This window comes from Bacillus sp. ISL-41, from assembly GCF_018613235.1.
In the GTDB taxonomy this organism is placed as follows: domain Bacteria; phylum Bacillota; class Bacilli; order Bacillales; family Cytobacillaceae; genus Mesobacillus.
Genome location: NZ_JAGGQP010000023.1, coordinates 57,672 through 113,425 on the forward strand (window position 1 = coordinate 57,672; position 55,754 = coordinate 113,425).

66 protein-coding genes and 1 riboswitch (2 of these 67 cut by a window edge) are annotated in these 55,754 nt (G+C 43.7%); of the genes, 45 read left to right on the forward strand and 21 right to left on the reverse strand.

Translation table 11 applies throughout. The features are described from left to right. The 3 genes from J7I80_RS10980 to J7I80_RS10990 all read left to right on the forward strand — a co-directional run. Window positions 1-305, forward strand: the 3' end of a protein-coding gene (locus J7I80_RS10980; protein WP_214738408.1) for a ring-cleaving dioxygenase. It extends 679 nt beyond the left edge of the window; only the last 305 of its 984 coding nucleotides appear in the window; the start codon falls outside the window, past its left edge; it ends in the stop codon at window positions 303-305. A 60-nt stretch (window positions 306-365) separates the two neighbouring features. Further along, window positions 366-977 carry an NAD(P)H:quinone oxidoreductase gene (gene wrbA / locus J7I80_RS10985; protein ID WP_214738595.1) on the forward strand — a complete coding sequence of 204 codons (612 nt, stop codon included), beginning with the start codon at window positions 366-368 and terminating at the stop codon, window positions 975-977. 400 nt (window positions 978-1,377) lie between these two features. Continuing rightward, a complete protein-coding gene (locus tag J7I80_RS10990) occupies window positions 1,378-2,898 on the forward strand; it encodes a UDP-N-acetylmuramoyl-L-alanyl-D-glutamate--2,6-diaminopimelate ligase (RefSeq protein ID WP_214738409.1) in 1,521 nt (506 codons plus the stop codon). Window positions 2,899-2,942: 44 nt separating this feature from the next. Here the strand turns inward: J7I80_RS10990 and J7I80_RS10995 are convergent, their stop codons facing one another. Continuing rightward, window positions 2,943-3,839: a 3-hydroxyacyl-CoA dehydrogenase gene (locus J7I80_RS10995; protein ID WP_214738410.1), complete on the reverse strand. Its 897-nt coding sequence runs from the start codon at window positions 3,837-3,839 to the stop codon at window positions 2,943-2,945. Window positions 3,840-4,030: 191 nt separating this feature from the next. On the opposite strand from J7I80_RS10995, the gene J7I80_RS11000 reads away from it, so the two are divergent. Next, window positions 4,031-5,491 (forward strand): protein adenylyltransferase SelO, encoded by a 1,461-nt coding sequence (locus J7I80_RS11000; protein WP_251027713.1) that lies wholly within the window; start codon window positions 4,031-4,033, stop codon window positions 5,489-5,491. Between the two features lie 247 nt (window positions 5,492-5,738). Here the strand turns inward: J7I80_RS11000 and J7I80_RS11005 are convergent, their stop codons facing one another. Continuing rightward, window positions 5,739-7,862 carry an MMPL family transporter gene (locus J7I80_RS11005; RefSeq protein ID WP_214738412.1) on the reverse strand — a complete coding sequence of 708 codons (2,124 nt, stop codon included), beginning with the start codon at window positions 7,860-7,862 and terminating at the stop codon, window positions 5,739-5,741. 91 nt (window positions 7,863-7,953) lie between these two features. After that, window positions 7,954-8,826 (reverse strand): MerR family transcriptional regulator, encoded by an 873-nt coding sequence (locus tag J7I80_RS11010; RefSeq protein WP_214738413.1) that lies wholly within the window; start codon window positions 8,824-8,826, stop codon window positions 7,954-7,956. A 172-nt stretch (window positions 8,827-8,998) separates the two neighbouring features. On the opposite strand from J7I80_RS11010, the gene J7I80_RS11015 reads away from it, so the two are divergent. Both J7I80_RS11015 and J7I80_RS11020 read left to right on the forward strand, forming a co-directional pair. Next, on the forward strand, window positions 8,999-9,196 hold the full coding sequence (locus tag J7I80_RS11015; RefSeq protein WP_023626156.1) for a DUF378 domain-containing protein: 198 nt from the start codon (window positions 8,999-9,001) through the stop codon (window positions 9,194-9,196). A gap of 109 nt (window positions 9,197-9,305) precedes the next feature. Continuing rightward, complete coding sequence (locus tag J7I80_RS11020) at window positions 9,306-9,482, forward strand: SE1832 family protein (protein WP_214738414.1); 177 nt, start codon at window positions 9,306-9,308, stop codon at window positions 9,480-9,482. A 208-nt stretch (window positions 9,483-9,690) separates the two neighbouring features. Here J7I80_RS11020 and J7I80_RS11025 read toward each other — a convergent pair whose 3' ends face one another. Beyond that, window positions 9,691-11,151, reverse strand: coding sequence for an alanine/glycine:cation symporter family protein (locus J7I80_RS11025; protein WP_214738415.1), 1,461 nt, complete (start codon window positions 11,149-11,151; stop codon window positions 9,691-9,693). A gap of 362 nt (window positions 11,152-11,513) precedes the next feature. Further along, complete coding sequence (locus J7I80_RS11030; protein WP_214738416.1) at window positions 11,514-12,590, reverse strand: Gfo/Idh/MocA family protein; 1,077 nt, start codon at window positions 12,588-12,590, stop codon at window positions 11,514-11,516. Between the two features lie 113 nt (window positions 12,591-12,703). On the opposite strand from J7I80_RS11030, the gene J7I80_RS11035 reads away from it, so the two are divergent. The 7 genes from J7I80_RS11035 to J7I80_RS11065 all read left to right on the forward strand — a co-directional run bounded on the left by J7I80_RS11035 (window position 12,704) and on the right by J7I80_RS11065 (window position 15,586). Then, on the forward strand, window positions 12,704-12,874 hold the full coding sequence (locus J7I80_RS11035; RefSeq protein ID WP_251027714.1) for a DUF4083 family protein: 171 nt from the start codon (window positions 12,704-12,706) through the stop codon (window positions 12,872-12,874). A gap of 114 nt (window positions 12,875-12,988) precedes the next feature. Beyond that, on the forward strand, window positions 12,989-13,198 hold the full coding sequence (locus tag J7I80_RS11040; RefSeq protein WP_214738418.1) for a hypothetical protein: 210 nt from the start codon (window positions 12,989-12,991) through the stop codon (window positions 13,196-13,198). Window positions 13,199-13,366: 168 nt separating this feature from the next. Further along, the gene (locus tag J7I80_RS11045; protein WP_214738419.1) at window positions 13,367-13,546 is read left to right on the forward strand and encodes a hypothetical protein; all 180 of its coding nucleotides are present in this window, start codon (window positions 13,367-13,369) and stop codon (window positions 13,544-13,546) included. Window positions 13,547-13,558: 12 nt separating this feature from the next. Further along, window positions 13,559-13,819 (forward strand): hypothetical protein, encoded by a 261-nt coding sequence (locus J7I80_RS11050; RefSeq protein WP_214738420.1) that lies wholly within the window; start codon window positions 13,559-13,561, stop codon window positions 13,817-13,819. A gap of 15 nt (window positions 13,820-13,834) precedes the next feature. Further along, window positions 13,835-14,191, forward strand: a complete 357-nt coding sequence (locus J7I80_RS11055) for a hypothetical protein (protein WP_214738421.1) — start codon at window positions 13,835-13,837, stop codon at window positions 14,189-14,191. Between the two features lie 15 nt (window positions 14,192-14,206). Then, the gene (locus J7I80_RS11060) at window positions 14,207-14,992 is read left to right on the forward strand and encodes a nucleotidyltransferase domain-containing protein (protein ID WP_214738422.1); all 786 of its coding nucleotides are present in this window, start codon (window positions 14,207-14,209) and stop codon (window positions 14,990-14,992) included. 27 nt (window positions 14,993-15,019) lie between these two features. Beyond that, a complete protein-coding gene (locus J7I80_RS11065; RefSeq protein ID WP_214738423.1) occupies window positions 15,020-15,586 on the forward strand; it encodes a DUF4256 domain-containing protein in 567 nt (188 codons plus the stop codon). A gap of 89 nt (window positions 15,587-15,675) precedes the next feature. Here J7I80_RS11065 and J7I80_RS11070 read toward each other — a convergent pair whose 3' ends face one another. Further along, window positions 15,676-16,692: an NADP-dependent oxidoreductase gene (locus J7I80_RS11070; RefSeq protein ID WP_214738424.1), complete on the reverse strand. Its 1,017-nt coding sequence runs from the start codon at window positions 16,690-16,692 to the stop codon at window positions 15,676-15,678. A 235-nt stretch (window positions 16,693-16,927) separates the two neighbouring features. On the opposite strand from J7I80_RS11070, the gene J7I80_RS11075 reads away from it, so the two are divergent. Continuing rightward, a complete protein-coding gene (locus J7I80_RS11075) occupies window positions 16,928-17,713 on the forward strand; it encodes an SDR family oxidoreductase (protein ID WP_214738425.1) in 786 nt (261 codons plus the stop codon). A 141-nt stretch (window positions 17,714-17,854) separates the two neighbouring features. Next, window positions 17,855-19,672: an oligoendopeptidase F gene (gene pepF, locus J7I80_RS11080; RefSeq protein ID WP_214738426.1), complete on the forward strand. Its 1,818-nt coding sequence runs from the start codon at window positions 17,855-17,857 to the stop codon at window positions 19,670-19,672. Window positions 19,673-19,728: 56 nt separating this feature from the next. Here pepF and J7I80_RS11085 read toward each other — a convergent pair whose 3' ends face one another. After that, window positions 19,729-20,526 carry an N-acetylmuramoyl-L-alanine amidase gene (locus J7I80_RS11085; protein WP_214738427.1) on the reverse strand — a complete coding sequence of 266 codons (798 nt, stop codon included), beginning with the start codon at window positions 20,524-20,526 and terminating at the stop codon, window positions 19,729-19,731. A gap of 157 nt (window positions 20,527-20,683) precedes the next feature. On the opposite strand from J7I80_RS11085, the gene J7I80_RS11090 reads away from it, so the two are divergent. The 3 genes from J7I80_RS11090 to putP all read left to right on the forward strand — a co-directional run bounded on the left by J7I80_RS11090 (window position 20,684) and on the right by putP (window position 23,056). Beyond that, the gene (locus tag J7I80_RS11090) at window positions 20,684-21,001 is read left to right on the forward strand and encodes a hypothetical protein (RefSeq protein WP_251027716.1); all 318 of its coding nucleotides are present in this window, start codon (window positions 20,684-20,686) and stop codon (window positions 20,999-21,001) included. A gap of 430 nt (window positions 21,002-21,431) precedes the next feature. Further along, window positions 21,432-21,563 (forward strand): hypothetical protein, encoded by a 132-nt coding sequence (locus tag J7I80_RS23480; RefSeq protein WP_285289131.1) that lies wholly within the window; start codon window positions 21,432-21,434, stop codon window positions 21,561-21,563. Between the two features lie 23 nt (window positions 21,564-21,586). Continuing rightward, complete coding sequence (putP, locus tag J7I80_RS11095; protein WP_214738428.1) at window positions 21,587-23,056, forward strand: sodium/proline symporter PutP; 1,470 nt, start codon at window positions 21,587-21,589, stop codon at window positions 23,054-23,056. Between the two features lie 39 nt (window positions 23,057-23,095). Here putP and J7I80_RS11100 read toward each other — a convergent pair whose 3' ends face one another. After that, window positions 23,096-23,284, reverse strand: coding sequence for a transcription initiation factor TFIIIB (locus J7I80_RS11100; protein ID WP_214738429.1), 189 nt, complete (start codon window positions 23,282-23,284; stop codon window positions 23,096-23,098). Window positions 23,285-23,520: 236 nt separating this feature from the next. Between J7I80_RS11100 and J7I80_RS11105 the strand changes: the two genes are divergently transcribed. Both J7I80_RS11105 and J7I80_RS11110 read left to right on the forward strand, forming a co-directional pair. Beyond that, the gene (locus tag J7I80_RS11105) at window positions 23,521-24,015 is read left to right on the forward strand and encodes a fasciclin domain-containing protein (RefSeq protein ID WP_251027717.1); all 495 of its coding nucleotides are present in this window, start codon (window positions 23,521-23,523) and stop codon (window positions 24,013-24,015) included. 141 nt (window positions 24,016-24,156) lie between these two features. Next, window positions 24,157-25,344 (forward strand): MFS transporter, encoded by a 1,188-nt coding sequence (locus J7I80_RS11110; protein WP_214738430.1) that lies wholly within the window; start codon window positions 24,157-24,159, stop codon window positions 25,342-25,344. Between the two features lie 532 nt (window positions 25,345-25,876). Here the strand turns inward: J7I80_RS11110 and J7I80_RS11115 are convergent. The 4 genes from J7I80_RS11115 to J7I80_RS11130 all read right to left on the reverse strand — a co-directional run bounded on the left by J7I80_RS11115 (window position 25,877) and on the right by J7I80_RS11130 (window position 27,614). After that, window positions 25,877-26,200 carry a hypothetical protein gene (locus tag J7I80_RS11115; protein WP_214738431.1) on the reverse strand — a complete coding sequence of 108 codons (324 nt, stop codon included), beginning with the start codon at window positions 26,198-26,200 and terminating at the stop codon, window positions 25,877-25,879. A gap of 108 nt (window positions 26,201-26,308) precedes the next feature. After that, a complete protein-coding gene (locus J7I80_RS11120; RefSeq protein WP_214738432.1) occupies window positions 26,309-26,776 on the reverse strand; it encodes an SRPBCC family protein in 468 nt (155 codons plus the stop codon). 12 nt (window positions 26,777-26,788) lie between these two features. Further along, window positions 26,789-27,211, reverse strand: a complete 423-nt coding sequence (locus J7I80_RS11125) for a DUF1801 domain-containing protein (protein WP_214738433.1) — start codon at window positions 27,209-27,211, stop codon at window positions 26,789-26,791. A gap of 31 nt (window positions 27,212-27,242) precedes the next feature. Further along, on the reverse strand, window positions 27,243-27,614 hold the full coding sequence (locus tag J7I80_RS11130) for a VOC family protein (RefSeq protein ID WP_214738434.1): 372 nt from the start codon (window positions 27,612-27,614) through the stop codon (window positions 27,243-27,245). 228 nt (window positions 27,615-27,842) lie between these two features. On the opposite strand from J7I80_RS11130, the gene J7I80_RS11135 reads away from it, so the two are divergent. Then, window positions 27,843-28,355, forward strand: coding sequence for a DoxX family protein (locus tag J7I80_RS11135; protein ID WP_214738435.1), 513 nt, complete (start codon window positions 27,843-27,845; stop codon window positions 28,353-28,355). 45 nt (window positions 28,356-28,400) lie between these two features. Here the strand turns inward: J7I80_RS11135 and J7I80_RS11140 are convergent, their stop codons facing one another. Together J7I80_RS11140 and J7I80_RS11145 are read right to left on the reverse strand one after the other, a co-directional pair. Next, complete coding sequence (locus tag J7I80_RS11140; RefSeq protein ID WP_214738436.1) at window positions 28,401-29,372, reverse strand: phosphotransferase; 972 nt, start codon at window positions 29,370-29,372, stop codon at window positions 28,401-28,403. Window positions 29,373-30,125: 753 nt separating this feature from the next. Beyond that, window positions 30,126-30,869, reverse strand: coding sequence for a YhcN/YlaJ family sporulation lipoprotein (locus J7I80_RS11145; protein ID WP_214738437.1), 744 nt, complete (start codon window positions 30,867-30,869; stop codon window positions 30,126-30,128). Between the two features lie 382 nt (window positions 30,870-31,251). Here J7I80_RS11145 and J7I80_RS11150 point away from each other — a divergent pair, with 382 nt between their 5' ends. Continuing rightward, on the forward strand, window positions 31,252-31,767 hold the full coding sequence (locus J7I80_RS11150; RefSeq protein WP_214738438.1) for a DoxX family membrane protein: 516 nt from the start codon (window positions 31,252-31,254) through the stop codon (window positions 31,765-31,767). Window positions 31,768-31,827: 60 nt separating this feature from the next. On the opposite strand, the gene J7I80_RS11155 is transcribed toward J7I80_RS11150, so the two are convergent. The 6 genes from J7I80_RS11155 to J7I80_RS11180 form a co-directional block, all read right to left on the reverse strand. Further along, window positions 31,828-33,222: a sigma-54-dependent transcriptional regulator gene (locus J7I80_RS11155; RefSeq protein ID WP_214738439.1), complete on the reverse strand. Its 1,395-nt coding sequence runs from the start codon at window positions 33,220-33,222 to the stop codon at window positions 31,828-31,830. Further along, window positions 33,197-35,350: an ATP-binding protein gene (locus J7I80_RS11160; protein ID WP_214738440.1), complete on the reverse strand. Its 2,154-nt coding sequence runs from the start codon at window positions 35,348-35,350 to the stop codon at window positions 33,197-33,199. The genes J7I80_RS11155 and J7I80_RS11160 overlap by 26 nt, the downstream gene beginning before the upstream one ends. A 279-nt stretch (window positions 35,351-35,629) precedes the next feature. Next, the gene (locus J7I80_RS11165) at window positions 35,630-36,550 is read right to left on the reverse strand and encodes an ABC transporter substrate-binding protein (RefSeq protein WP_214738441.1); all 921 of its coding nucleotides are present in this window, start codon (window positions 36,548-36,550) and stop codon (window positions 35,630-35,632) included. A 30-nt stretch (window positions 36,551-36,580) separates the two neighbouring features. Next, window positions 36,581-37,324 (reverse strand): ABC transporter permease, encoded by a 744-nt coding sequence (locus J7I80_RS11170; RefSeq protein WP_214738442.1) that lies wholly within the window; start codon window positions 37,322-37,324, stop codon window positions 36,581-36,583. 15 nt (window positions 37,325-37,339) lie between these two features. Beyond that, window positions 37,340-38,305, reverse strand: a complete 966-nt coding sequence (locus J7I80_RS11175; protein WP_214738443.1) for an ABC transporter ATP-binding protein — start codon at window positions 38,303-38,305, stop codon at window positions 37,340-37,342. Between the two features lie 59 nt (window positions 38,306-38,364). After that, window positions 38,365-39,018: an ABC transporter permease gene (locus J7I80_RS11180; RefSeq protein ID WP_214738444.1), complete on the reverse strand. Its 654-nt coding sequence runs from the start codon at window positions 39,016-39,018 to the stop codon at window positions 38,365-38,367. Between the two features lie 341 nt (window positions 39,019-39,359). On the opposite strand from J7I80_RS11180, the gene J7I80_RS23300 reads away from it, so the two are divergent. The 17 genes from J7I80_RS23300 to J7I80_RS11260 all read left to right on the forward strand — a co-directional run bounded on the left by J7I80_RS23300 (window position 39,360) and on the right by J7I80_RS11260 (window position 49,655). Continuing rightward, window positions 39,360-40,418, forward strand: a complete 1,059-nt coding sequence (locus tag J7I80_RS23300; RefSeq protein WP_353050101.1) for a GNAT family N-acetyltransferase — start codon at window positions 39,360-39,362, stop codon at window positions 40,416-40,418. A gap of 150 nt (window positions 40,419-40,568) precedes the next feature. Beyond that, window positions 40,569-41,015, forward strand: a complete 447-nt coding sequence (locus J7I80_RS11190; RefSeq protein ID WP_214738445.1) for a DUF5381 family protein — start codon at window positions 40,569-40,571, stop codon at window positions 41,013-41,015. A 35-nt stretch (window positions 41,016-41,050) separates the two neighbouring features. Next, a complete protein-coding gene (locus tag J7I80_RS11195) occupies window positions 41,051-41,677 on the forward strand; it encodes a hypothetical protein (protein WP_214738446.1) in 627 nt (208 codons plus the stop codon). A 128-nt stretch (window positions 41,678-41,805) separates the two neighbouring features. Further along, on the forward strand, window positions 41,806-42,111 hold the full coding sequence (locus J7I80_RS11200) for a hypothetical protein (RefSeq protein ID WP_214738447.1): 306 nt from the start codon (window positions 41,806-41,808) through the stop codon (window positions 42,109-42,111). Between the two features lie 178 nt (window positions 42,112-42,289). After that, window positions 42,290-42,814, forward strand: a complete 525-nt coding sequence (locus J7I80_RS11205) for a YceI family protein (protein WP_214738448.1) — start codon at window positions 42,290-42,292, stop codon at window positions 42,812-42,814. A gap of 77 nt (window positions 42,815-42,891) precedes the next feature. Then, a complete protein-coding gene (locus J7I80_RS11210) occupies window positions 42,892-43,035 on the forward strand; it encodes a hypothetical protein (protein ID WP_214738449.1) in 144 nt (47 codons plus the stop codon). Between the two features lie 622 nt (window positions 43,036-43,657). Next, window positions 43,658-44,845, forward strand: a complete 1,188-nt coding sequence (locus J7I80_RS11215; protein WP_214738450.1) for an MFS transporter — start codon at window positions 43,658-43,660, stop codon at window positions 44,843-44,845. Window positions 44,846-44,934: 89 nt separating this feature from the next. Further along, complete coding sequence (locus J7I80_RS11220; protein ID WP_214738451.1) at window positions 44,935-46,038, forward strand: AI-2E family transporter; 1,104 nt, start codon at window positions 44,935-44,937, stop codon at window positions 46,036-46,038. 150 nt (window positions 46,039-46,188) lie between these two features. After that, window positions 46,189-46,371, forward strand: coding sequence for a hypothetical protein (locus tag J7I80_RS11225; protein WP_214738452.1), 183 nt, complete (start codon window positions 46,189-46,191; stop codon window positions 46,369-46,371). Window positions 46,372-46,384: 13 nt separating this feature from the next. Next, complete coding sequence (locus J7I80_RS11230) at window positions 46,385-46,549, forward strand: hypothetical protein (RefSeq protein ID WP_214738453.1); 165 nt, start codon at window positions 46,385-46,387, stop codon at window positions 46,547-46,549. 19 nt (window positions 46,550-46,568) lie between these two features. Further along, window positions 46,569-46,958 (forward strand): hypothetical protein, encoded by a 390-nt coding sequence (locus tag J7I80_RS11235; protein ID WP_214738454.1) that lies wholly within the window; start codon window positions 46,569-46,571, stop codon window positions 46,956-46,958. Next, window positions 46,955-47,302, forward strand: a complete 348-nt coding sequence (locus tag J7I80_RS11240; RefSeq protein WP_214738455.1) for a hypothetical protein — start codon at window positions 46,955-46,957, stop codon at window positions 47,300-47,302. The genes J7I80_RS11235 and J7I80_RS11240 overlap by 4 nt, the downstream gene beginning before the upstream one ends. 123 nt (window positions 47,303-47,425) lie before the next feature. Next, window positions 47,426-47,632, forward strand: a complete 207-nt coding sequence (locus J7I80_RS11245) for a helix-turn-helix transcriptional regulator (protein WP_214738456.1) — start codon at window positions 47,426-47,428, stop codon at window positions 47,630-47,632. Continuing rightward, a complete protein-coding gene (locus J7I80_RS11250; protein ID WP_214738457.1) occupies window positions 47,629-48,081 on the forward strand; it encodes a hypothetical protein in 453 nt (150 codons plus the stop codon). The genes J7I80_RS11245 and J7I80_RS11250 overlap by 4 nt, the downstream gene beginning before the upstream one ends. Window positions 48,082-48,190: 109 nt before the next feature. Next, entirely contained in the window at window positions 48,191-48,325 is a 135-nt protein-coding gene (locus J7I80_RS23485) for a hypothetical protein (RefSeq protein ID WP_285289133.1), read from the forward strand. A gap of 346 nt (window positions 48,326-48,671) precedes the next feature. Then, a complete protein-coding gene (locus J7I80_RS11255; protein ID WP_214738458.1) occupies window positions 48,672-49,283 on the forward strand; it encodes a DedA family protein in 612 nt (203 codons plus the stop codon). A 138-nt stretch (window positions 49,284-49,421) separates the two neighbouring features. Further along, window positions 49,422-49,655 carry a hypothetical protein gene (locus tag J7I80_RS11260; protein ID WP_214738459.1) on the forward strand — a complete coding sequence of 78 codons (234 nt, stop codon included), beginning with the start codon at window positions 49,422-49,424 and terminating at the stop codon, window positions 49,653-49,655. A gap of 33 nt (window positions 49,656-49,688) precedes the next feature. Here the strand turns inward: J7I80_RS11260 and J7I80_RS11265 are convergent, their stop codons facing one another. Continuing rightward, window positions 49,689-50,696 carry a DUF3231 family protein gene (locus tag J7I80_RS11265; protein WP_214738460.1) on the reverse strand — a complete coding sequence of 336 codons (1,008 nt, stop codon included), beginning with the start codon at window positions 50,694-50,696 and terminating at the stop codon, window positions 49,689-49,691. Between the two features lie 259 nt (window positions 50,697-50,955). Between J7I80_RS11265 and J7I80_RS11270 the strand changes: the two genes are divergently transcribed. The 6 genes from J7I80_RS11270 to J7I80_RS11295 form a co-directional block, all read left to right on the forward strand. Further along, window positions 50,956-51,351 carry a DUF4362 domain-containing protein gene (locus J7I80_RS11270; protein ID WP_214738461.1) on the forward strand — a complete coding sequence of 132 codons (396 nt, stop codon included), beginning with the start codon at window positions 50,956-50,958 and terminating at the stop codon, window positions 51,349-51,351. Window positions 51,352-51,677: 326 nt separating this feature from the next. Then, window positions 51,678-51,825: riboswitch (cyclic di-AMP (ydaO/yuaA leader) on the forward strand. Between the two features lie 90 nt (window positions 51,826-51,915). Beyond that, on the forward strand, window positions 51,916-53,265 hold the full coding sequence (locus J7I80_RS11275) for a TrkH family potassium uptake protein (protein ID WP_214738462.1): 1,350 nt from the start codon (window positions 51,916-51,918) through the stop codon (window positions 53,263-53,265). A gap of 168 nt (window positions 53,266-53,433) precedes the next feature. Beyond that, window positions 53,434-54,195, forward strand: a complete 762-nt coding sequence (locus tag J7I80_RS11280; RefSeq protein ID WP_214738463.1) for an SDR family oxidoreductase — start codon at window positions 53,434-53,436, stop codon at window positions 54,193-54,195. 171 nt (window positions 54,196-54,366) lie between these two features. After that, window positions 54,367-54,567 carry a hypothetical protein gene (locus tag J7I80_RS11285; protein WP_214738464.1) on the forward strand — a complete coding sequence of 67 codons (201 nt, stop codon included), beginning with the start codon at window positions 54,367-54,369 and terminating at the stop codon, window positions 54,565-54,567. A 234-nt stretch (window positions 54,568-54,801) separates the two neighbouring features. Next, window positions 54,802-55,059, forward strand: coding sequence for a hypothetical protein (locus tag J7I80_RS11290; RefSeq protein ID WP_214738465.1), 258 nt, complete (start codon window positions 54,802-54,804; stop codon window positions 55,057-55,059). Between the two features lie 60 nt (window positions 55,060-55,119). Then, window positions 55,120-55,754, forward strand: the 5' end (the start) of a protein-coding gene (locus J7I80_RS11295; protein ID WP_214738466.1) for a DUF4179 domain-containing protein. The gene runs 1,420 nt beyond the window's last position; 635 of the gene's 2,055 nt are visible here — the first part of the coding sequence; the start codon lies at window positions 55,120-55,122; the stop codon falls past the right edge of the window.

Genomic DNA, 55,754 nt, shown 5'->3' on the forward strand with positions numbered 1-55,754 from the left:
TCCGAGTTGCCGATACTTCGGTTCTTTATGAGTGGATCGATCATATGAAGGCTGCTGGATTCGGCACATCCGGTTATGTCGATCGATTCTTCTTTGAATCATTGTATGCGCGTGTGGCACCGGGAATCTTGTTCGAATGGGCTACAGACGGTCCAGGTTTCATGGGTGATGAGCCATATGGAACCCTTGGTGAAAAACTGTCATTGCCGCCATTCCTCGAATCAAAACGGGAGCAGATCGAGGACTTTGTGCGGCCGATCGATACAGTCCGCAGCACGCGTAATATTGAAAAAGAGTATCTGTAAGCGAGTTTGTCATAGAAGATTAGTGGAAATACCTTAATGTAGGATAAAATAAGGGAGGCAATCAATATGGTCAAATTAGCAGTGATTTTTTACAGCATGGGCGGAACGAATGTACAGCTCTCGAAATGGGCTGCAGAAGGCGCAAAAGAAGCTGGAGCAGAAGTGAAGGTTTTTAAAGTGAAGGAATTAGCTCCTGAATCAGCGATTGAAGGCAATGAAGCTTGGAAGGCAACTGTTGAAAACACAAAGGATATCCCTGAAGTGACTCCAGATGATCTTGAATGGGCAGACGCGATTATCTTCAGCGTTCCTACACGATTCGGAAACATGCCATCCCAGATGAAGCAATTCCTTGATACGACTGGCGGCCTTTGGGCTCAGGGCAAGCTCGTGAACAAAGTTGTGAGCGCCATGTCCTCCGCGCAAAATCCGCATGGCGGACAAGAAGCGACCATCCTGTCACTCTATACAACAATGTATCACTGGGGTGCAATCGTTGCGGCACCAGGCTACAGTGACCCAGTAACATTCGCAGCCGGCGGCAATCCATATGGAACAAGCGTAACAGTCGACCAGGACGGCAACATGATCGAAGACGTCGAAGCAGCGGTAAAATACCAGGCGAAGCGTACTGTGACGGTTGCGGGATGGGTTAAAAACGGAAATCAATAATAGAGTATTTAGCTGAAAGACGAACAGTTCTGAGACTGTTCGTCTTTTTCTTTGCTGTATAAAGGCTGTATTCGCATCGAGTGTTGCTTTTCAACATGCTACCGCATTATCTAAGGTGTCGGTGCTATTTTTAATATGTATAAAAAAGGTGTGAAATCAAAAAAGTTCACGAAAAGAGTCTTTATAAAGTTGCGGAGAGGGGGAAGCTGAAAGTTGTCCTGAAGAAGTGGGTTCGGATGTGCCAGAAAGGGAATATCCGCTTTTCTTTTGGGTAAAGAGTATAGTCTGACTGACTAAGATCGGAAACTAATCACAGACTAAAAGAAGAGTCCGCATTGCTCCACGAAGACTATCCACCTTTAACCTTTCAAACGATATCCCACTTAAAAGGAGATAAAGTATGTATATTCATTTCGAGCATCACAGCCAGCTTTCGATTAAGAGGATTTGGGGAAGTACTGTTCAGGATGTATCAGCTATTTGTTATGATTCAAGAAGAGTGACCATGGAATCGGTTTTTATCTGCATGAGCGGGGAAAACCATGATGGCCATTTGTATATTAATGAAGCCGTTGAGAAGGGAGCTGCTGTCATTGTCGGTGAGAACCCTGAGCGGCTTGAGGAAGGGTTTCAGCGGTATCCAGGAGTGACATTTATTTTAACGGAAAGCGCGCGCAGCTTCCTGGCGCATATCTCCATCATCTTTTATGGACGGGTACATGAAAAAATCCAAACGGTTGGAGTCACCGGGACGAACGGGAAAACGACGGTTGCCGCATATGTGAGGTCGCTGATGACAAACCTGGGTATGCCGGGCGGTTATATTGGAACAATTGGAATGTTTACTTCCAAGGGCAGGATGGAATTCAGCCAGACAACCCCGACGACACCTGAATCAATTGATTTACATTCAATTTTTCATCAAATGTACCTGCAGGGAGACCAGCTTGCTTCGATGGAGGTGACCTCCGTGGCCATCGAACAGAAACGGGTAGAAGGAATCAACTTTGATATCGCCATACATACAAACCTGACACCTGAACACCTGGAATTCCATCAAACATTTGAAAATTATCGCAATGCCAAGCTAAAGCTATTCCGCCAGGCAAAACAAGCCGTGGTGAATCTGGATGATGAGGGAATGTCAGCTGAAATCCTCGAAATTTTCAACGGACCTGTGCTGACCTACAGCCTTGATAAAAACACCGAGGCCGACGTAAAAGCGAGCAACATTAAAATGTCTGATACAGGGACAGTTTTTGAGATGGTCGTCAAAGGTGAGTCCTATATCGTCAGAGCTCCGATTTTCGGAAATTATAATGTCGCAAACCTTCTGGCGGCAGTATGTTCTGCGCTGCATGCCGGGTTCACTCTCCAGGAAATTCTCCCGGCAATCACGATGCTTGAAAGCCCTGAAGGAAGGCTTGAAGTCTTGCAGGAATATGGAAACCGCAACATCATTCTTGATTATGCGCATACACCACCTGCCTTGAAAAACCTGATTAAAGAGGTGAAAAAAATGCCTCACCGCAGCCTGATTGTGATGATTGCGGGAATTGGGATCAGGGATTGGGAGAAGATGCCGCAAATGGCCCAGGCGATTGAAGGGGAAGCGGATGAAATTGTTGTTTCGGTTGATCATCCGGGGTTTAATGATCCAGAGGATATTATCAATAAGGTCCTTACCGGCTTTAAAAATCCGCGCGCTGGCAATATCCATAGAGCACCAACTCGTCATGAGGGTGTCCTCGCCGCTCTGGATCTAAGCAGTGAACAGGATTTGATTGTCCTTACCAGCGGCTGTATCAATGGGGCACAGCTGGTAAAAGGAGAACGGATTCCGCATTCGGATAAAGACATCATCCAAAATTACTTCATGTTCAAGAAACAGAACCGCAGCGTGGAGTATGTCCAAGGATAGATATAAGGACAGCCTAATCCTGCATGGGATTAGGCTGTTTTCATTTACTCTTTCAGAAAATCTGGCTGTTCATAGCTTGGATTCGGGTATTTATAAAATCCTTCGCCGGTGGCTACACCCAGTTTTCCTTTGTCGATGTACTCAGTTTTCAATAGATTTGCGAGCTCTTTAAACTGAGGAACCCCAGCTTCGCCCTTGGCATTGGCGATATTGTATGCTGTGGTAATTCCGACGATGTCCAGAATCGCAAACGGTCCTTTTGGTGCTCCGGTTGCGATCATCCATGTCTTATCGATGGTTTCCGGATCGGCGACTTCCTTCATCAGCAACATTTGGCCTGCTTCAAGGAACGGCACTAATAACGAGTTCAGAATATAGCCTGGCTGCTCTTTGTATAGTGGCAAGGCAACCATTCCGATGGCTTTCGCGAATTCCAATAGGTCGTCAAACACTGCCTTGTCAGTGCCAGGATGCTTCATTACCTCAGCGGTGTTATTTTTCCAGATTTCATTCGCGAAGTGGAGGGCAAGGAATTTTTCCGGACGGCCTGTTGCTTCTGCAAATTGGCTTGGCAGCAACGTAGAAGTGTTCGTCGCAAATACCGTCTTCTCAGGTGCAACTTGTCCGAGTTTATTGTAAAAATCTATCTTGATGTTGACGACCTCTGGTACAGCCTCAATGACGAGGTCAGCATCAGTTACCGCCTGTGAGAGATCACTGTAAAAAGAAAGGCGGTTGTAAGCTGCATCAAGCTCCTGCTCGGATGCTCCAAGATCCTCCTGGTAACGCGGCTTTAGCTTTGTGATTCGCTCCTTCGCGCGCTCGATCGCCTCATCGTTAATATCGTAGACTGAAACGTTGAATCCATGGTAAGCAGTTTGGAAAGCAATCTGGCTTCCTAAAACGCCGCTTCCGGCGACAGTAATGTTTTTATAATTCATGGCAATTCTCCTTTCTACAGTGGGTATTTACCCTCTTTTATTATTCTTAAAAAGTATTTTTCTTAATCTGGAGACAAAACAAATGGCAGCTTTACCAAACATTCGGGAGGGTATATTAAGTAACAGGAAGAATACATTAATGGATATATAAAGCGCACTAAGAAATGGTGAAAGTAAAAGGAGGCAATTCAATGTCGAACAATAATGCTGGCTGGAATATCGATAATAGCTATTCGCGCCTGCCTGGAATCTTTTATAGCCTGCAGAAACCTACTCATGTAGAAGCACCGGAAGTGGTCATTTTCAATGAGTCACTTGCGGAAGAGCTCGGTCTAAACCCGGAAGCCTTACAAGATGATGAAGGTGCAGCTCTGTTTGGCGGCAACGATGTCCCTGAAGACGGAACTCCGCTTGCCCAGGCATATGCAGGACATCAATTCGGGCATTTCACCATGCTTGGTGACGGACGGGCGGTACTGCTGGGCGAGCAGATCACTCCTGATGGTGAGAGGTTTGACATCCAGTTGAAAGGATCGGGGCGGACACCGTATTCCCGTGGAGGAGACGGGCGTGCAGGACTAGGGCCGATGCTACGTGAGTTTATCATCAGTGAAGCGATGGTGGGATTGGGGATCCCGACTACGAGAAGTCTGGCAGTGACGACAACGGGGGAGCAAATCATCCGCGAGACGATGCAGACCGGCGCTATCCTTACTCGTGTGGCAGCAAGCCACCTAAGGGTTGGTACATTCCAATTTGCCGCAAACTGGGGGAAGACAGAGGACCTGAGGGCACTGGCTGATTATGCGATCGAGCGACATTATCCTGAAGCTGAAGGGGAGGAAAATCGCTATCTTTCATTTTTGAAAAAAGTGATCAAGCGCCAGGCAGCATTGATTGCGAAATGGCAGCATGTTGGTTTTATCCACGGTGTCATGAATACTGACAACATGACAATCAGCGGCGAGAGTATTGATTATGGACCATGTGCTTTCATGGATACTTACGACCCGGCAACGGTCTTCAGTTCAATTGACCGGGATGGCCGCTATGCCTATGGAAATCAGCCGTATATCGGCGGCTGGAATCTTTCTCGTTTTGCTGAAGCCCTGTTGCCTTTGCTGCATGAAGATGAAGACGAGGCGGTAAAGCTGGCCGAGGAAGCTCTCTCAGAATTCCCGGAAATATTTGAAGCGGAATTTATATTAGGAATGAGATTGAAACTTGGTATTTTCAATGAGGAAAAAGAAGACAAGACACTTATTTCCGACCTGCTTAATCTAATGCATAAGCATAAGGCTGACTTTACGAATACGTTTAAAGCTTTAACTTTTGATCAGCTGGAAGGGTCGGAGTTGTTCGAGGCTGAGGAGTTCACGAAGTGGCAGGGAAAATGGCAGGATAGACTCGAACGCCAGGAGCAATCGAAGGAAGATGTGCATGAGCTGATGCGTGACAGCAATCCAGGTGTGATTCCTCGCAACCATAGAGTGGAGGAAGCATTAGAGGCAGCTGTTAATGGTGACTTGAGTGTCATGGTGAAATTGCTCGAAGTCCTTGCCAACCCATACGAGCATTCAGCTGAACAAGCCGAATTCTGCAAGCCAGCACCACCAGCGGCAAGACCTTATCGGACATTTTGCGGGACGTGATTCTTAATACTATGTCATCAGAGTCATGACGGACAAAAACCCGGGAGAATCATGAAAAAGTGTCCGTCATCAAGGTCATGACGGACAAAAACCCGGGAGAATCATGAAAAGGTGTCCGTCATCAGAGTCATGATGGACAAAAACTCGAGGGGAATCATGAAAAAGTGTCCATCATCAAGATGTGGCAGTAGCAGTCACTAAAAAAGGCAGTCCCTGAGCTATTCTCGCTCTCAGGACTGCCTTTTTATTATTTACCTTCTACTGCAGCTTCTTTCTGATCTTTTTCAAAGAAGAGAATCAATGCTGGCAGCAGCATGCCGCGGACGAGGAAGGTGTCGATCAGGATTCCGACGGCGACGATGAAGCCGAAGACGAACAGGTCGGCGATTGGCATCGTGGTCAGTGCAGCGAATGTCGCGGCCAGGATGACACCGGCTGATGAAATCACTCCGCCGGTATTGCGGATCGCGATTTCTAGGGCATCCTTGACTTTGTGTACCTTGCGCTCTTCAATGAATCGGGAGGCTAGGATGATGTTATAATCGATTCCCAATGCCACCAGGAAGATGAAGGCGTAGACCGGAACTCGCGAGCTTAATGCATCAAAGCCGAATAAGACGTCGACGAGGAAGATTCCCAATCCCAGCGCAGATAAGTAGGATAACAGGATCGTTCCCATCATGTAGATGGACATCTTGATCGAACGCGTGAGAGCGTACAAGAGAACTAGAATCAATACTGTTTCCAGGAGGACGATTTTTACAATATCGCGGTTATTGATTTCCCGCTCGTCCAAAAGCTTGGCTGTGACTCCGCTATAATATGCTTCTCCATCGATCGCAAGCTCCTCCAATAACTCAGGAGTTTCCGAGCGCAAATCACCGATAAAATCAATCGCTTCTGTTGAGTACGGATTCATTGATAATGCTATGCTAAGCTTCATGGCTTGTGCATCCTCGGACAGAGCGGATACCCGGACAGAGGCAATTTCATCATAGCTTTGCCATTGATCAACGATGGCTTTTGTATCTTCCTCGGTAAAAGGATCCTCACTGACAACCAGCAATGTCGTCGGGGCCAGTTCCCCTTTGTCATAGCGTGCCTCGACGATTTCATAGCCAACTCGTGAAGGCAGGTCCTCAGGGAATTTTTTTACCGTATCAAATTCAAAGTCGAGATTGAAAACATTGAAGGCTGTAAGAACTAAAAATACAGAAACAATTCCTCCTGAGATTCCAGGTTTGTTAACCACGAATCTGGCGACTGGTCCCCAGATTCCGTGCTTGACTTCTGTTTCCTGGCCGTACTTCGGTACCTTCGGCCAGAATGCTTTGCGGCCAAATAAGGTGAAAAGCGCCGGCAGCAGGGTGACTGAAGCGATCATGATGTAGAACATCGCAATCCCGAAAACAGGCGCGAAGTTCAGGTAATCGCGGAAATCAGCGAAGAACAGGATGAGCATCGCGGCGAGAACAGTACCTCCTGCGAAAAACACAGGCTCAGCTGTTGCACGCATCGCATATTTCATTGCTTCGTATTTGCTCTCATATTTGTTCAGCTCCTCGCGGTAACGGGAGAAGACGAACAATGAATAGTCAATGACCGCTGCAAAAAGCAGGATGCTCATGATGGATGAAGTCTGGCTGCTGACTTCCAGGCCGCCTGCACCCATTAGTGCTACACTTTGATTCACGACCTGATAGACGATGACAGTCGCGAGCAGCGGGATGATCGCAAGCAACGGCGAACGATAAATGACAATCAATAAGATCAAAATAATCAGCACGGTTGCAATCAGCAGGACAAAGTCAGCTTGTTCAAAAAGCTTGACGGTGTCTCCGGCAATCCCGGCTGGACCGGTAATGTAAAACTCGGTGCTTTCAAGGTCTTCGGCAATCTCGTTGCCAGTTTCCAAAGCCTTGTCATTGATTTCGGAATACTGGCTGTTTCCGAGCCCTTTTTCCAGCTCCATAGGCACGATGATGGTCGAACCATCTTCTGAGATAAAACCACCTAAAGCTTGAGGAGGAAGGGCGCTGATATCAACGATGGTTTCGATGCCGTCAATATCCTCAGCGATGATTCCATTGAGGATTTGCTTGACTTCATCCAGATTGATGTCGCCGTTGTTATTGTGGAAAACGAGGATTCCCGGTGTTCCTTGTTCATTCGGGAAAAGTTTTTCCGTCTTTTTCTCAGCGATTATCGATTGTGCTTCATCAGGAAGCGATTGGAAATTGGTTGTTTTATATTCACTGAGCATTGGCCCTGCACTTAAACCAACCATGAGGACCAGCCAGGCAATGAGCGTGATCCACATTCCCTTCTTTGTTGAAACCCAATCAGTGATTGGATGCAATAGCTTTTCCACTAGTAAACCTCCCTATTAAGTTTCCAGTCTAATCTTACTACTTTATACATCTGTAAAATCAAGCTATTTATATCTTTTCTGTTAATAAAATTCAGCGCATGAACGAGTCATACCATTTATCCCAATCGGGACCGAGGGAGTAGGTGACTGCCTTTGACTCCAGTTTTGGACAGTCATTAACGCAGCTTCCCCCAACGATGAATCTCAACGATGGATTCATCTGCAGTGTTGAAGATATCCAATCCTCGACATTGACAATCGGGGCCGGGTTGGTCATGGAAATTGCCACAACGCTGATGTCTTTCATTTTGATCAAATCGGATAATCCATCAAGCGGCGTATTCGGTCCCAAATAGATGACGTCATGGCCTTTCTTTTTTAAAAATAAGCTGAAGACCATCAAACCGATTTGATGCTGCTCTCCTTCCGGGCAGAACGCCAACACTTTCTGGAGTGCAGGATTTACAGGGAGGACCCTCAGGAACTGGGTGCAGCGGTTGATGATGAACTGCGAAGCAAAATGCTCCTGGGCAACCGAAATGGCCCCATTCTCCCATTCATCACCAACCTTATACAAAACCTGGACTAATATTTGGTGAAACACCTCTTCATAGTCATACAAAGAAAAAGCGAGGTCGGCAATCTGGTTTGCCTCCTGGGTATCAAGGTTGACCAGTGCCTCGTAAAGCTTTTCTTTTAGCTCACCGTACTTGTCATTTTGTGTTGGAGGCGGGGCGGAGGCCGGAGGGGACTCCTGCAGCATCCTGACCGCGTCACTGATTTTCATATTTTTTTCATGAACTTGATTCTTGATCCACTTGAGTGTTTCGAGATCCTTTTCGCTATATAAACGGTGTCCGCCCTCGGTCCTGGTAGGAGCTACGACATTATATCGGCTTTCCCAGGCCCTGATTGTGACGGCGGGTATATCCAAAAGTTCTGATACTTGCTTGATGCTATACAAAGTTTTCACCTCCACTCACCAGTATAGAGAAGTTATACAAGAATTACACAACATAAAAGCCGTTAAATCAACACTTTAACAAAATTATATAAAATGTTTGCGTAATTTGTATAGGTTTTGTATAATTAATCTCGAAAGATTATACAAAAATTATACAATGGGTGGTGTCAAAATGAAAACGTTGAATTTGGTATCATTAGTATTGCTTATTGTCGGCGGTTTAAATTGGCTATTGGTTGGATTATTTGAATGGGATTTAGTCGGCGGCCTTTTCGGAGGCATGGACAGTCCGATCGCAAAAGTGGTATATATCCTTGTAGGGCTCGCGGCAATATACAGCATCACGCTCTTATCAAAAGTGAATAAATAGTAGCAAGGCGTACAGAAGCTTATCTGTACGCCTTTTGCTTGCATCTTGAATTAACGCCCTGATATCGCTATTCTATAAGAAGTAATCGTCGAAACAGGGGGACCAAGCAATGGATAAAAGAGAAATTGAATATAAAATCGTCGAATTGAAAGATGAGTATTTGCAGCTTCAGCATAATCTCGAAAAATTGGAATCTGTAAAAGGAAACCTGCATCCGCTGGAGAAGCGTCTTGCCGCGATTGAAGAGGAATTGAGCGCGTTGAATACAATGCTGCGTGATCTGTAGAATGACAAGCCTGTTCTGAAAAGGAATCAGGCTTTTCTTTTTGCGAAGGGGGAAGATGCTATAAAATACGCATGAGCCCGAAAAAAATCGAGCTCATGCCTAGAGCAAAAATATCGATCAAAGGTTTAATTAAACCCATTTTTCCCATCGGCCATAGCTTTAGGCACTTTCAATCAAACGTTTGATTAATATCTTGCACGACGGTCTTTTAGGAGGCAAGAGAGCCATCTCTCGGTTTTTGAGTCTTCTCTTCCCAGAAGTCTGCTCCGTCAATTCCGAGTTTTGCAGGTTTGAAGATAGGGTCCTTGTTTGCTTTTTTCTGTGCTGAGTAGTCTTTTAAGACCTGAAGAGCTGGTTTTGTAAGCAGCAGGATGACGGAAAGGTTAATCCAGGCCATCATGCCCATTCCAAGATCGCCCATTGCCCAAACGACATCAGCGGTTCGGATGCTTCCATAGAAAGTAGCAACAAGCAAGGTAATTTTCAGCAAGTGGTTCATCCAGGCAGATTTCTTACTATTGCCTACCAGATAAGCAAGATTTGTCTCTGCTTTATAGTAATAAGATAAGAGTGTGGTAAAACAGAAGAAGAATAAGGAAATAGCCATGAAAGAGATTCCGAATGTCGGTAAAGCCGATTCTACGGCGAGCTGAGTGTAGACAGATGGTTCTGCATTTCCGAGTTTCTCGGTGATCGGCGCCATTCCTTCCGGCTTCACATCGTACATGCCTGTGATCAGGATCATGAAGGCTGTTGCCGGAGCAATGATCAGCGTATCGATATAAACGGAAAACGCCTGGACCAACCCTTGTTTAGCAGGGTGTGATACTTCTGCTGCGCCTGCCTCGAATGTTTCACTGCCAATTCCGGCACCATTAGAATAGACGCCTCTTTGGACACCCCATGCTACAGCAGATCCCATTAATCCGCCAAAAGTGGAATTCAAATTGAATGCACTTGTGAAAATCAGCGAAAGCACTTCAGGTATCAGAGTATAATTGATGCCAAGGATAATCAAACAGACTAATATGTAGCCAACTGCCATAAAAGGAACCATTACCTCTGCTGTTTTCGCAATTCTTTTGACACCGCCAAAAATGATGAACCCAAGCAGGACAATGATGACAGCCCCAGTCGCTGCAGGAGATAAACCAAAGGCGTTATCCATCGTCAATGCGACGGTATTGGCCTGGACGCCCGGCCATAAATAGCTCATGACCACTAAGGATAAAAGGGCAGAAATCACTGCGAACGATTTCGATTTCAAGCCATTTTCAATGTAAAACGGTGTGCCTCCGCGATATTTCCCGTTGATTTTCCTTTTATATACTTGAGATAATGTCGTTTCAATAAAAGAAGTCGCGCTTCCTAACACAGCTGCGATCCACATCCAGAAAACAGCACCAGGACCCCCGAATGCGATGGCCGTAGCGACACCCGCTACATTGCCTGTCCCGATCCTGCTGCCCAATGACATTGTCAGTGCCTGAAACGAACTGACACCTGCCTTTGAACCCCCGCCTGAGAAGGTCAGTTTGATCATATCTTTAATGTATCTCACCTGGACAAAACGTGTGATAATCGTGTAAAACAATCCTAATCCCAAAAATGAATAGACTAATATCGAACTCCAAACATACCCGTTCAACCAATTTACTATGTCTCCCATAAAAACTCCCTTCATGATGATAATAGTATATTTGTTCTTATTTTATAGTTTTTTCCGGTCATCACTCCTAAATAGAAAATCCGTGCATGGTGTACTCTTGCCATCTAGTAAAAATAGACCACTTAAACACAAGAATTTTCAGATAATTATACCCTTAGTCTAACAAAACTAAACGTTAGATTTCTAATGATTTGCATAAATTAAAGGGAGAACCATATGTTCTTCAGGCATTTGAAAAGGGTGCTTGAGGAGTGGGTAATAGGGTGTAAACTACGTTTGAATCATAGGAAAAATAAAGAGGCTTGAGCCCGATATAAGGTACCGGACCCAAGCCTATTATCCTGTTATTAATCTAGGGTGCTTTATTTTACTTCTGCTTTCTTACCTTCTCGAGCAGAAGCCCTGACTGCGTCTAATACTTTTTGAGTGGAATGCCCATGCTCGAAATCAGCGAGATACGGGTGCTTTTCTCCAGAAGCCAGCGTTTCATGGAGCGCATCCAAGGCTCTTTGGAAGCCGTTATAGTAACGTGCGGCGACCTGCGGCATAGTCGAAGGTGCTTCGAGATCAGCTGCCAGCTCAACTTCTTGAAGTGCTGAATTTCCTTCAGAAAGCAGGACTTTGTTGTCATCCAGCATCACCAGTGTGCCTTCTGTCCCGTATATTTCAAGGCGCCAGGTGTGCTCAGTTTGGCGTGCAGCAGAGATGAGCTCAAGAGTAACTGTAGCCCCGTTTCCCAGAGAACCAATAATCTGGAAAGCATCGTCCGCTGTCCGATGTTCTGTATTCCCATGGTCATCAGTCTGAGTGGGAATATGAACTGGCAGCTGAGCAAACACTTCTTTAAAAGTGCTGTCCATCCACCATTGTAGGGCGTCGGTCATATGGGAGCCGATTGCGCCCAGCATTCCGCCGCCCTTTTCTTCTTGGCCAAGCCAGCCGCGAGGTTTTGAAATTAAGCCGGTATAATTCGCAAAGGAGCACTGGTAACGGACATGTAGAATCTCCCCGAGTTTCCCGCTTTCGATGATTTCTTTTACCTTTGTTCGAGCCGGAAGGAAGCGGAATTCATGGTTGATCAACCCAAGTTTCCCAGCCTTGTCTCTTTCCGTCATCATTTCTTCTGTTTCGGCAGCGTCCAAAGCCATTGGTTTCTCACACACAACATGTACGCCTTTTTCGAAAGCGGCTTTAACCATTTCCTTATGTAAATGGACTGCAGAAGCGACAACCACTAAATCGAGAGTTTCCTGTTCAAGCATCTGGCGCCAGTCAGTATAGATATTTTCAATTCCGCTGGCCTTCCGTGCTTCCTCAACATTTCCCCTTGATACACTTGAAATTGCGACAACTTCGAATCCTTCATGATGGTCCATCATTGGCGCATGTACCTTCGCGCCAAAACCTGTCCCGATTATACCCGCTCTAAACTTTTCCAAATATAACACCCCTGTCCAGAATATAGTTTAATAGTAAATCCGTGAGGGGAGGAATGTAAATCAATATAGTATAATGATGAAAAATACAATGTAAGGCGGGAGTTGTTTTGAACATGGGGGATTTATTATTTCAGGTTATTTCTTTCATTTTAATGATAGGTATTGTGGCGGCTGTTTTCTATGCTGTACGTTCACTCGTCATAAAAGAACCGAATAATCAAAAGAGTATAGAACAAAAACTGGACCGAATAATTGAGCTGCTAGAGAAGGACAATAAAGAGTAAAACAAGTCGCTGGCTGCGTGGTATAATAGGAACTTAGGTTTAAACGAATTTTACATATAATTGCACGGATGCCTGAAAGCCTCCGTCTGGCGATCATATATGGAGGTATGAAAGATGAATAAGCGATGGACGATCGGAAAGATTAAAGAATTTGTAGAGAACAATTCAGAGAGTAAGCTGTTGACGAAAGAGTATCAGGGTTTTTCGCAAAAACTGGAATTTCAATGCGAATGTGGCAATAAATTCGAAAAAACGTTCAAGAAATTCAAGGATAATCACCAGCGCAAATGCGAAGTGTGCCAGCCGCCAAAAGCGTCACGTTAATCTAATAAGCAAGTCTATAAACGAACTGCTGCCTGGGGCTCTACGATTTTATTGCCACCAAGGCGGCTTTTTTTTCGGGTAAAAGACCAATAGAAGCGTGGATCATGGAGGATTTGCGCTTTATTTTATTGAACTTATGGAAGAGAATCTTACAGGAGCAACCAGGTTATGAAGAGATATATGCTGAAAAAGAATTTCAGGGGTTTGAAAAGAGGCACACAATTTTATTTGATTGCTGAGTCTGAATTTATCGGAGTCAAAGAGTATGTGCTGCGAACGAAGGATTTGTCGACCAGGATTGCCATCAGCGAGAGTGAGCTGCGCGGGAATTTTATTCTGTTGAACTAGGGGAGAACGGGCATGTACTTGTTTTTATCTATCCTATTAAGTATGGTTCTGGGCTATTTTTTATTTGTCATGGGACCGATTGTTGGCGGGATTGCTGCTTTTGGAATCATTGCCGGCAGTTTATTCAGAGGGATTTATTTGCTGAATGATATCCGCAAAAGGCTCGCGAGCGATTCTCCTGTTGAAAAAGAGGTTCAAGAGCAGGTAACAGAAGTCGTTCCGGAGCATTTAAAGAGTCCGGGCGCTTATAAAAAATATCTTGAAGGCAAGTGAGAGAGGGGATTTTAAATGCAGTTCACAGCAATAGTAGTGTTTGCGATTGTCTGGGGCGGTTTGATGATCTATTTCCTGACGCCTTTTCACGGTAAAATCGAAAGAAACCCTGATGATACATTCACCAAAGCATTAAAGGTAAGCATGGCCAGGCTGATTTTACATAAAAAAGCCATTCTTGCCTTCCTATTATTATTGGTTACGCTAATGAATATAAGGTCATATTTTATATCGGCTGAAGAGTATGACCGGCTCCACGCAATAACCAGGGAGTCGGGGAATCCTGTCATTTATATGGTCAGTGTGGTCTTGTATGCCGCATTATTGTATCTTTTATTGGCAGTCAGGTGGGCTGTGAAATCAGCAAAGTGATTGGAGAGAATTGTTGTGAAGGAGATTATATTAAAATCACTGGCAAAAATAGAAGAAGATTTCGATGTGAAAATTCTTTATGCTGTTGAATCCGGCAGCAGGGCCTGGGAGTTTCCCTCAAAGGATAGTGATTATGACGTCCGATTCATCTATGTACATAAAAAAGAAGATTATCTGACGATCGACCAGATGGGTATCGGCAAGAAAAGAGATGTGATTGAATTGCCGATTAACGATTTACTGGATATAACCGGCTGGGAACTGACCAAAGCCCTAAAGTTATTCAGGAAATCGAATCCGCCGCTGATGGAATGGCTGCGTTCGGGGATTGTCTACTATCAGGCGTTTTCGACCATCGACCAGATGAAGGAGCTCAGTAAAGTGGTTTTCGCACCGAACTCCTGCCTGCATCATTATTTGAATATGGCGAGCAATAATTTCAGGGAATACCTGCAGGGAGACCAGGTCAAGATTAAGAAGTATTTTTACGTCCTAAGACCGGTCCTGGCTGCACAATGGATCGAAAAATACAATGAGTTTCCGCCGCTGGAATTTCCGAGGCTATTGGAGGACCGGCTGCCGGAAGGTGAATTGAAGAGAGAAATCCATACCTTGTTGAAACGAAAAATCAGCGGTGATGAACTGGATTACGAACCGAAAATTGAAGTCATCAACCAATTCCTGAACGAGGAGATTGCACGTTTAAAAGAGTATACCTCAAAACTGAATGTTGATTTGCCAGATTTCACACCACAGCTTGACCAGCTATTCAGGAATACTTTGGAGGAAGTTTGGAAATGAAAGAATTTGACAAGGAGGAACATCAATATGGCAAAGGAAAATAAAGAGTTATCCCGGGAACAGCAGAAGGATCTACTTGGAACTTTGATAGCTCGTTTTGAGAAAAATATGAGCAGGCATGAAGGACTTGATTGGGCTGACGTGGTAGCTAAGCTCGAAAACAATCCTGAAAAATTATGGTCGCTCAATGAAATGGAAGCAACCGGCGGAGAGCCGGATGTGGTTGGCTTTGATTCAGAGACTGGCGAATACATTTTTTATGATTGTGCAGCAGAAAGCCCTAAAGGCCGCAGAAGTGTTTGTTACGACCGTGAAGCACTGGAGTCAAGGAAGAAACACAAGCCGGAAAATAGCGTGATGGATATGGCAAACTCGATGGGCATTGAGCTTTTAACGGAGGAACAATACCGCGAGCTGCAAACGTTTGGGAATTTCGATCTGAAAACGTCGAGCTGGGTGAAGACACCTGAGAATATTAGAAAGCTAGGCGGGGCGCTCTTTTGTGACCGGCGCTATGACACCGTATTTGTCTACCACAATGGGGCAGATTCCTACTATGCCGCGAGAGGGTTTAGGGGCTCGTTGAGAGTATAGTTTTGAATGTTTTAGATGTAAAAGAAGACAGTGAAGTTTGCTGGCAAAAGAAAAGCCGTTACGGAAATATCTCCGGAACGGCTTTTCTTTTATTTATCAGAATCTGCCACTTTAACGATCGCTTTTCCGAGATTTGCCCCTTTAAACAAATCCAAAAATGCGTCAATTGTATTCTCAAAGCCTTCTGTAACCGTTTCTTCATACTTCAATTTACCTTCCAAAAGCCAGCTCGCCAATTCTTTGGCACCTTCGCCAAAACGGGACGAGTAGTTTCCGACTGTGAACCCTTGCATCAAAGAACTAGTCTTAATTAAGTAACCCTGAACACGAGGTCCTACATCTGGCTCTGACTGGTTATACGCTGAGATCGCTCCGCAGACAGAAATCCTTGCGAAGTTGTTCAAGAGAGGAAAAATCGCATCGGAAATCTCTCCGCCGACGTTCTCAAAATAGACATCGATTCCATCAGGACATGCCTCTTTTAGAGAGGAGCTTACATCCTGTGTATTGTAGTTTATTGCTGCATCAAATCCAAGGTCTTCTAGAAGATAACGCACCTTCTCATCGGTACCAGCAATGCCAACGACCCTTGCTCCTTTGATTTTTGCAATCTGCCCCACGATGGAACCGACAGCTCCCGCGGCACCGGAAACAACGACTGTTTCACCTGCTTTCGGCTTGCCGATATCCAATAAACCAAAGTATGCTGTAAGACCAGTCATGCCTAATACACTTAAGTATGCCGATACTGGTGCCAGGTTAGGATCGATTTTACGGACCGTATTTTCTTTTGCGATGGAGAATTCCTGCCAGCCTAATGAGCCTATAACGAAATCGCCCTCTTCAAAAAGATCTGACTGGGACTCAACCACTTTTCCGATTACACCGCTTGAAATAGCCTCGTTCAATTTGAACGGCGGGATATAGGATTTGGTGTCATTCATGCGCCCGCGTAAATAAGGATCGACCGAAATATAAATAGTCTGTAAAAGTATTTCTCCTTTTGCCGGTTTTTCTACAGGTACTTCTACAAATTCAAAATGGTCATATGTAGGAACTCCAGTTGGTCTCTTTTTAAGCTGTATTTGCTTTTGAATAGTAATCACCCTTCCTAAATATTCTCTAGCCTTAATATACAGGAGAGAAGGGTGTATTCAAATTCATTTGATTTGGTATCGCGGTTTTGTATCTGGAATTGGAAGTGAAGAATACATAGGAACTAATTCTATATAGGATATTAAGCAATTTTGTTCCTGATATCCTCCTAATCATTCTATGTTTTACATCTCCTCCTCTTGGGAAGATGAAACTATTAGTTCATATTGATAGGAGGAGTCGGAAATGGCTAAAACGATTTTTATTACAGGTGCTGGCAGCGGGCTTGGCCGCGGGGCTTCGCTAGGGCTTGCGAAAAAAGGGCACCGGGTGATTGCGACGACTGAGCTGACTTCCCAAAAGACGGATCTGATGCGGGAGGCCGAGGATCAGGGGCTTGATATGGAAGTATTCAAGCTTGATATAACAAATGAGAGGGATCGTGAGCAAATCAAGGAGTATGATTTTGATGTGTTTGTTGCGAATGCAGCGATTAATGAAGGCGGTCCGCTGGCTGAGGTGCCGATGGACCGGATACGTGCTCTTTTTGAAGTGAATGTTTTCTCGACGCTGGAGACTGTACAAATTGCTGCACGAAAGCTAGTAGAGAAAGGGAACGGAAAAATCATCTTCATGAGCTCGATGGCGGGGATTTCAGCGACACCGTATGTCGGGCCATATACGGCCACGAAGCATGCGATTGAGGGAATCGCCCAAACAATGAAGTCGGAGTTGGAAAAGCACGATGTAAAAGTGGCCACGATTAACCCGGGCGCATTCGAAACAGGCTTCAACAAGCGGGCGGCTGAGGAAAAGTGGAAATGGTACGATGAGGAGAAGAATTTTACCCGGAAAGAGGACATGGAAAAGCAGGAGGAAGGATTAAAGAACCAATTCGATCCTGAGGATATGATTACGAAAATGGTAGAAATCATCCCTGCCGATCACCATAAATTCCGGACGGTTTACCCTGAGGAGACGGAAAAGCAGCTGAAAAATACGCAAGAAGAAAGATGGACGATGGAAATCTAGCATGGTAGATAAGAAGCCTGGTATTCGTTGAGTGCCAGGCTTCTTTCTGTGCGGGCTTCCATCAAATTCAACGTGTAGAGGCTTTTTGTTGTGGTATAGCTTTAATAGACGAAAAATCACAAATCACAAGGAGGGGATAAGATGGCGAAAAAATCGAATGAGCGATTGAAAAGAGAAGAGGTGGATGAGAAACAGACATGGGATTTAACTGCTCTTTTCGAATCGAAGAGTGACTGGGAAAAGGAGCTGAAGGCGGTCAAGGAGGATGTGCCGGAAGTCACTAAATATAAGGGGAAGCTTGGCAATAGTGCAGGTGAGCTGCTGGAATGTCTTAAGGCGAAGGAGAAGCTGTTGGAGCGTTTTAACCTTGTTTCGATGTATGCCAATCTGCGGCAATCAGTCGACCATACCGATCCGGAAAGGCAGAAGGATGCAGCTAAGGCAAGTGATGCCCAATCGACTGTCAATTCGGAGCTTGCGTTTGTAGAAACAGAAATCATCAAGCTTCCACAAGGGAAAATAGATCAATTTTTAGAAGAGGAGCCAGGATTGGAGCCGTTCAAAAAGTATTTGAGCGATTTACAGGACCGCAAGCCTCATGCACTTGGCGAGGAAACGGAGGAAACGCTCGCGGCTCTTGGGTCACTGTTCAGTTCCCCGTACAATATTTACAACCGCGGGAAATTGTCTGACATGCAGTTTGATCCTTTTATTGATGACGAGGGAAATGAAATTCCTCTTTCCTTTGCTCTCTATTCAGGCAAATACGTGTCTTCACCGTCGGCAGCTGTGCGCCGCAATTCGTATGATTCTTTTAACAAGACATTGAATCAATATAAGCATACCTTTGCAGCAACCTACGCGACCCAGGTGAACCAGGAGGTGGCGATGGCCCGGCTGAGGAACTATGACTCTGTCACCGATATGCTGCTACAGGATCAGCAGGTCTCCAGGGAGATGTATGATAACCAGCTGGACATCATCCAGGAAGAGCTGGCTCCGCACATGAGGCGTTATGCTAAATTGAAAAAACGCGTCCTAGGTCTGGATAAGATGACAAATGCAGATCTTAAAGCGCCGCTGGATCCGGAGTATAAAATAGAGACCAGCTATGATGAGGCAGCAGAAACGGTACAGGAAGCACTCGAAATCATGGGGCCGGAGTACAGCGATATGATCAAGACGGCGCTGTCCGAGAGATGGGTTGATTATGCTGACAATGTCGGGAAGAGCACGGGTGCTTTTTGCTCGAGTCCATATGGAGCGCATCCATACGTCCTGATGACCTGGCCGGATACGATGCGCGGTGCCTTCACGCTTGCTCATGAATTGGGTCATGCCGGACACTTTTTCCTGGCAGGAAAGAATCAGAGAATGGTTAATAGCCGGCCGTCGAGATATTTTATCGAGGCACCATCGACGATGAATGAGATGCTGCTTGGAAATCACTTGTTGGCGAATACGGAAGACAAGCGGAAAAGGCGCTGGGTCATTCTCCAGCTATTGGGGACGTACTATCATAATTTTGTCACTCATCTCCTTGAAGGAGAACTTCAACGCAGAGTTTACAAACTGGCCGAAGATGGGGAGCCGTTGACAGCCGACTTATTGTCGAGGGTAAAGCGGGAGGTCCTTGAAAACTTCTGGGGAGATTCCGTTGAAATGGATGAAGGAGCAGGGCTGACCTGGATGCATCAGCCTCACTACTATATGGGCTTGTATCCATATACGTATTCGGCAGGATTAACGGTCTCGACGCTAGTTTCAAAACGGATCCTTGAAGAAGGTCAACCTGCAGTGGAAAACTGGCTCGACGTATTGAGGGCCGGCGGGACATTGAAGCCTCTGGACTTGATTAAAAAGGCTGGAGTCGACATGTCTAAGCCAGAACCAATCCGCGAAGCAGTCGTCTATGTCGGTGAACTGATCTCGGAGCTGGAAGAAAGCTTTGAAGAGTAATCATTTGTAAGGAAAGGGCCGGATCCAATGTCAGGATTCGGCCGTGGAATACATAATTAATCAGCCGTGATGAATGTATCAATTCCCCGGCTCTCGATTTCACGTACGCGAGTTTCTGCATTTTCACGGCTTGAAAAAGCACCGGCTTGTACCCGATACCAGGTCTGGCCGGAGAGAATGGTTTCTGCAACAAAACTTTCAATCCCTTTGGAGTCCAGTTCTGCCACTCGCCGATCGGCATTTTCTCTTTGCTGGAAAGAACCGGCGATGACTTTAAAGGCATCATCCCCGCGAGTTGGTATTTCCTTCGCTGCGAGATTGAACGCTTTTGCAATGCCATTCGCATGTCCCTGTGCAACATTGCGCCGCCAGGATTCTTGTTTCATAAGGTCTGCGTCCTGGGCATTGTCGATAAAGCCGTTTTCAGAGAGCATCGCATCCATTGTGGATTCGCGAAGTACATGGAAATCGGCTTTTTTCTTGCCGCGGTCATCGAGCTGATTCAGCTTCATCACTTCACTGTGGATGATATCACGGTATCGCGCTGTTGCTGAATTATCTGATAAGCTTCTGTGTATATAATCCTCGTATCCACTGGCAGAGCCGTTGAAGGAATTGATATGGACCGACAGATAAAAGTCAGCACCCCAGGCGTTGGCCTCATCTGTCCTCTGACTCAAATTTTTCGTTATATCGCTTGTCCGACTCATCATGACATTAATATTTTTATAGTTATTCGCAAGGATGGAACGGATTTTGAGCGCGATATCCAGGGTCAAATCTTTCTCCCGAAGACCATTTCCCTGTGCTCCTGGATCCGAGCCGCCATGGCCTGGATCTAAATAAAGTTTCATATAACCTCCTCCTTTAAGTTGGTCTTTATAGAATATGTTGGAGAAAAGTGTTGGTAAGGGTACGTGTCCTGTTTGGGAAAAGTTAACTTTATTTTGACGGAACATTTCTTGATTTGAATCGTAAAAACAAATAAGACTTATTATTTGAGGTGACAGGATGGAAACAAAAATGCAGGCATCACAAAATGTTAAAATAGAGAGGACACCGGAAGCGGATTTCAAAAGGATATTGAATATCATCGGTGTATTCATCTTTGCCGGATTGGCGCTGACCAGTGTCACCAACCCGATGCCAGCTAAATATCTCAAGGAATATTTACTGTTCATCGGAGGAAGTGCCGTGATTTATTACTTCTTGCTCAATATCTACTTCATTGGGGAAACATGGCGAAAAGTATTTTATGCCAGCCTGGTCGTGCTCGGAATCGGCAGCCTGTCGATGGCGATTTATCTGTTTATTTATTCATCACATTAGCAACAGAAACTCCCTGCTCTAGGGAGTTTTTATTTTGCGAAAAAGTGCTTGTCTAGTCGCTAAATAACTTATTCAGAATATTCATAATATATTTACTTCAATAAATTTTGTAAGCGTTACCATTACTAACAGGCTAGTCAGGGCGCGGATTTTGACTGTTCGCGAAACCTTGTAACATCCTTGAAACAATTCCGGATGTTTGTTAGGTTTAATAACCGTAAGCCCCATGAGGGCAGGAAAAACTTGGACGGCATAATTAACATAAGAATTTTTTTCTGTGTGGTTCGGCTGGTTAGCTCTTATACCATTCATACTTGAGGATTCAATTTCATTCTAGTACGTTAGCCGATTTTCTATTGTCTAGCTCCAGCGCCTAACCAGTTTTCACCCTGACTTATCTTCCTCGAGTATCTTGCAAGAAGCGTTAGCTTTGAGCAGCTCGAGTCGCTTCGGTCCTGTCAATGAAGTCAAAGAACGACTTCACAGCCAGGCCCTACAGCGCTTGTCGGGGCTGACCGAGGCGCTTGCGCTTTCTAACCACTATGTTACTTATTTCGTTTAGGGAAAACGAAAAGGAGAGATTTGGTGAGTATTGAAGTATTTATTTCTTTGGCAATTTATTTTATTGCAATGATCCTGATCGGATTGTATGCATACCGCAAAACGTCTGACCTATCAGACTATATGCTTGGCGGCCGTGGTCTTGGACCTTCGGTAACAGCACTTTCAGCCGGTGCGTCTGACATGAGTGGCTGGATGCTGATGGGCTTGCCTGGCGCAATGTACACATCAGGTATTTCCAGTGCCTGGATCGCTATTGGATTATCGATTGGTGCCTATTTGAACTACCTCATCTTAGCTCCAAGACTTCGAACGTATACCGAGTTGGCAAATGATTCAATCACAATCCCCGATTTCCTTGAAAACCGCTTTTCAGATACGACGAAAATCCTTAAGTCTGTATCTGCAGTCGTTATTATCATTTTCTTTACGCTGTATACTTCAGCGGGTCTAGTTTCAGGCGGTACTTTGTTCGAGTCGGCATTCGGGCTCGATTATCGTATGGGCTTGTTCGTGACAGCTGGTGTTGTTATCGTTTATACACTATTCGGTGGTTTCCTTGCTGTTAGTTTAACTGACTTTGTTCAAGGTATCATCATGTTCCTTGCGCTTGTCTTGGTGCCTGTGGTTGCTTTTACAGAGCTTGGCGGACCTGGAAATGTAATGGACACTGTTGGAGCAATCGATCCTACATTGATGGATCTTTTCAAAGGTACGACATTCCTTGGAATTGTTTCGCTATTGGCATGGGGCCTTGGTTACTTTGGCCAGCCGCATATCATCGTGCGCTTTATGGCGATCAAATCAATGGATGAACTGAAGCCTGCGCGCAGAATCGCGATGACTTGGATGATCGTGTCCATTATTGGTGCTTTGGCAGTCGGTCTTGTCGGGATTGCTTACGTACAAGTGAACAATGTAACTCTTGAAAATCCAGAAACAGTATTCATCATGTTTGCGAATATCCTGTTCAACCCATTTATCACAGGATTCCTGCTCGCTGCGATTTTGGCCGCGATCATGAGTACAATTTCTTCACAGCTGCTTGTTACATCCAGTGCGTTGACTGAAGACTTTTACAAAGCGTTCTTCCGCCGTGAAGCAAGTGACAAAGAATTGGTATTCGTCGGCCGTGCAGCCGTATTGCTTGTCGCATTGGTAGGCATCGCGCTTTCTTACACGCCTAACGACACAATTCTTTCATTGGTCGGTAACGCTTGGGCTGGATTCGGTGCCGCATTCGGACCAGTCATGCTCCTGAGCTTGTACTGGAAGCAAATGAATCGCTGGGGTGCGCTTGCTGGTATCGTCGTCGGTGCACTTACCGTCATCATTTGGATCAGCATCGATGGATTATCAGCATTCCTATATGAAATGGTCCCTGGATTCTTCTTGAGTTTGATTGCCGTCATTGTGGTAAGTAAAATCACAACAGGACCAGGCAAAGCGGTAAAAGAAGAGTTTAACGAAATGGAAAACATTATGTCAGAGTAATAGAGTAACAGGCTGCCAGATTGCTGGCAGCCTGTTTATTTATTTGAATTTATCCGGCTTTTTCACATAGCTTTCGATGATGAATCCACAGTCCGTGCAAATAATGTGTAGAATCTCAGAGCCTAAACTCATCACCTTATTCTCAGGATACATCACAGCATATCCAGCATGCTTGCCTTTGCCGATTTCCGTACTTCCGCATTTAGGGCACTCTTTTGTATAGTTCATAATCATCATCCCTTCAAAAAATGCTTATAGTGGATGTACGTATGGCTTTGCTAGTAGGTTTCAAGAATTTTGCAAAAGGTAAAGCTCAAAAAGGAGACCTGGAGCAAGTGCCCTAAGATACAAATGGGAAAGCAGTCATTATAATTTGAGGATAAATCTGTAATGTTGGAGAATACTACCTTTTGTAAAAATACAGAGGTTAATCATACCTCGATTGGAAAAAAGGAGTGATTCTCATGATGAAGAAGTTTGCGGCAGTTCTTTTTGCAGTGTTGATGGTGATGTCAATAGCGAATCCTAGTTTCGCAGCGGGCAATCCAGGAAACAAAAAGGATATTGTCGATACGGCCGTAGCAGCTGGGAACTTTAAAATTCTCGCAGCTGCCCTCGAGAAAGCAGGTCTGGTTGAAACGTTGAAAGGCGAAGGGCCGTTCACAGTTTTTGCGCCGACTGATGAAGCGTTCAATAAGCTTCTCAAGGATTTAGGGATTACAGCTGATGAGTTGCTGGCAAGACAGGATTTGAAGGATATCCTGCTGTACCATGTGCTTCCTGGCAAAGTCATGTCGGGTGACCTGAAGGAAGGAATGCAGGCACAGACACTGGCAAAGAAAAATGTCACCATCTCACTTGACCCGGTTCAAGTAAACGATGCGAATGTCGTGACTCCTGATGTTAAAGCGTCAAATGGCGTCATCCATGTAATCGATAAAGTTTTGCTGCCAAAATAAGTGTTCATGACTGGATCCGGTGAGGGTTCAGTCTTTTTCTTTCACATGTTCTCAAAGTTCACCTCCATAGACATAAATTTTAAAAAACGTTATAATTAATTCGGTTTTCGAAATATGTTGTACAACTTAGAAGGTGAATGTATGCAGAATGAAAAGTTATGGACGAAGGATTTCATTTCGATTTCGCTTGTGAATTTCGTGATGATGCTTTCTATGTATCTATTGATTGTAACGATGGCATCGTATGCGACAGATGCGTATGGTGCGTCATCTAGTATGGCCGGCCTGGCTTCGAGTATTTTCATCATCGGGGTCCTTTTTGCCAGATTGTATGCTGGCAAAGAGGTTGCGAGGATCGGCAGCAAAAGGATGTTGATCGGCGGGGTATTGTTCTTCGTTTTGATTTCAGCTCTTTATCTCATCCCCTCCAATATTTATGTCCTTCTGGCTGTCCGTTTTCTTCACGGTGTCGGCATTGGGTTTGCGTCAACCGCAACGGGAACGATTGTGGCGCAGGTGGTTCCTGCCAGCAGGAAGGGAGAGGGAATCAGCTATTTCAGCTTGAGCGTGATTTTATCAACAGCGATTGGTCCACTGATCGGCCTGCCGATGATCAGCCAATTTGGCTACGAAAGCATGTTCATTTTTTCGCTCGTTGTTGGAATGCTCTGTTTGCCAATTGCCCTTATGGTAAAAGAACCTGTTGTGGATAATACGGCAGAAGGTGCCGGCAGCAGGGGATTCAGTCTGGCGAAATACCTGGAGCCCAATGCATTGCCAGTCTCGATTGTTATGTTCGTCATTGCGCTCGCATACTCTGGGACGCTTTCCTTCATCGCTTCATTTGCCAAGGAAGCGGACCTGACAGAAGCGGGGAGCATGTACTTCTTCGTATACGCAATGGCTGTCTTGTTTTCAAGGCCGTTCACGGGAAAGCTGATGGACGCCAAAGGTGCCAATTTCGTTGCTTATCCGGCAATGATTGCTTTTGCGTTAGGGATGTTGACCTTGAGCCAGGCGAATTCAGGCGCTGTGTTCCTGCTGGCTGCCGCGCTCATCGGGTTAGGATACGGAAACTTTCAATCAGTCGCCCAGACGGTCGCCATTAAAATGACTCCGCCGCATCGCATGGGCCTAGCCAACTCGACGTTTTTCATCATGATGGATGTTGGCATAGGTGTCGGCCCGTTCCTGCTTGGATACATGGTGCCGGACTATGGATATCGCGGGCTGTACCTGGCGATGGTGCCGCTGATCATCGTCGGTGTCTTTACCTATTACGCACTCCATGGGAAAAAAGAAAAGAACCTAACACAACAGAATGCTTAAACAGGAACCTCGCCAGAAATTGGTGAGGTTTTTGTTTATAGTTGAAAAGCTGGCGCTTAAATTCCCGTGTGGGGAACGATGGATGTCGCTTTTTTCTGTTCGTGCGTGGTAATGTGCCTCTATAAGGCCGATGGATGTCGCTTTTTTCATGATATGCGAGAAAATGTGCTTCCATAAGGCCGATGGATGTCGCTTTTTTCTGTTCGTGCGTGGTAATGTGCCTCCATAAGGCCGATGGATAGCGCTTTTTTCATGATACGTGAGAAAAAGTGTCTCCATAAGGCCGATGGATAGCGCTTTTTTCATGATACGTGAGAAAAAGTGTCTCCATAAAGCCGATGGATAGCGCTTTTTTCATGATACGCGAGAAAAAGTGTCTCCATAAAGCCGATGGGTGCCGCTTTTTCCAGAACGTGAGCCATATCGCGCCTCTAAAGTGCTTATCGCCATTTCACCAAAATAAATAGACTGAGGACATGCTCGTTTATAATGAGTTTGTCCACAGTCTGAGTTATCGCAGTATCTAGGTGGTTTACAAAGTAGGTGCGTAGTTTGTATTTTTTTCAGCATCGGTTTCCTTCGCGAGTTCTTCCATTTCCATATGGGTTTGCGGGAAACCGTTGGCCTGCCATTCTGCGCGCATGGCCGAATCAAGCTGGGTCAGGCCTCTTTCGGCTGGGTCGATGCCCGCATCGACACTCTCCATCTGGTCGAGTTTTTCGCTGTTTCTCATGTCTGTATCCTCAAGAAAACGAATCGCATCCCGTTGGCTTTTACGATAAGCGGCTGTCAGCAAAACGGCGCCGCCAGCTGAAAGCAAAGAAGCCAGTACAAAATTCTTGGTCGATTTCTTCATCTTCGTTTCCCTCCATTCGAAAATAACTCCTCTTGAAAGACTATATTCCCGTTTTATGTGACTTTAAAGAGTCCAGTTATTTACATTTTTGTTTCAGGAGGAAACGAACTATTTATCTTCCATCATCTTCAGATCAAGATGCTCAAGAATCATTTCCCAGGCTGAATCATGACGGCTTTTAGCTTTTTCATGCGGAAATCCTTTGTGTGTCAGTCTTAGGTAAGTGCCATTCTCCTTTGGTTCGAGCTCTATTGTCACAACAGTTTCGGCACCCTCCGTTCCTCCTGCTCCTGTTATCCAGGTAAATTCGATCAGGCGGTCAGGAATTAACCTAAGGAATCTTCCATAATGCGGATGGCGCTGCTCAACAGAATCTTCTTCTGTTTTAAAAACAGTCTCGAAAAAGAACACGGAATTGACTTCAGCTTTCATGATTAGTGTTCCAGGGGCGGCAAACCATTCATCGAATGTTTCAGTCCACGCTTGGTAGAGGACGTCAGCTCGTGCCTCCATTAAACGTTCCACTTTAAATCCATGTGGTCTTGCTGAAAGGTCGGGAACTGTGATTGGTTCCATTTTCATTTCTCCTTATGTAGTGGGATATCTTTCTTTTAAAAAGGTGACTGACTGATTGATTAATGCCTTCAAAACTTCTACATCAATATCAGCTACTTTGTTTATGTACACGCAAGCTTTCCCGGAGGTATGTTTGCCGAATTCTTTAAGCAAAGCCTTTCTTTCTGTATCCCCCGTGGCAAAATACAAGCTGATCTTCGTTTTCCGAGGGGAAAAGCCTACGAGTGGCGCATCTCCTTCGTGACCGGATTCATATTTGTAATGATAGGATCCAAATCCGATGATGCTTGGTCCCCACATTTTCGCAGGGTAACCTGTTGTTTCAGTAAAAATATCCAATAACCTGTAAGCATCCTCACGTTTTTTGGGGCTGTCGACATTTTCAATGAACTCAATGACACTATTATCATTTTCCTTTGTTTTCAGTTCGTACATGGTCAAGCGGTCTCCCCTCATTTTTTATATTTTATCGATGTTGGTCAAAAAGAATCTGATTACCGTCAGGATCTTCAATCATAAAATGGGCCGGTCCTTCTCCGGTCTCATTTGCTTCAGCCAGGAACTTAACGCCTTTTACTTTAAGCTGCTTTTGAAGTTCACGAACATCTGTGAAGCTTTCCAGATTTTCAGCATTCTCGTTCCAACCCGGATTGAAGGTAAGGATATTTTTTTCAAACATCCCCTGGAACAGCCCGATAATGCAATTCTCATTTTTAAGGATCAGCCAATTTTGATTGATGTCTCCGCCAAGGGCTTGAAACCCTAGATTCTCGTAAAAATTTTTTGAAGCAGCAATGTCTTTTACAGTTAAGCTTACAGAAAATGCACCGAGTTTCATCCTTTTTACCATCCTTTTAGGTAGAATATTCTGATATTTAATTTCTAGTATAGACAAGCATCCTGGAATTTACAATGAACCGCCAATATTGAGAAGAACACCTCTGTCATAATTCGTTCAAAGCTTTTCAACAGAATTGTGACTAATGTCACAACGCAGTCTCTTTTTGAGCAGAATCTGATATCTTAATAGTGTAATAATAATAAAAAACTTATTGGAGTGAGGAACATGTTTGCAAAGTGGTTAAGAGAAAACAATGTTGCTGCTGGTCTATTGGCTGTTATTAGAATATGGCTAGGATATAACTGGATGACTGCTGGATGGGGTAAATTGACTGGAGGTTTCGACGCTTCTGGTTACTTGAAAAATGCTGTCGCGAATCCGGTAAAAGGTCCAGACGGAAACGCAGTTTATGGATGGTACGTGAACTTCCTTGAAAGCTTCGCGATTCCGAACATCGAATTGTTCAACTTCATCGTTCCGCTTGGAGAATTCCTGGTAGGACTTGGTTTGATCCTTGGAACACTGACAACGGCTGCGATGTTCTTCGGCCTGGTGATGAACTTCAGCTTCTTCCTGGCAGGAACTGTATCTCACAACCCAACAGACATCTTCTTCGGCTTCATCATCCTGTTCGCAGGCTACAATGCAGGTAAATATGGTTTAGACCGCTGGGTCGTACCATTCATCCGCAAAACTGTTTTCAAACGCGGTGAGGAAGTCACACGCAATGCTGCTTAACTTGATAAATATAATTTGGCAGCCGGGAATTACCGGCTGCCATTTTTATATTCCAGAAAACAAATCCTCCAAACGATCCCAATGGTCCGCTATCCAGCCATTTTCTTCGCGAAAACGTTTGAGGGGAGTGGAGTCTCCAGGTTTCTCGACACGAAGCCATTCCGCTTCTCGCCACCAGGTCAGTTTTATGGAACGGACTAGTTTTTCAGGCGGCAAGGGTTTGAACTCGCGATATCCGCGGACTAATGCTGAAACACACTCAAGACACATTTTATTGTCATGAATGCAGCAGGAGAGAATAGGCCTGGAAATATCGAAATCGGTATAAACAACATTCATCCGGTCAAAATCAAGAATGGCTGAAACCGCGTTTTCGGTAAATAAAAGGTTATCCGCAAATAAGTCCCAATGGGCCCAGCCTATTTCACATTCAGAAAATAAATCCGTGTCATTCTGATCGAGAATCTTTTTTTGCGTTTCCAATCTCTTAATTGTTTTGCCGCAACCCAAAGCAATGGCTTCCTTCCATCGATTACTCCAGTTTTCCAGCATTTCTGGTTTGGAAAGAATATCCCAATGCAGCGGTTCTAATGCTATATTTTCCTCGAGCAGTACATGCATGTTCCCGATGATCTTCCCGAGACTGTACATTTGTGATGGATTTGCGCTGCCGGGGGGAAGGGTGAAGCCTTTATTGAACCCCATCAAAACGAATCGGTCACCGCCCTCAGTATTCAAGATGAATTTTCCGTTGTGTGAAAATAACTCAGGACAAGGGAGACCTTCATCAATCAATTTGTTTTGAATTTGAAGCGCTTTTTCCAGTCCTGGAATCCTGTGGTCAGGATATCTTTGCTTATTATATTGCTTTACAAATAAATCGCCAGCATCCGTTTTTATCTGCCACTTTAAGTTCTTAAACCCTAAATAAATTTGATTATAGGCCTGGATTTCGATTCTAAATAAACGGCTGATGGTTTCGAAGATTTCCTCTTGTATTTCAGTGTGAACGATCATTATAATCTCCCTTAGTATCGATTTTAGCTATATTCGAGAGGTGAGAGAGGAAATCCTGTTTTGCACAAAATAAAAAAGCATAGGAATGAAATCAAATGCCTCAGTGTTGATACTCTTAAGAATAATACCTATGGTTATGCATTTTAAGGGGCGAAACGCACCCTTATGCAGAGGTAAAACGGCATATAAGGGCACATTTTAGGATGTAAATGCACCCTTATGCAGAGGTAAAGCAACATATAAGGGCACATTTAGGTTGAAAATGCACCCTTATGCAGAGGTGAAACGGCATATAAGGGTACATTTAGGTTGAAAATGCACCCTTATGCAGAGGTAAAACGGCATATAAGGGCACATTTAGGTTATAAACGCACCCTTATGCAGAGGTAAAGCGGCATATAAGGTTACATTTAGGTTGAAAATGTACCCTTATGCAAAGGTAAAGCAACATATAAGGGCACATTTAGGTTATAAATGCACCCTTATGCAATGGTAAAGCAACATATAAGGGCACATTTAGGTTGTAAATGTACCCTTATGCAGAGGTAAAGCGGCATATAAGGGCACATTTAGGCTGTAAATGCACCCTTATGCAAAGGTAAAGCGGCATATAAGGGTACATTTAGGTTGAAAATGCACCCTTATGCAGAGGTAAAACGGCATATAAGGGCACATTTAGGCTGCAAATGCACCCTTATGCAGAGGTAAAACGGCCATATAAGGGCACATTTAGGCTGTAAATGCTTTCAAGTGCTATCTTCCAAAGAACCCGTCCATTGCCTCACGGAAGTCTTCGAACATGCCGTCCCTGTTTCTGTCGGTGCGGATGTCATCGGCGAATGTTCCCATTCTGTCGTATGCGTTACGGTCAACCGAAACGTACACATTGTCGATTCTGTTATTCGCCTGGCGCACTCTTTGTTCGATTTGCTGCTCCAGCTGGCTCTTATTACCGTTCATTGTATTACCAGCTGCGTTTCCATTCATGTCTGTATTGCCAATTCCATTCATGTTTCCATTGCCGTTATCATTCCCGTTGCCAAAAATATTGTTGCCATTTGTGTTTCCAGCGTTTTGGTGGTCGCCATTTCCTGCGTCACCTTTGCCGTCAATGATTCCATCATTTCCTGCACGGTTGTTGTCACCCTGGTCAACTCGTCCATTCTCGGCAAAAGTCCTGCCGTTGCCATCCAATGCATCATTGACTGAAGCATTCCCATTATTTTCGCCATTGTTGTCTGCGAGTCTAACAGCTACGTATGCATTGTTTTCCGAGATAATGACTCGTGCGTCGTCTACTTCCGGCATCTGTTCTACCTGGCGCTCTGCACGATCAGCCAGCTGGAGCCTGGTTCCTTCGGTAGCTGGTCCGCGCTGAACCTGGGAGATTTCTACTTGCTGTTCGCCGTTATCGTCGGCAGCATTGTTATTCGCTCCGCAGCCAGTCAAACCGAATGAAATTGCAGCACATCCTGCTAAAATGAATGACTTTTTCACTTTATTCACTCCTTCTTTTGTTGTTATTCGTCCTTATGATGGCTTGAAATTGGCGCAGTATGCAGGGAGATAAATTTTTTTTGGAAAAAAAGCCATTCCATTGAAGATCCTTGCTGGTCTCCTGCCAGTTAACTTTAGAGTTTCTTGATAGGGAGGACGTCCAATACCCCTTAATAAGGTCGAATTCCAATAACAAATCTAGTGTTAATTCGATGGAGAGCCTTTATTAGTATGCTTTTAAAGCCTGGATTTTTGTGTTGTCACCATTCGTTCAAAACATTTCAACAGAATTGTGAATTCATTCACAAATAACCCTATTCTCGAGATATATTTGATATCTTATAAGTGTACTAATACTAATTAACTTATTGGAGTGAGGAAGATGATTGCAAAGTGGTTAAGAGAAAATAATGTTGCTGCTGGTATCTTGACTGTCATTAGGGTATGGCTTGGATACAACTGGATGACTGCAGGATGGGGCAAATTGACTGGTGAAGGCTTTGACGCTTCTGGATATTTAAATAATGCGGTGGCAAACCCTGTTAAAGGTCCAGATGGAAACGCAGTTTATGGGTGGTATGTGAACTTCCTTGAAAGCTTTGCGATCCCGAACGTCGATATTTTCAATACTATTGTGCCTTTAGGGGAATTCCTTGTTGGTCTTGGTTTGCTCCTTGGTACACTGACTACTGCTGCTATGTTCTTCGGCCTGGTAATGAACTTCAGCTTCTTCCTGGCTGGTACAGTATCTCACAACCCAACTGACATCTTCTTCGGATTCATCATCCTTGCTGCAGGTTTCAACGCAGGTAAATACGGCTTAGACCGCTGGGTGGTACCATTCATCCGCAAAACAGTTTTCAAGCGCGGAGAAGAAGTCACACGCAACGCTGCTTAACTTGAATTAAATCCCCCTTTAAAATAAATTGGCTGCCGGGAATGGATCCCGGCAGCTTTTTTATAGGTCATTTTTATTTCTGAGGATTTTGTATTTTCTTATCTTGTACAAGAGACCTTGCCTTGTTATGCCGAGTGCTTCGGCAGCGCGTGCCTGGTTGCCGTTTTCACTTGTCAAAGCGGTTTCAATCACTTCTTTTTCAACCTTTTCCAGATGTTCTGGCAAAGAAAAGTCTTCAGTCAGGTCAATAGGAACATCAGAAGTTTCAACCTCTTTTGTTGAAAAATGGTTCTGGATCTCCTCAGGGAAATCCTCGAGCATCAGTTGTCCTGAGCGGGAGAGGACGGTTGCCCTGGACAAGGCATTTTGCAATTCGCGGATATTGCCTGGCCATGGATAGGAAGTGAGTTTTGTTAAAAGGTGTTTGGAAATCGAATAGCTGCGGTTATGTTCTTCTTCAAACTGTGCCAGAAATTGTTCGACGAGCAAGGGGATGTCTTCGATGCGCTCCCGCAATGGAGGCAATTTAATCCCGATGATATTTAAGCGGTAATACAAGTCTTCACGAAACTCGCCGTTCTGGACCATTTCCCATAAATTTCGGTTGGTGGCAGCAATGATACGTACGTCTGAATAAACTTCTCTGGCCGTCCCGAGCGGTGTAAAGGTTTTGTCCTGGGTAAACTGCAGGAGCTTTGCCTGCACATCCAGGGAGATTTCACCGATTTCATCCAGAAAAAGAGTGCCTTTGTCGGCAGCGGCGCATTTGCCCTCCTGGGATCGGACAGCGCCGGTAAAAGCGCCTTTTTCGTAGCCGAATAACTCACTTTCCAACAGGTTTGAGGGGATGGCGGCGCAATTGACTTTTATGAATGGACCTAACTTCCGGGTGCTCTCGAGATGCACAGCATGAGCTCCGCGCGATTTACCAGTCCCGCTTTCTCCTTCAAGCATGATGGTGATATCCTGCTTGGCGACTCTTTCGATTAACGAGTAGACCTCCTGCATTTTTGGGCTTTTGCCAATCATCCCATGAAGGTCATATTTTTGCTGAACAGCCTGTTTTAACTCTTTGTTTTCTTTTTTCAAATGTTTCATTTCAAATGCCCGTTTAATGACGACTTTTAGTTCATCAGCCTTGATGGGTTTTGTTAAGTAGTCGTAAGCTCCCATTTTCATCGCTTTGACTGCATCCTCGATATCTCCGTAGGCAGTACAAGGAATAAAAACAGTTTCAGGGAAAGTTGGCGCCCATTTTTCCAGCAGCTTCAGCCCAGTCGTATCAGGCAGAAGGAAATCGAGCAAAACAAGGTCAATGTTCTCGCTCTCCATAAGATTTTCAGCGTTTTTGCCTGTTTCCGCTTCGATGACGGCATACCCTTCCTTCTGTAAGGTCAGCCTGGTCAGGCGGCGGAATTTTTCATTATCTTCAACTAACAAGATTGTTTTTTTCATAGTGATCGCCTTTCTCATGCTTTTTCAATGAAATCAGGAAGGAAGTTCCTTCGCCCATTTCACTTTCTACCTCGATATGGCCGTTATGGGAAGAAATAATGTCATGGGTAATCCATAAGCCCAGCCCGGTACCTTCTTGTTTGGTAGAAAAGAATGGATTGAAAATACGCTTGATTTTTTGCTGGGGGATACCGATTCCATCATCTTTTATCGCTATTTCAATATTATCACTATTTGCTCTTTTCATCGAAACGGTGATTTGGCCATGATGGGAAACTGCCTCTATACTATTGATAAAAAGATTGATGAGAGCCTGAATCATCTGGTTTCTGTCACCTTTAACAAAGTAATCCTCACCCTCAGCTTCAAGAGTGGCATGAATCTGCTTTTTCCTGAATTGATGGGATAAAAGCTGCAGCGTTTCAGAGGCGACTGTCTTCATGCTGAAAACAGATTCGTCCTTTTTGTTTTCCCGGCTGAATTGAAGGAACCGTCTAACGAGATGGTCAAGGCGCTGTATTTCATCCTGAATATCCTTGGCCGCTTCGGAAATGATTTCAGCGGAAGCCGCCTCACTTTCACTGGCAGCTGTCATTTCCTTTATTTCGCTGGCGATTAAATCACTCGCAAGCTGGACGGTTCCAAGCGGATTTTTTACCTCGTGAGCAAGTCCGGCGGTCATCTGACCAATTGCAACCAGCTGTTCTGAACGTTGAATATGGGTTTCAAGCTGTCGCACCTTAGTCACATCCCAAAAAGTGATCAGTACCCCAATGACTTGGTCTTTTTCATCTAATAACGGTGAACTGGACTGCTTGATGATTTTCTTTCCCCATTCATTTTCAAAGGTGAAGTCATCTTCAAGGCCGTCAAATTTCCTTGAAACATGCTTGCACTGCTCAAAATGATTTCTGAAAGAAAGCGGCAGGGCAGAGACCGATTTTCCAATGATCGTTTCGTTCTTTATATTCAATAGATCCCCGGCCGTTGTATTCATTGAACTGATGAAGCCTTCTGGATTGATAGCAAGGACACCGAAAGGGAAGGATTCCAGGATCAGCTGCAAATGGCGCTCGTGTGACTTTAAGCTTTCAGCCATATATTTCATGGTGCTGGACAATGTCTGGATCTCATCCTCTTTCTCAAGTACAGGAACAAACCACTCACCGCCCTTTGCATAGCTTGCTGCTTCCTGGGTAAGAGCTTTGATCGGCTTAATGATCCAGCGGATACCGAATATAAGCAAGGTCAACGCCGCTAAAAAGATCAGGATAAAGCCTTTCCATAAGATATCTTTCAAGGAATCGATGACGGCGTTTGCTTCTGACAGCGGGATAGAAGTGGCTGTATAAAATGGCAGCCGGTCGACAGGGTTATAAGCAACAAGGGATTCTTCGCCCCAGAGTTCACCCCTGTAAACCCCGGTCCTGTCCAAAAAGGCCTCTCGCGAAAATGGATACTCGTTAAGCAGGTTGCCTGATTTACTAAAATCGTTCGTATCGAACAAAACTTTTCCTTCCCGGTTAAAAAGGAAACTGTGGCCCAAATCACCGATCACATTTTGCTTGAAGTATTTCTGCAAATACACGAGACTTACATAAGCAATCAGCCCGCCATCAACTTCCGCTGCTTCGTCAGCCTGGAAAGGCACGATAATCATTAGTGTTGGCTCACCATTCATTTTTGAAATCGAGTCAGCGACAAACGAGCTGCGCCGCCATTTCAGTTCAGCATACAAGTCGGCTTCGGCGGAATTCAGCTTGGAATCACTTTCGATAAAAGGAGCTTTATAGACGATTCTTTCCTTCTCATCATTCACAATCTGGATTCTTTTAAAAAAAGGATCATTCACGACGAGATTGGTCAGTATTCCTTCTAATTTGCCCGTCTCTTCAGCCTGATTTTCAACGATATTCTCCAGCAGCTGGATCTTCAGGTTGAATAGGTCACTCGTCTTGTCGGACATGACCCTTGTCACCTGGATCGCCTGATTCTCAGTCTGACTTTTTATGATATCTCTTGAAGAAGTTGCAGCGAGAATGAATATGATCAGTAGAGGAATAAAAATGATGATGGTAGTAAGATATAGAAACCTTTTGGTTAATCGTGATGGATAAAGTCTTTTCATATCGATTTCACCTTTCTGACAGCATGCCTCCATCGTAAAAAGAAAGAGGCGGGGATGCTTATAATCTATTACCTTTATACCATACTATTGAATGGCTATGGCCGGTACCCCTGAGGAAGGAAGAAGTTAGTATTTTTCCAGACGGATGTTTAATTTTTCTATAAGTCACTGTCTGAACCTGGTATGCGAAAATAAGCAAGGGATCATAACTCAAGAAGGGGTATCCTCAACCATTTTAAAAAGGAGGAAACCATGGCTGATTTCCTCCCGAAAAACTTATTACTCTTCAATTAAGCCGTTTTCTGTCAGCCATTTTCTGGCAACCTCTGTTTCACTTTTTTCTTCAATATCGACTTGATAGTTAAGGTCCGTCATTGTTTCTGTGTTGATTTTTTCAGCTAAAGGCTTCAGAAGCTCTTCTAATTCAGGATACTTTTCAAGTGTTTTTTCATGAACGGTGATTCCGGCATTGTAAGCAGGGAAGAAGCTCTTGTCATCTTCAAGGTTTACGAGATTGAAAGCTTTGATACGGCTATCTGTTGAGAAGCCTGTTGCCACATCAACCTGTCCGTCTCTCAGTGCCTGATAAAACAGGCCAACGTCCATCTTTTTGATGTTGGAAGAACCAAATTTAAATCCATAGGCTTTCTCTACACCTTTAATTCCATCTGGTCGCGTCGCGAATTCAGCATCTGCACCTAAAGACAATTTGTTGCCATCATTCATGTAAGCTGCTAAATCGCTGATTGATTCAATGCCGAGTTCTTTTGCTTTTTCTTCTCTCATCATCAATGTGTACGTATTGTTTAACGGTGCTTGTTCAAGCCACACAAGGCCGTTCTCTTTGTCAACTTCCTTTACTTTTTCATAGGCTTCCACTGAATCGGAAAGAGGGTCAAGCTTGTTATAGTTTACGAGGCTTGTACCTGTATATTCCCAGTAAAGGTCTACCTGTTTATTCTCCAATGCCTGGCGGACAACCTGGCTTGCCATATTGTTTTTCTCCTCAACCTCAAAGCCATTCTCCTTTAAATAGATGGCAAGGATTTTTGAAAGGACGAATTGTTCCGTGAAGTTTTTTGCACCGACGACAACCTTTTTGTCTGAAGCAGAAGCGGATGTGTCTTCTTCACTGCTGCAAGCGGATAGCAGTGAAACCATTAAAGCGATGATTAAGGTAAATGATAAAATCTTTTTCATTTTGTTTTCCCCCTAAAAAATTTGTTCTCATTAATCTGAAACTGTTACTGATTGTCTTAACCCTTTAGAAATAACCAGTTTTTCGATGAGCCTGACCAATTGGTCGGCCAATAGAGCAAGCAAAGTAACCGGGATGGCTCCGGATAGGAGATAAGAGTTATCCCTCATCATGATTCCGGTGAAAATCCAGTCGCCCAGTCCGCCTCCGCCTACCAGATAGGCTAAGGCAGCCGTTCCGATGTTGATCACCACAGCTGTCCGGATGCCTGCCATGATCGGGTAGGCTGCGTTAGGCAGCTCAATTTTCAGAAGAATTTGAGCCGGTGTATAGCCGATGCCTTTCGCTGCATCCAGCAAGTCCGGATCAATCGATTTAATCCCGGCTACAGTATTCCGTAGAATCGGCAGCAAGGAATAAAGAAACAGAGCAAAGACTGCCGGCTTAAAACCGATTCCCATCCAGGTCATCGCCAATGCCAGAATTGCAAGGCTCGGAATCGTCTGCCCGAGATTGGCTGTATTCATAAACAGCCATTGAAGCTTTTGGAATTTTGGCCTCGTAACCAAGATCCCCATCGGAATCGCAAGCAGTATTGCCAGCAGCGAGGACAGGAGCACCATGTTGATATGCTGCTTCAATAAAAAGATAAATCCTTCTGAATCATCGATAATCAGCTGATAATACCCTGATTTGAATGACCAGGCGAAGAAGCTCCCTACAAGGGTGAAGAGGATCAGCTTGATGACAAAAGATACAAAACGTTTATTCTTCATGCTTTTTCTCCCCCGTTACTTAATATGCTGATGCAAATAGGCCTCTACATCATCAATTTGCATCGCACCAACAAGCTTGTTGTTTGCCTGGACGACAAGCTGGTCGGCTTCCTGGTTGAGCAGGATGGATAAGGCATCCCGCAGGTTCGTTTCAACTGAAATTGTCTTTTTGTTGGCTTTCTCCGGCCCGTCCAGTTTTCGCAGCATCCGTTCTGAAATCAAATCCTTTACGGTATGAAGACTCAAACTCTTCAACGCGCGGTCCTTGCCGACGAATTCACGGACGAAATCATTCTTGGGATGAGCAAGCAGCTCGCTTGGAGAATCATATTGCATCAGTTTTCCTTCTTTGAAAATCGCAATTCCGTCACCCATTTTGATGGCTTCATCAATATCATGGCTGACAAAAAGAATCGTCTTTTTTACTTCTTTCTGAATTTGCAAAAACTCATTTTGAATTCGAGTACGGATGACGGGATCCAATGCCCCGAATGGTTCATCCATTAACATGACAGGCGGGTCTGCAGCCATCGCACGGGCAATCCCGACTCTTTGCTGCTGTCCTCCTGAAAGCTCATGTGGATAACGCTTCCGGTATTCATCCGGATTCAGGCCGACCAGATCCATTAAGTATTTATACCTGTCTGCTTTCTTTTTCCGGTCCCATCCAATTAAATTAGGAACAGCCATCACATTATCTTCAATCGTCATATTAGGGAACAGGCCGTTATGCTGGATGACATAGCCGATATTCCTTCTAAGCTCAATGTCATTCAAGGAATTCACATCTGTTCCATTGACTAAAATTTTTCCGTCGGTGATCGATTCCAGTCTGTTTACCATTCTCAGTGTTGTCGTCTTTCCGCAGCCTGATGGCCCCAGGAAAACGACGATATTGCCTTCAGGTACATCAAAGCTTACATTATCGACAGCCTTCACCTTATCGCCGTACACTTTGGTGACTTGATCAAACTTAATCATACTTTCACCCCATCTTACTTCTTTTTATTGTGGCCGTTTTCGCATTGATTAAAGAGCCTTTATTGTTGAAAACCTTTTGGAGTCATACGCTTTTGGAGAATCCCCAACAGTCCGTCGGTCACAATCGCCAGGATGGAAATGGCAATCGCTCCTGCCAGTACCATTGTGGTATTCGATCTTGAAATCCCCTGGTTGATCAATACACCAAGGCCGCCAGCCCCGATAAACGCTGCAATTGCGCCGATTCCGATATTCATGACCACGGCCTGCCTGACTCCTGCCATAATGATAGGAAGGGCATTTGGAATCTCAACACGCAGTAGACGCTGCATCGTACTCATTCCCAGCCCAATGGCGGCATCACGAATATTGGGATCGACATTATTGATGGCTACATATGTATTACGGATGATCGGCAGCTGCGAATATAAAATAAGTGCGATTACCGCTGGCACAAAGCCAATGCCCTGGTTGATGACCGACAGAATCGGGATCATGATTCCAAAAAGCGCGATACTCGGAATCGTCATGATAATATTCGCAACCTGGAGAACTGTCTCAGCCAGCTCTTCGTTCGTTGTCAGATAAATCCCAAGCGGAAGTCCAATTGCGATGGCAATCAAAACGGACAATCCTACAAGCTGTAAATGCTCCGCACTATACGTCCAAATCGAAGCCTGGTTTTCTATTATGTAGTTCAATAAATCATTCATCTTTTTACACCTCCTTCAAAATGACTAGTACAAATATATTAGTTGCAAGAAGCGTGCCAACTTTTAAAAAGGACGCAAAAAAGCGCCTGAACCCGCATCTTTCAATGGGTCAAGCGCTTTGTTAATTTATTAGGGTATTAGTAGAATTTTGTACAAGAGCAAAGAATTTTTACATTGCTGTCAAAAAATTTTTACATAAAAGTGAGATTTTCTACATATCTAGTTCATTACCACAATAGAAGGAGGATAAACCTGTAGTTCAAGAAAAAGGAGTGAAAGGGTGTTTCATAGAATAAAATGTACAAGCAATAAGAGAATCAGGGATTTGGAGAGTGCTAAAAGTGCAAAATATACATAAACCATGGATCAAACTGCAGGAATATATCGATGCCGGAGATTATGAAGCTATTAACGGACTTCAGGACCGTTGCAATTCAGTGGATCAAACGGCACTTAAGCTGGAGCTTGATTATAAGCTTGGTGTCAACGATGACAACAGGAATGGCGTCGAGGATATAAATGAGTTCATGTACTTTGATGGGGAAGAGCTGATTGGCTATGTGGGGATTTGCAGCTTTGGCGGTCCTTGGGAAGTGAACGGAATGGTGGATCCGGATTATCGGCGCCAGGGTGTTTTCACTAAATTGTTTGAGCTTGCCATGGCTGAATGGAAGCGCCGGGATTCTGGCAGCATGCTGTTGCTGAGTGACCGCAACTCGGAATCGGGGCAGAAGTTCATCGCTGGTGTTGGTGCGCAATACAAGCATTCGGAATATGAGATGTTTTTGAAAAAAGATGCCCCTGCGGCCACTCCGGATCAGTTGGAAGGGATTGTTTTCAGAAAAGCGACGAACGCGGACGCGCACGAGATTGCACGGCAGAACGTGATTTATTTTAACGATGAAGTGGAAATCAATTCAGAAGACATGATTTTATCAGAGGAAGACGAAATCAGTTCAGAAGAGATCATTTTGCCTGAGGAAGAGGAATTCAGTTCAGAAGACATGATTTTGCCTGAGGAAGAGGAATTCAGTTCAGAAGAGAACATTTTGCCAGAGGAAGGGGAATTCAGATCAGAAGACATGATCTTGCCTGAGGAAGAGGAAAGGCGAGGGATGACTTCTTATCTTGTTGAAAAAGACGGGCAAATCATCGGGAAAGTGAATCTGCAGCTGACAACGAAGCTCGGTGCCATTTTTGGTCTGGGTGTGTTGCCGGAGCATCGCCGGAAAGGTTACGGCAGGGCGCTTCTTTTGCTGGCCATTGAAAAACTGAAGGAAGCAAATGCAAAAGAAATCATGCTGCAGGTTGCCGCTGAAAACTCGAATGCGCTTAACCTTTATAAGTCGTGCGGTTTTGAAGAGACGTCTACGATGGATTATTTTGAGCTGAGATCGTGAAAGGATCCGCCTTCGAAATGGAGGCGGATCTTTTTTTACCGGTATATTGCAGGAGTGATAATGATATAATTCAGTGGTGGTAAATTTTTGAAAATAGTAATTTTAGAGTTTATAATCTTCCTATAATGTCTGTGGAAAAAGGTGGTAGAAATGAAAGTAGTGATGAAAAGGAAGAGGCTGATTGTGAAATTTTTAGGGTCAGCGGTTTTTGCGATTCCGGGTTTGCTGGCGCTGCTGTATGGAATCCTTAATATTGATTTGATCTGGTTAGCCGTGGGCTTCGGGTGCATGTTCTTTTTGCCCATTTTCATCCGTGCGGCGATTTATTTTATCAAACCGAAAGTGGTTTTTACCGTTGAGGATGGGCTGATCAAATCAGACCAGCAGGCGGTCGAGATCGAGGCCCTTAAAGGGTTTTACCATTTCTGGAGAGGGTCAACCAGTTACCTGGGATTGGTGAAAAAGGATGATACGAATGTGGAAATAGAGCTTTTTAACATGGTGGAGGAAGAAGACTACGCAGATGAATTGAAGGAATATATCCCGAGAGTCAACCCGAATTGGGAGGATGCAGAAGAAGTGGATGTTAAGTTTTAAAATGTAGAAAGGGATTCGAAACGGAGGTGTATCCTATGAAAAATTTTAAAACATCAGCCCTGATCATTTTAGTGGTCATCACAGCGATTGCTCTTTTGGATAATGCGAGAACAGCCGACTCGGCGGCGAAGCTTGAGGCGAATCAAAATCGACTGGAAAAGAAGGTTGCCAGTTTAGAAGAAGAAATCGAAAAACGGTCAAGGGTGGAGGCTGAATTGAAAAACGAAAGTGATACTCTGGCCGTCAATCTTGCAAACCTGGAAGAGGAAGTCGCTGCATCACAATTTTCTGTTCGGTATCAGGATTTCTTGGATGCGATCGATGTCGTTGAGACCTATAAAGCCGCGGGAGATTTTAAAGAAGTCATTGACTTAATGGCCCTTAAAGAATTATCAGGTTTTAGTACCAGTGATAAGGAGCTCAATTGCCCGTGCAGTTTTTCCTTCAAAAATAGTAATCTTGATTGGAGTCCTGGAGTGGTTCTGAATCTTAGCGAATTTAGTATTGAAAAAGGAAGAATTCTTCTTACATATTTTACAGTCGAGGATCTGGAAAATAACTATCAATTCGTCTTGACCAGGAGTGAAGGCTTTTACGATATGACTGAAAAGTGGAGGATCGAGGATATTAGGCTATTGGTAAAGGAGGGATCCCCATTATAAAATTCGATAAACGGTTTCTCCCATTAGTGATGTATTTTTTATTGGTGACCTTGCTTTTACTTTTTACGGTGCAAACGAACTTTAATTTGCCGGGGGTTCATTATCAGTTCAATCAGGATAATATGACGATGACAGTTGAAAAAGGGATGTGGACTAGGCAGGTGGATGAAAGGCAGGTTACTGCTCAGGAAGCGCTTGAAATAATGCTGCCGCTTAATGAGGCAAATCAGCTTTGGAAGATCAATATATATCTAATCCCGCTATTTGTTGCTGCTTTTATCGCTTTAGTTTATTCGCCCTTCAGACCAAAGCGGCATTTTAAATGGTATGTATTTTTATATTTTACACTCCTTATGGGATTCGTAGTTTGGGACATCGCTGTACACCGGGAAATTACAGAGGAGATTGCCAAAGTTCTGAATGGTTTAGAGTAAGTTCGGGCCTGATAGTACTGCGTTCATTCTGTAAAAAATAAATATCAGAAAAGTCTATTGACAGTAAAGTCGGATTCATGATAAATTTATCTCGAATTAAAAATAATTGATTTTGAGATTTATTTTTTTAAGATAATATCTCGAATTCGAGATAAAAACAAAACAGGGGGATTATAGAATGACTAAATTTGCAGTAGATCAGGCGCACTCAGCAGTAGGATTTGAAGTGAAACACATGATGGTATCAAAGGTGAAGGGACAATTCGGATCATATACAGCTGACGTTGAAGCAGCAGACCTGACAGATTTAACAACAGCTTCAATCGCATTCAAAATTGATGTAGCAAGCATCGACACACGTAACGAAGATCGCGAAAACCACTTGAAATCAGCAGACTTCTTTGACGTGGAAAACTATCCAACAATCGATTTCAAATCCACAAGCATCACTCGCGATGGCGATGATTACAAAGTAACTGGCGACCTGACAATCAAAGATGTAACAAAGCCAGTCACATTCGACGTGGAATACGGCGGCAAAGGCACAAACCCATGGGGCGTGGAAGTTTACGGATTCGAAGCAGCAGCAAAAGTAAACCGCGAAGAATTTGGCCTTACATGGAATGCTCCACTAGAAACAGGCGGCGTTCTAGTCGGCAAAGACATCAAGATCAAAGTAGAACTGGAAGTGAATCCAGCTTAATTTTATTTAGTGTAACCGCTCGAGGGGGCAAAAGACCTCGGGCGGTTTTTTTGATTTGTTTTGGGGGACGGGGGACGTTGATCGGGATTGTGACAGATTTGGATGCTGAGGGTGAAAAGCTGTCAAGAAAAAGAGGTAATCATGTAATCATGACAGGTTTGGGTGCTGAGGGTGAAAAGCTGTCAAGAAAAGAAGGTAATCGTGACAGGTTTGGGTGCTGAGGGTGAAAAGCTGTCAAGAAAAAGAGGTAATTGTGACAGGTTTGGGTGCTGAGGATGAAAAGCTGTCAAGAAAAAAGGGTAATCGTGACAGGTTTGGGTGCTGAGGGGGAAAAGCTGTCAAGAAAAGAAGGTAATCGTGACAGGTTTAAGTGCTGAGGGGGAAAAGCTGTCAAGAAAAGAAGGTAATCGTGACAGGTTTGGGTGGTGAGGGTGAAAAGCTGTCAAGAAAAAGAGGTAATCGTGACAGGTTTGGGTGCTGAGGGTGAAAAGCTGTCACGAAAAAGAGGTAATCGTGACAGGTTTGAGTGCTGAGGGTTAAAAGCTGTCAAGAAAAGAAGGAAATCGGGACAGGTTTGAGTGCTGAGGGTAAAAAGCTGTCAAGAAAAGAAGGAAATCGTGACAGGTTTGTTGCCAAATGGAGAAAAGCTGTCAAAAGAAAGCCGAACTTCAGCCAGGTTTGGCATCAAACGGAGAAAAGCTGTCAGAAGAAAGAGTAGAACCTAATCCAAATCCCCCTAGCCACCAGCTTATATAAAATGGGGCTGAAAACTCATCTTGTTTATATTCGGAAAATTCGGTATTTTATTGATAAAGGAAGTTACCATGTTAAGAAGGTGATTAGATGACTCGTCTATTGTGGACTTTATCGATAGCTCAATTTCTGGCGATGCAGGTGTGGTTTAACTTTTCAGCGGTTATGCCTGTTGTTGAAAAAGAATGGGGCCTATCCCCGACGGAATCGGGGATTATCGTTGCGTTTTTTCATATAGGCTATGTGGCGGCGGTGTTTTTTTACAGTTTTTTGAGTGATCGTTATAATCCGAAGTACTCGTTTATGTATGGGGCGCTGATCGCTGGGGTTTCTGGTGTGCTCTTCAGTGTATTGGCACAAGGATTTTGGTCGGCTTTATTACTGAGATTTATTTCAGGTATTGGGATTGCGGGTATTTATGTCCCAGGGATGAAAATTGTTGCCCAAACATCGAGCGATAGAACACGGGGTGCGGCGCTGGGGCTTTTTGTTGGGTCGCTTGTCGTTGGCTCGGGATTTTCGCTGCTTGTCTCTGGGTTATTCATTAACCTGGTCGGCTGGAAGGGTGTCATTTTCATCACTTCGTGTTCGGCAATTCTGGCATCCGCGTTAATTCATTTTTCCACCATACCTGAAAACATCCATATTCATAACCAGCGTTTGAGTATGTCACTTTTAAAACGTGTGCTCACCAAAAGAAATCTGCTGGTGAACATCAGCTACACTGGCCACTGTTGGGAACTGTATGCGATGTGGGCATGGATTGGCCCTTTTATGGTGTATTACTTTCAGGCGCATGAGGTCAGCAATGCCATTTCTGTTGGCAATTTTATCGGAGCGTTTGTGGTGATGATTGGCGGCATTGCCAGTTTTATAGGGGGAAGAATGTCGGATACCTTCGGCCGGCTAAAATCAATAAAGCTATTTATTTATATTAGCATTTGCTGTTCATTGGTGATTGGCTGGCTGACGCCTGCGAGCATGTGGATTTTGCTTCCGATTGTTTTCATATATGGATTTACGATTATTGCTGATTCACCGATCTATAACACGATGATCACAGAAATATCCGATCCCGAAATAACCGGCATTGCATTAGGGATCCAGTCCGTTTTAGGGTTCAGTGCTACGATTTTTTCACCGATGATTTTTGGCATTCTGCTTGATTACTTCAATTGGGGTGTTGCTTTTACGACCATTGGTGCAATGACAATCATCACGCCAATTTGCATTTCGTTTTTAAGGAAGTGGCTGAGTGAGGATGTAAAGGTCGCATGAACGGTATTTCTGGTCTGAAAAAGATTATCTTTTAACCCGGAATTTTGGTATAATTTTACCAAAATAACCTAAAGCAAGAGGTACATACTTTGACTAAATCTAAACTGCAGTTTTGGCTGATTCAAATTTTGCTTATAGCCACGATCATTTATGTTTCTACAAAAATCTCGTTTATGTTTGAGCCGATCGGGATTTTCATCTCAACAGTGTTCTTTCCGATTCTGATTACTGGATTCCTCTATTTCCTGCTGAATCCGGTGGTGGACTTCCTGGAACGCAAGAAACTTCCTCGGGTACTCGCCATATTGATTATTTATGTTGTGTTTGGCGCCCTTCTTGTTCTGGCGATTGGGAATCTGGTTCCGGCGGTTTCCAAGCAGGCAACGGAGCTTGCGAATGATCTGCCTGTTTTTGCTGACAAGACGACGGAGTATTTTTACGATGTTGTTCAGTCCTCAGAGTTTAAAAGCTTTAGGGATGAGCAGCGTGAAATGATTGATACGGTGCAGGAGCGCGTAATTGAGTATGCAAATACGATACCGACCAAACTGACGAATGGGCTCAGGGGCTTTTTGGGCATCGTCACCAATATCGCGATCATCCTTGTTACCGTCCCATTTTTATTGTTTTACATGTTCAAGGACGGGCACAGGTTCCCGCTGGCTGTTTCCAAGTTTATTCCGAAAGATTACCGGGATGAAGGGCTTAAAATCCTGAAAGAAACGGGCGAAACACTGGCGGCATACATCCAGGGCCAGGTAACGGTTGCCCTGGCGGTTGGGACGCTGGCGTTTATCGGGTATCTCATCATTGATTTACGCTATGCCTTGATTCTGGCGTTAATCGTCGCTTTCACCAACATCATCCCGTATGTCGGGCCGATTATTGGCGGAGCGCCTGCAGTGCTGGTTGGTCTCTTTGATTCCCCGACAAAAGCTTTGCTGGTAGTCGTCGTCATCCTTGTGGCCCAGCAAATTGAAGGGAATTTGCTGTCTCCTTTGATTCTTGGTAAGACACTGGACACCCATCCGGCAACGATCATCATTATTTTACTGGCGGCCGGAAATCTGGCTGGCGTTCTGGGAATGGTGTTAGCCGTTCCAACTTATGCCGTCACAAAAACAATCGTCTTAAACCTTGTCCGGTTCTTAAGAGCACGGAAACGGGCAACAATTACCACCGAGGCAACATAAACTAACATGAGTATCCTGGATTAGTCTTTGGGCGATAGAGCTTTCTTTAAAGCTGCTATCGCTTTTTTTATACAGATGCAGTGAATTTCGCAAGGAAAACAGAGATCCAGATTACATACAAAATCGCGCGACTAAAGGGAGGTCATCAACATGTCCAAGGAAAAAAGAGAGCAATTGAAATCCAAGGAACAGCAGAAGAATCCTGGGGCGGCATTGAACAATGGCTGGGCACGGGCCATGACGGGGTCACCAGGCAGTGGCTGTTTGGTAAATGTTGTTTCGATTTTGATTGTAGTTGGTTTTTTTCTACTAATAAGAGCGTGCTCACAGTAAGGGGGGAAATAGCATGAGAGGAATATTGAGTTTCATTTTGTTACTGATCGGCAGTCTTTTTTTGGGAATCACTGTTGAGGGTTCAATTGTCGGCACAAGCATAGTGAAAGGAATAGGGGCATTATGCATGATTGGATTTTGGAGGTTATTTCCTTACCGGAAACGTGACTTATATTAAAACAGAAGGGAGGATGGGTATGAAATTGAGATTATTGTTACCCTTTGTACTTATTTCAGTTGTAACCGGCTGCAATATTACGACCACAACGGAGGAAGATTTTATTTACTCCTATGAGATGGATTCGATTGAAGAGGAAGACAAGGATGCAATCCAAAGTTGGCTGAACCAGCAGGACCAAACACCAATAAGTACCTACGAGATCCATGACGAGAGTAACGGTCGCTATTTCTATTATGCACATTCAAGTAAGTTCAGCGAAGTCGAGGTAACGCAAAAGGGCGATGCGATTAAAATGATGTTCAGGAATGAAAAGACAAATGGTTCAGGTCAAGATGCCTTTGTTAAAATAAAATTCAACCCAGATATCATTAAGAATTTTGTGTTGGATTCGGAGGAGATCGAATGAAGAAAAGGAAGTGGCTGCTATCATTGGCACCTATTATGATTGCCGCAGTAATAGCAATCAGTCTGAAGCCGAATGAAGCTGATTTTGCGATTTGGATGGAAGATACCTATGAAGTGAAGTGCCTTGATGAGCTTTGTGACGTCTTTCAATTAGAAACAGGTAACGAAAAAATCGTCATGCAATCAGTGCAAGGCGGCTTTTCACCCGGGATTTTTGTGACAAGGATGCACAAAACCTATCGAAATCTTGATGACGCTTCTTTTCATTTAGAGCTTAAAGCATCTGGTTTCCTGGAGAACATAACGATTCAAAAAGAAACGATGCAAGGAATGCGTAAAAGGTAAATGATGCTTTCCGATTATGGAAAAGCATTTTTTTAAAAGTAGATGTAAGGTTTACTTGACACTCGAAGGGGATGATTGTAATTTATATGTAAGGTTAACCTTACACAGGAAGAGGAATCTATCATGAAAAACAAAGTCAAACACTTAAGGGAGCAATTCGGTTTAACGCAAGCGCAGCTTGGCCAGAAGGTGAATGTGTCACGGCAGGCGATCAATGCGATAGAAAAAAACAAGTTCGATCCTTCCATCTGGCTGGCCTATGATTTAGCAAAACTTTTCAATATGAGCATTGAGGAATTATTCGAGTTTGAGGAGAGTGAGCGAAAGTGAGTATACTGAGACATCCGGTGATCAATATTCTTTTCATTAGTTTCATGTCTGCTATTTATTCATTCATTTTTATTTTTACAGCCGGCCATATGGAATTCATCAGCATACTTTCACATGGGAAAACGCTGGACTCGGGTTTTTGGAACGGGTGGTCTGACTTTTTAAAAGCAGGGAATATGAAATTCGTTGGCTATCTGATTATCGGATTAACCGCTCTGATTATCGTATTTATTTTTTTAAAAAGGACGAAGGAATACGATGAATATCAAGTGAGTATTTTAGCAAAAAGCTTGTTTGTCGCCGGTTTTTTATCAATCATGATGGTCCCGTTCCTTATGATCATGCTGTTAAGCGACCCGAACTACAGCACCGAAACGATTCTTTTATTTGCCACGATCCAATGGTTGGGTGTTCTGGTTTCCTATTTGTATTTTGTTATTCGTTCTTAAGTTTTTTTCCAAATGCTCTTTTCCTTACTTATGCCTCTGGTAACTGTACATAATATTCGGGGGAAGTCCTTTTTCCTATCATGATAAACGGACAATGGAGGGCGATGAAATGAGCGGAACCAAAGAGGAACTTAAGGAACAGCTTAGTGTACTAACAGCTCGCAGGGATCGGATGCAAAAGAATCTTTACGAAGTCGAGAAGGAAATCGCGGAAATCACCAATAAGCTGGCTAAGATGAAGTAAAGCGTCACCAATAAGCTAGCCAAGATGAATTAAAGCTGACACAAGATGGAAGCTTATAAAATCAGGTGAAGGGAACGTCCGGGGTGCTCCTAAGTATTTGTTGACAAGCTATGAATACGCATTTAATATTTACTTAATAATTGAATACTCCTAAAGGGGAGTAGCTTTTACAACAAGGTCGTCATTACGGAGTTCCTGACTCTCGGCTTTGTTGGCAACCATTGTTGTTAGCAAGACCTTTACCCTATTTGTGGTAAAGGTCTTTTTTGTCTGAAAAACCTTTGCCAGCTAGATGGTAAAGGTTTTTTCTTTTTTTGAATGACCATTAAAACTTAAGGAGAATGACATGGAAAAATGGTTAATCGGGATAATGGAGGAATTTGGCTATGCAGGGGTTATGTTTCTGATTGCACTTGAAAACATCTTTCCTCCAATACCATCCGAAGTTATTCTAACTTTTGCTGGATTTATGACTGCTTCAACGGATCTTAGCATTGCGGGCGTGGTCCTTTCTTCCACCGCAGGCTCGCTGTTGGGGGCTGTATTGCTATATGGACTAGGGCTGCAGATGGGTGTGGAAAAGTTAGAGAAAATCGTTGATAGGTGGGGGCATCTTCTCCGTGTAACGAAAAAGGATATTTACAAGGCGGATTCCTGGTTTGATCGATATGGGGCATGGACCGTGTTATTCTGCCGTGTTATTCCATTGCTTCGGAGTCTGATCTCTATTCCAGCTGGTATATCAGAGATGAAGTTTAGAACATTCCTGCTGTTTACAACAATTGGAACATTCATTTGGAATTCAATCCTGGTTTACTTAGGTGCAACGGTCGGCGCTTCCTGGGAGGAGATTGTGAAGTATATAGATGTCTACTCAAGGTTTATTTATATAGTGCTATTGCTGTTATTAATCGGAATTATATTTATGTTAGTTTTTAGGGGGAAAAGGATACGCTAACAGCTTTCTAGGATTTTTCTATATGGCCGATTGGAGGAATATACCACTTTTTTGTTGAATTTAAAGAAGCAAGGAGGAACGTTAGCAGATCAATAAAATTAACCAGTTGCTAATCCTTGGATCATAAGGAGGCCTTTGATGAATTTTAATCGTTCTCGGTTGGTATGGTTTATAGGTATTCCTTTATTCTTATTTTTCCTTGGTGTGTTCTATGTGGAGGTATCAGTTTATTCCATTTTGCCTCCAGATCAGGGCGGAATGAGTTTTTGGACCGAATTGAAGAATGTCTGGTATCGTTCTGTATCGTTTTATGCGATGGTCCTGATTGTGTCCCTTATGTTTTATTTTTATTTAATGCATAAACGAAGATAAAAACGTCCCTCCATTTACAGAAGGACGTTGAAGTTAATCGATTCCATTTGCGAGTTCTTTTCGATTAGGAGCAAGCGGGGGCTGTTCCAGCCATTTATTTTTTTGCATAATATTGAACCATTTCTTTGTCACCATTAAATTTTTGAGAATGATGCTTTCATACGTAGTGATCAGATCGGTCCGCATGGCGGATGCCAAACCAGTACCGTGATAAACTTGGGCCGCTTGAAATAGGAAGCCAGTATGATACATCATCAGCTTGTCAGAAAAAGGGGATTCCGTCGATGTTGTGACTTCTGTTTCCCATGACCGTGGAGTTGGCAAACTATCTTCATGCATAATTTTAGAAAAAGATTGTATTTGCTGGTCAGCCGTTTTTTCTGAATCAGAAAAAAACTTTCTCACTTCTTTTGAGTGTGCTACTTGACTGAAGGCAATAGACAGCGTTTTAGCCATAATACTCTTTTTTAGGTTGAAGGAAATACTTATAATCTCTGTGGCAGATAAACTTCTTCCTTTTCCGAAAATCCCATCTGTAAAATCTTCGCTGACAATAAATTCAGGTTTTTTGGCAGGATAAAATAAAGGATCTCTTTGAAAACTGCCTTTCTCAAGTAATAGTTCAATTGTCTGGTGGTACATTTTTTTCCCGTCGTTATCACATGAATCGTAAAAATCCCGTAAGTCTTTTCTTACAGAAACTCCCAGGGCAGTGACATGTCCAATCAAGCCATGCAGTGTCATTATATGTAAATAATTCAAGCAAAAGATGTCGGAGAACAACCTTTTTGCACCTTTATTGATATCCGCTTCACTAAATCCTACGGGAACCGGAAACCCTTCATTCTCTAAGAATGTAACCATTTGGTTCTTTTGTCGTTGGAACGTCGAAATGGCATCCTCGAAAATGGCCTTGATCTCTTCATCTTCAATAATTGTAAACATATATTTATTCACTGCATCAATCATGGTCCCGTTTACATATTCGCCCCACAAGGTTCCTATTTCAGAAGAAGTAAGCTGTATTTTTTCCATATCCATATTTCACCTCCCAGGTATTATTTCCTCTTATAGAAAAAATATGAATATGCTGGGCACTTAATATTGCTGCTTTTTTGACAGCGTATTAACTCTAGTTCCTGACAGATATCAAAAAAATTAAGGTTTTTTGAAGAGATTATAGTTGTATTGGAAGCAGATTGAGGTCGGCCTGCTGGCTTGCTCCAGAAGTTTGCACCTCTAAATTTGGGATCATATATCTATTGGTGGAATAACGGAAAAAACTGGAGGGAAATTGTAAATGAAGAAAATGATTTTGTTGATGTTAGTTCTTCTCCTTATATCAGGCTGCAGTTATCAGCCTTCGGATGAAGATATTGTGGATAGCCACGGTGAAATAACGAACCTTGAGAAGTTTATGAAGTTCATCGGGAATGTAAAGGAAGGCAAGGAAGATAAAATTAGAGTTGTGCGATATACAATCGAGGGAGATCCCATTTTGCACGACCTCGAATTCGATGGGGAAATCATCACCTCAAAAGTTGATAGTACTAGAGATGAGTTCGGCTCTGGGAAGGTTAGTACGGCAACTTGCCAATCAATTGAAGTGATCGAAACACATGAAAAAACAGAATACACCTTATCAGGCTGCGATAAAACGAATAGAGACAACAGTATACTCGTATTCTGGAAATAAGCATGCTGTTTCAGGTTTTTTGCATACTTTGAATGTGTGTTCCAGGCTTTATTGGCGAAAAAATAGATTTACTGGCGATTTCCCGCAACTTATTGGCAAAAAATGACTTTATTGGCGATGTTCACAACTTTATTGGCGGAAATTTAATTTTATTGGCGACTTGAAAATTATGGATCAGTTAGCGACACTTAAAAAATAAAGGCAGGGCATTGTTCCTTCATGGGACAGTGCCTTTTTCTATCAAAAGCAAATGCCCTCCCCGATATTTCAAAAAAGAGATTGACACTATGAAGCTATAGGAGTACTTTATACTTATCAATTTAATAATGACCTTTTTGCTGAATCTTTTGAGCGGGGGAACCAATTTCGATAAAGCAACTTTATCTTGGGGTGAATTTTAGCGAATGCAGCTAAAAGGGGATACTCTCAATCCCTAATCCGACAGCTAACTCCGTAAGCGTGAAGAGAGAAGGGTTGATGATCTTTACATTGACCATTCTTATTAGAGATGGTCTTTTTGTGCTTGCCTTGTTTAAATAAAATCGTAGAAAAGAAGGTATTACCTTGGCAAAAATAACTAGAAGGAACTGGTTAAAGCCAGCGCAAATCATTGTATTTTTCTATGTCATTGCCGTATTGATTTCAGCGTCGCTCCTCAGTCTGCCGATTGCTCTCAAGCCGGGAGTACATTGGACATTCATTGATGTTTTATTTACGGCAGTCAGTGCGGTCAGTGTAACAGGGCTGACGGTGGTATCGACACCGGATACATTTAGTACACCGGGCATTTTCATTTTAATGTTCATCCTTCAGTTTGGCGGGATTGGGATCATGACGCTTGGTACGTTTTTCTGGATGCTGCTGCGAAGGAAAATCGGTCTTAAAGATCGGCAGTTAATCATGACCGACCAAAATCAATCTCAGATGTCAGGCCTGGTCAAGCTCATGAGGCAAATTTTGGCCATCATCCTCTTGATCGAGGCGGTTGGGGCCCTAATATTGGGGACTTACTTTCTTGGCTTTTTCCCGACATGGCAGGAAGCCTATCTGCAGGGCTTATTTGCGGCGGTAAGTGCAACAACAAACGCTGGTTTTGATATTACAGGAAGTTCACTGATTCCTTTTGCGCATGATTACTTCGTGCAATCCGTGAACATTATTCTTTTAACCTTAGGAGCGATTGGATTCCCGGTATTAGTGGAAGTAAAGGAATATTTCATCAATCGGAAAAAGAAAAAACAAGGCCATTTTTCTTTATATACGAAGTTAACTACATTAACCTTTTTTGCGCTTATGTTTTTCGGTACATTCGCTATCCTGCTGTTTGAATATAATCATTTTTTTAAGAGCTACAACTGGCATGAGTCGTTTTTTTATGCCTGGTTCCAGTCGTCTTCCACCAGGAACGGCGGGCTTGCTACGATGAATGTGAGTGATTTCTCTAATCCAACTTTATTGCTGCTTTGCTTTTTGATGTTTATTGGTGCTTCCCCAAGTTCTGTTGGCGGTGGGATAAGGACGACTACTTTTGCGGTAGTCATATTGCTGATCATCAACTTTGCAAAAGGACATAATGCGATCAAGGTGTTTGGACGTGAGCTGCATGACGAAGATATCCGGAAATCGGTAGTGGTCAGTTTTTTAGCCATGCTGCTCTGTTTTGCTGCTGTGGTGATATTGAATGCGACCGAAAATTTCACGATGATGGAAATCATGTTCGAAGTGAGTTCAGCATTCGGGACGACTGGCTTGTCCATGGGGATCACTCCTGAACTAAGTACTGCAGGGAAGAGTGTCATTATTTCCTTGATGTTCATTGGAAGAATAGGAATTCTATCGTTTATTTTCTTGTTCAACCGCGGAAAGCTGGAGCCAAAATGCCATTACCCGAAAGAAAGATTGATTGTTGGATAGGAATGCGAGGAAGTATTGGGTGGAGGAAGTTGCCCGATGCTTCTTTTTTTGTATCTAGTTCTATAGAGTTAACTAAATATTCACAATACAGTTACAAGAAATGCCAGGTGGTTATTTATAATAGGTAGTGAAAAGTGCTTCTGTTATATGACAAAGGAGGTAACTGTTATGAAATTGAATGAGAAAGTGGCTATTGTAACTGGTGGGGCATCTGGTATGGGGAAGGCGATTGCGGAGCTTTATGCGAAAGAAGGGGCGAAAGTGCTTCTCGCTGATTTTAATTATGAGGGTGCTGAAGCAGTAGCGAATGGAATTGTCGAAAACGGCGGAACAGCTAAGGCATTGAAGGTGAATGTGGCGGAATTGGCGGACGTGGAAAATATGATCGATACAGCTCTTAAGCAGTTTGGAACATTGGATATCCTGGTGAACAATGCGGGCATCATGGACGGGTTTGAACCAATTGGAGACATAACCGATGAGAAATGGGATAAAGTTTTTGATGTGAATACAAAAGGCGTCATGCGCGCAATGAGAAAAGCCATTCCGATCTTCCTGGAGAAGGAAAAGGGGATCATCATCAATGTTGCTTCGACCGGCGGATTCAGCGGTGCCCATGCCGGAGCAGCATATGGCGCATCCAAGCATGCGGTGATTGGGTTAACAAAGAATACCGGCTTCATGTATGCGCAAAAAGGAATCCGCTGCAATGCCATCGCACCGGGTGCAGTTGAGACCAATATTGGTTCAAGCATGGCGAACATCAATGAATTCGGCCTGTCACGGGCAGGCATGACACACTCTTTATCTCCACGTGCCGGTAAGCCGGAGGAGATTGCCCAAGCTGCTTTGTTCTTGGCAACTGATGAATCCAGCTTTGTTAATGGTACGGTCATTACCGTTGATGGCGGTTGGACTGCTGCGTTTTAAATATAACCAACATCAAAATTCCTCTTGCAGAAAGAGGGATTTTTTTATACCTGCTACAACCTGCAGGGAGAATTATATCAAAAATTATTCGTCATTATAGTTCCTATGTCTCTGTCTGCCATTTTGTGGTATCGTTGAAGGAAAGATAAATAGTTGGGGATGAGGGTTTTTATGAAAAAACTAATCCTAAGCTTTAGCGTACTGATTATTCTCGCAGCTTGCAATGCGAAGGAACCCTACACCTACTGGACCGACAGGACAGACAACCAAATCCTTCGTCTGGATGAAGCGGGGATCAAGTATGAAATCAGAGCAGGCAAGATCTGGGTCCGCGAGAAGGATTTGAAGAGAGTAATGGCCTGTTGCTCTTAAGGCAGCTGTCTCGTTATAAATAACTGATTATTCAAATAGTTAAATAGCCACTCTGTCCCGCAGACTGCCTTGATGTCCAGAGGTTTGTTGTTTTAGGTAAAGAGGATTCGGTTTTGTGAATTTCCACTGACTTTTTCCAGTTCAATTAACAGCAAAAAACCCAACTGAACCCAATTTTTCATGGAACTTCCAGTGTACCTGTCCGTATATATAAAAAGGGATAGGAGGATGGAAATGAAGAAAGTATTTGGGGTTACATACGAAGGTCATCATATACAAGTGGAGAATACCTGGTTTAATGGGGAAAAGCTTTTTGTGGACGGTAAATTACAGGACCAGAATCTGGGATTTGCCTTTGATCGAGCCAGTTTATACGGGATGATTAAACATAATGAAGGTGCAAATCAGAAAATTAAGGTCAGCCTCGGCGGTGCTATAACGGTGGAGTGCAGGATTTTTGTAGACCATGAATTAATTTATCCAAATCAGTAGTTTTATAGGAACATTTGTAATTTTAGGAAACGGTTGTTCCAAAGGGGGGAGAAGCCAAAGATGATCCTGGAAAAAATGGAGCCAATCTCGATTTCGGCGATTCAAGAAAAGGGAATTCAGTCTGTCGTGGATTGGTTTGAAGACCATAAGGAATATTTCTATCGTTTAGGCTGGTATTATGTTCAAGATCAGCAGCAGATGGAGGAGCTTTTTTACCAGTCGATACTGAAGGTGCATAAGGAGTTTCCGCGTTTTAAAGGGAATCTAACATTCAAGATGTGGGTAACCTCCATTTTTATTCGAAACATTCGCGAGCTTTCTAGTTTGCCAGATTCAGAGGAAGTGGACCCGCGCCGGGAAGTGTTTGCTGGTATGGACCAACTGGAAAAGGATGCGCTGATTTTTACATATGTAACAGGTTTCACCCTGGAGGAGACTGCGCAACTCCTCGATGTTTCGGCTGAAAAAATAAAGCAATTGTTATTCTCCGGGATTCAGTCGGCCAGAAAACAATTAGATGGATCTGACTATCATGGCTGTGAGCAGTTCCAGAAGCATTATATCGATTACCTGGAAAAATCGATGGAACGTCCGGCGAAGATCGAGTTTGAGATTCATCTTTATAACTGCCGGGAATGTCAGGAGGATTTGGCGAGTTTTCAGGAAGTTGCGATGACTAGACTGAATCACATTGA

Bases quoted from the DNA above. Each gene is read 5' to 3' on its own strand.
- J7I80_RS10990 (WP_214738409.1), top strand. From the start codon at position 1,378: ATGTATATTCATTTCGAGCATCACAGCCAGCTTTCGATTAAGAGGATT.
- J7I80_RS10995 (WP_214738410.1), bottom strand. From the start codon at position 3,839: ATGAATTATAAAAACATTACTGTCGCCGGAAGCGGCGTTTTAGGAAGC.
- J7I80_RS11000 (WP_251027713.1), top strand. From the start codon at position 4,031: ATGTCGAACAATAATGCTGGCTGGAATATCGATAATAGCTATTCGCGC.
- J7I80_RS11015 (WP_023626156.1), top strand. From the start codon at position 8,999: ATGAAAACGTTGAATTTGGTATCATTAGTATTGCTTATTGTCGGCGGT.
- J7I80_RS11020 (WP_214738414.1), top strand. From the start codon at position 9,306: ATGGATAAAAGAGAAATTGAATATAAAATCGTCGAATTGAAAGATGAG.
- J7I80_RS11025 (WP_214738415.1), bottom strand. From the start codon at position 11,151: ATGGGAGACATAGTAAATTGGTTGAACGGGTATGTTTGGAGTTCGATA.
- J7I80_RS11035 (WP_251027714.1), top strand. From the start codon at position 12,704: ATGGGGGATTTATTATTTCAGGTTATTTCTTTCATTTTAATGATAGGT.
- J7I80_RS11040 (WP_214738418.1), top strand. From the start codon at position 12,989: ATGAATAAGCGATGGACGATCGGAAAGATTAAAGAATTTGTAGAGAAC.
- J7I80_RS11045 (WP_214738419.1), top strand. From the start codon at position 13,367: ATGAAGAGATATATGCTGAAAAAGAATTTCAGGGGTTTGAAAAGAGGC.
- J7I80_RS11050 (WP_214738420.1), top strand. From the start codon at position 13,559: ATGTACTTGTTTTTATCTATCCTATTAAGTATGGTTCTGGGCTATTTT.
- J7I80_RS11055 (WP_214738421.1), top strand. From the start codon at position 13,835: ATGCAGTTCACAGCAATAGTAGTGTTTGCGATTGTCTGGGGCGGTTTG.
- J7I80_RS11065 (WP_214738423.1), top strand. From the start codon at position 15,020: ATGGCAAAGGAAAATAAAGAGTTATCCCGGGAACAGCAGAAGGATCTA.
- J7I80_RS11075 (WP_214738425.1), top strand. From the start codon at position 16,928: ATGGCTAAAACGATTTTTATTACAGGTGCTGGCAGCGGGCTTGGCCGC.
- pepF (WP_214738426.1), top strand. From the start codon at position 17,855: ATGGCGAAAAAATCGAATGAGCGATTGAAAAGAGAAGAGGTGGATGAG.
- J7I80_RS11085 (WP_214738427.1), bottom strand. From the start codon at position 20,526: ATGAAACTTTATTTAGATCCAGGCCATGGCGGCTCGGATCCAGGAGCA.
- J7I80_RS11090 (WP_251027716.1), top strand. From the start codon at position 20,684: ATGGAAACAAAAATGCAGGCATCACAAAATGTTAAAATAGAGAGGACA.
- J7I80_RS11100 (WP_214738429.1), bottom strand. From the start codon at position 23,284: ATGAACTATACAAAAGAGTGCCCTAAATGCGGAAGTACGGAAATCGGC.
- J7I80_RS11105 (WP_251027717.1), top strand. From the start codon at position 23,521: ATGATGAAGAAGTTTGCGGCAGTTCTTTTTGCAGTGTTGATGGTGATG.
- J7I80_RS11110 (WP_214738430.1), top strand. From the start codon at position 24,157: ATGCAGAATGAAAAGTTATGGACGAAGGATTTCATTTCGATTTCGCTT.
- J7I80_RS11115 (WP_214738431.1), bottom strand. From the start codon at position 26,200: ATGAAGAAATCGACCAAGAATTTTGTACTGGCTTCTTTGCTTTCAGCT.
- J7I80_RS11120 (WP_214738432.1), bottom strand. From the start codon at position 26,776: ATGGAACCAATCACAGTTCCCGACCTTTCAGCAAGACCACATGGATTT.
- J7I80_RS11125 (WP_214738433.1), bottom strand. From the start codon at position 27,211: ATGTACGAACTGAAAACAAAGGAAAATGATAATAGTGTCATTGAGTTC.
- J7I80_RS11130 (WP_214738434.1), bottom strand. From the start codon at position 27,614: ATGAAACTCGGTGCATTTTCTGTAAGCTTAACTGTAAAAGACATTGCT.
- J7I80_RS11135 (WP_214738435.1), top strand. From the start codon at position 27,843: ATGTTTGCAAAGTGGTTAAGAGAAAACAATGTTGCTGCTGGTCTATTG.
- J7I80_RS11140 (WP_214738436.1), bottom strand. From the start codon at position 29,372: ATGATCGTTCACACTGAAATACAAGAGGAAATCTTCGAAACCATCAGC.
- J7I80_RS11150 (WP_214738438.1), top strand. From the start codon at position 31,252: ATGATTGCAAAGTGGTTAAGAGAAAATAATGTTGCTGCTGGTATCTTG.
- J7I80_RS11155 (WP_214738439.1), bottom strand. From the start codon at position 33,222: ATGAAAAAAACAATCTTGTTAGTTGAAGATAATGAAAAATTCCGCCGC.
- J7I80_RS11160 (WP_214738440.1), bottom strand. From the start codon at position 35,350: ATGAAAAGACTTTATCCATCACGATTAACCAAAAGGTTTCTATATCTT.
- J7I80_RS11165 (WP_214738441.1), bottom strand. From the start codon at position 36,550: ATGAAAAAGATTTTATCATTTACCTTAATCATCGCTTTAATGGTTTCA.
- J7I80_RS11170 (WP_214738442.1), bottom strand. From the start codon at position 37,324: ATGAAGAATAAACGTTTTGTATCTTTTGTCATCAAGCTGATCCTCTTC.
- J7I80_RS11175 (WP_214738443.1), bottom strand. From the start codon at position 38,305: ATGATTAAGTTTGATCAAGTCACCAAAGTGTACGGCGATAAGGTGAAG.
- J7I80_RS11180 (WP_214738444.1), bottom strand. From the start codon at position 39,018: ATGAATGATTTATTGAACTACATAATAGAAAACCAGGCTTCGATTTGG.
- J7I80_RS11190 (WP_214738445.1), top strand. From the start codon at position 40,569: ATGAAAGTAGTGATGAAAAGGAAGAGGCTGATTGTGAAATTTTTAGGG.
- J7I80_RS11195 (WP_214738446.1), top strand. From the start codon at position 41,051: ATGAAAAATTTTAAAACATCAGCCCTGATCATTTTAGTGGTCATCACA.
- J7I80_RS11200 (WP_214738447.1), top strand. From the start codon at position 41,806: ATGACAGTTGAAAAAGGGATGTGGACTAGGCAGGTGGATGAAAGGCAG.
- J7I80_RS11205 (WP_214738448.1), top strand. From the start codon at position 42,290: ATGACTAAATTTGCAGTAGATCAGGCGCACTCAGCAGTAGGATTTGAA.
- J7I80_RS11215 (WP_214738450.1), top strand. From the start codon at position 43,658: ATGACTCGTCTATTGTGGACTTTATCGATAGCTCAATTTCTGGCGATG.
- J7I80_RS11225 (WP_214738452.1), top strand. From the start codon at position 46,189: ATGTCCAAGGAAAAAAGAGAGCAATTGAAATCCAAGGAACAGCAGAAG.
- J7I80_RS11230 (WP_214738453.1), top strand. From the start codon at position 46,385: ATGAGAGGAATATTGAGTTTCATTTTGTTACTGATCGGCAGTCTTTTT.
- J7I80_RS11235 (WP_214738454.1), top strand. From the start codon at position 46,569: ATGAAATTGAGATTATTGTTACCCTTTGTACTTATTTCAGTTGTAACC.
- J7I80_RS11240 (WP_214738455.1), top strand. From the start codon at position 46,955: ATGAAGAAAAGGAAGTGGCTGCTATCATTGGCACCTATTATGATTGCC.
- J7I80_RS11245 (WP_214738456.1), top strand. From the start codon at position 47,426: ATGAAAAACAAAGTCAAACACTTAAGGGAGCAATTCGGTTTAACGCAA.
- J7I80_RS23485 (WP_285289133.1), top strand. From the start codon at position 48,191: ATGAGCGGAACCAAAGAGGAACTTAAGGAACAGCTTAGTGTACTAACA.
- J7I80_RS11255 (WP_214738458.1), top strand. From the start codon at position 48,672: ATGGAAAAATGGTTAATCGGGATAATGGAGGAATTTGGCTATGCAGGG.
- J7I80_RS11260 (WP_214738459.1), top strand. From the start codon at position 49,422: ATGAATTTTAATCGTTCTCGGTTGGTATGGTTTATAGGTATTCCTTTA.
- J7I80_RS11265 (WP_214738460.1), bottom strand. From the start codon at position 50,696: ATGGATATGGAAAAAATACAGCTTACTTCTTCTGAAATAGGAACCTTG.
- J7I80_RS11270 (WP_214738461.1), top strand. From the start codon at position 50,956: ATGAAGAAAATGATTTTGTTGATGTTAGTTCTTCTCCTTATATCAGGC.
- J7I80_RS11280 (WP_214738463.1), top strand. From the start codon at position 53,434: ATGAAATTGAATGAGAAAGTGGCTATTGTAACTGGTGGGGCATCTGGT.
- J7I80_RS11285 (WP_214738464.1), top strand. From the start codon at position 54,367: ATGAAAAAACTAATCCTAAGCTTTAGCGTACTGATTATTCTCGCAGCT.
- J7I80_RS11290 (WP_214738465.1), top strand. From the start codon at position 54,802: ATGAAGAAAGTATTTGGGGTTACATACGAAGGTCATCATATACAAGTG.